The organism is Thalassotalea sp. PP2-459, from assembly GCF_001913705.1.
GTDB lineage: Bacteria > Pseudomonadota > Gammaproteobacteria > Enterobacterales > Alteromonadaceae > Thalassotalea_C > Thalassotalea_C hakodatensis.
On sequence record NZ_MKQD01000019.1, the window covers coordinates 1 to 57671 of the forward strand.

Sequence of the window (57671 nt, forward strand, 5' to 3'; positions counted from 1 at the left end):
AACTAAACGCTTTTTGTTCAAGACGTGAGCAATGTCGCATGGTTATTCCATGTAAATTGCGAACAACGATGAAGAAATAGCGTTTAGCTCAACCTAAAGGGCAGCGTTTTTTGGTATTTATACGTCGTTATTGCTTTTTCATGTGGAATAACCACACATTAATCGCAATGCCTTGTCTAAATACCAATAAACTGCTGCAAAAATAAGCGCGAAAGATCAACAGGCCCTAGTGTTACTGTAAATAAGCTTGCCACACGTTATTTAATGCAAGCTTACTTTTTCTGCTGTTTTTGTTGATACATTCTTTTATCGGCTAATGACAAACATTCAGACACTGTGCTAGCTTCTTGGTGTGTAGCAGTACCAAAGCTAAGCCCTGCGGCCTTCCATGTGTTTTTTAACGTTTTACTAATGTCCTCAAGTGCTTGTGAAACAGTATCCTGTAATTGAGGTAAACTTTCTGATGAACAATGAGAAAAAACACAAATAAATTCATCGCCCCCTGTTCGAAATGCTTTTCCTTTATCGACCACTAAGTTTGATATAAGCCGAGCTCCGTTGACAATTAATAGATCTCCTTGCTCGTGACCAAATTTGTCATTGATAATTTTTAAACCATCAAAGTCTATATAAACGATAAAATAGCATTCTGATAGGCAATTTAACGTTTCGTTTAACGCATAACGGTTACCTAACTGGGTAAGTGGATCTATGCGTGATAAATAAAAGTGTCGATTAAATTCTGATTGCTTTATTTTGAACCATTCAGATAGTGAAAGAACAATACAGATACAATCAATAGACAACGCCACTAACACCGTTATCTCTGGGTAGGCTAATGAACCAAAATATCGGCTGTGGGCAGCGGTAAAATAAATTAATGATAAACTATACAGCACGTTACCGATAAGAAAGTACTTCGCTCTAAAATCATGCTTGGTTAGCATTTTGCAACTCACTGATATGGTCAAAATGATCCAGCCAAATGCCAAAATGTGTGCAAGGTAAAAGCTTAATTGAAACGGCAGAAATACCATGACTAAACCTAAAGAAAAGCAAACAGCTGTTATTAAATTAAGAAACTTATATAGAGAATTGTGTTTGGCTTTGCATTCAAACAAGTCGGCAACAAACTGGCTAGCACAGGCGATCGCAAACGGGAAAATATACATACCAGCATAACTCCAGTTATTGTGGGAGCCGATAAATATGTCTTCGAAGAGTCCAGAAGCAGCTAACCAACCAATCCCGTGCAAACCAACATAGCCTGCGCAGGTAATTGCTACTCTATGTCGGGTGCCAAGGTAAATTAAAAGTGCGAGTATACCTAGAAGTAGCATGGCGGTAATCGTGACAAGAGTAACCGTGTTGTTAATACTCTGATACCAGTAAAAGCTACTGGTATCGTAAATTGTCAACGAAGCAGGTGTAGGAAAATGCTTTGCTGTTATGTAAAGCCATAATGTACCGCTTTCTTGTTTTGCTAGTTGTAATGGAATCGCCTGAAAATGAAGTAATTGCGGTGTATTTCTATTATTGAGTTGCGAAAAGTCACCAAAAGTAACAATGCCTTTATCGATAGGTTGCCAATAAGCTAACCCTTGGTCGATAAAGTTGGCATTAACCACTAAAAACCAAACCGTATTTTGCCTATTCGTTATATTTAGTTTCGCAAGATATCCGCCAGACTGCCCTACGATACTGCCATCAACGATTAAAGACTCATGCCATAGTTGCTCTATATTCTGTTTGTTTACGTCTGTTATTCCCGTGGGTACTTTGCGCCAGAGTTGTTTATCAGCAATTTGATGCGCACTTTTGCTATCAAGTGCGATGGATGTTGATGCTGTTAATGGCGAGGATAATAAAAAGAGCGATAATAACAAAAACTTTGTAAAAGCAAGGAATGATATTTTCTTCAAGAACTGATCCTGTCTATGTTTATTACTGAGTGCTAGGTGAGAGATTAAGCATGCCGTTTCGTAACATGTTGATAATAAAGTTACTTGCTAAACATCACTCTGTTAATATTTTAGCAGATAATTTTAACTATTTAGCGTTAACTTAGTTTTAAGTGATAAGATTTAATAAATGAAAGCTTCAGTATTCTTTCAGAGCGAGAAAATATATTTTTTCTGTATTGATTCGTCAAATGAACTCAATATTACAGACTCTATATAAAGGTGCGCATATATTTTAATGCTTCGACCTATTCTGTTTATTTGAATAGGTCGCGTGGGTAACAGATATTCTTCAAGCAGAGTAGTTAGTTTAGCTTAACCAAACCGCTGGTTGTTACTTTTTCTGCCATTCGATTTTTGCTTTTAGCGTGTCACCTTTCCTTGATGCGATTAAGTAAATTGTCGCGGTGGTGTTTAAATGAATTATTCTCAACATTTTCAATGACGCTTTTTTTAATGGCAGTATTCATCATGTTGAGCGCTTTGTTAAGTTGTCCATCAGCAGCTAGGCCATCAGCTAAGCTGTCGTAACTGTCAGCTTTATAAGGGTAATTTTTTACATTATAGGTAAATATCTCTATTGCTTTTTTAATGTCCTTTTTTTCTAAAGCAAGATAACCCGCATGATTAATTGCACGGTAACTAGGTGTTATCTGATAACCGTATAATTCAGATTGTTGTTGATAAAACTGCTCGATTGCCACTAAACCTTGCTCAATAATTTCTTTTGGACACTGCAATGATTGTTGTAATGAGTGGAATGCTTTAGGGTGCCCTGCAAGTGCAGTGGTGTTGTGACCTTCTTGTTCCACTAAACTCTCATGGTAACGAAAACCTTCAGGGGTATGCTTTTTCAATAATTGTAAGTATTGCTGATAAGCACTCAGCATCATACCGCCTTCATTGCCCATGTTGATATATAAATAGCTATTGAGCTTAGAGGTGTTGGCAAAAAAGTGTTCAGCCTCTTGAAATATTACCTTGTTATGCCACCATAAGCTCGGACTAAAAGCAAAATGAGCTTGGAAAAGTTCTGGTCTAGTTTGCATCGCATACACGGCAAATAAACCGCTCAAAGAGTGCCCTGATAATACTTTAAATTTATTGGTACGATAGTTTTTGTTGATATAAGGGATCAGCTCTTGTTCAAGAAAATCAAGAAAGTTATCAGCGCCACCTGAAATACCCCATTCGTTGTAACTTTCATCATAAGTAGGGGTGAAATCTCGAGTACGGTGGGTATTTTTAATGGCAACAATAATCATTTCTTGAGCATTATTATCTTGATTGTGTAAATCTAATGAGCCAATAACATGATTAAAATTTCTTTGGCCATCTAATAAGTACAATACAGGGTAATCTAACTCGGTGTTCAATTGATAATTATTGGGTAAGTGTATTAACAGTTCTCGTTGCTCGGCTAATATTTTAGAGGGTAAACTATCGATTTTTGATTCGCCTCGTACCTTGGCATAAACACTCGTGATATTGGCTAGTAGGAGAAAAAGCAGTATTGCGATTACATGGTTAAACATAAAGTGATCCTTTAAGTTAAATTAGGTTAAGTGGCATATTCAACAGCAATCACTGTGATTTCTTTTGTTGCTAATGTAATGATTATTTGAGGAAAAAAGGTGATGAAAAGGTGATAACGCACATTTCAGTGTGTTTTTTGAACGAAAAGCTGGTGTTGTGCATTTTACCTATTTTTTATCTGGTGAGCTGCGTGATAAACTGCATTTACGTTAATCGTTGTTATTTATGCTAACCTCCAGAGCAAACAAGTCGTTATGATCCAATTTGGCGAGTTTATCCTTGATGAAATACAGGCGCGATTATATTGCCAAGAGACAGAAATAGCGTTAGAACCAAAGCTATTTGAATTGTTAATACTTTTTGTTAATCAGCAAAATACGATTATTTCCCGTCAAGACATTTTAGCGCATTTGTGGCCAGGCTCGCTTGTAACTGATAATGCTATTAATAAGCTCGTTGCCAGCCTTCGCAAAGTGTTGGCAGATGATCCTAAAAAACCTCAATACATACAAACGGTGCCTAAACGAGGTTACCGATTTATATGTCAGGTAAACCTGCTTGATACATCGCAAGTTGTTGACAGAGATCCACTCATTAATAATGAAGTAGATGATGGAAGCGCCCAGCAACACAGTGTTCGAAATAAGGTGATAAGCGGTGTAGCCTTCTTGCTAATACTGTTACTTGGTAGTGGGTATTTATGGAAAATAGTTAATAATAACAATAATCAAGGCGCTCATAACTCCTATACCAAAGCGTTAACGCGTGCTCACGGCATGGAAGAATCAGCACGTATGCACCCAGATAACAACCATCTTTATTATTTAAAGCAGGATGTAAATACAGCTGCTAAAAATACGCGCTATCAATTGTGGCTTAAAAATATTCATACCGCGCAAACAAAGCAAATTGATATAGGGAACACTAACATTAGTAAAATTATTGCTGTTGTTTCAACGCCAAATAACGCAATAACCCACATGCTATATCTTGATAAACAGCGAGGGACTTGTCGTGTTTATCAAGCGACGTTAACGGCTAAAACTTCCGATTCCACAAGCCCTACAATGCACTGGCAACAGAACCATGAAAGGCTGTTTGATTGTAGAGATAAGCGGATAAAAGATATTGATTATCATGCAGGTAGAAACACGATTTATTATACAGCACAACCGCAAAACTATTGGCCTAATCAAATTTATGCTTTTGATTTAGAAACTAAAAAGCATAGTTTTGTCACACAAGCGGAGCCTGTTGGTTGGGGACATCACAATATTGATATTTCACCTGATGGCAACAAACTACTTATTATGAGTACCACCGGTGATATCAAAACTCAGCTGCAGGTGTTGAACTTACGTACGAATGAAATAACTGAGGGCGTAAAATTTGATTACCTTGTTACTGAAGCTATTTGGCATCATAATTCTGAACATGTGTATTATTATGCTGCGCCACCAGCAGAACAAATTATTAAAAGTGATATACAAGGTAACAATGCAACGTTGTTTGTAAGCGCATCTGAATATTTATCCCCACAAATGTCGCTGTTCCCAGATGGAAAAAATTTACTGTTTAGCACCAAGCAGAACAATTACGGAAATAGTTGGTTAGTTGCACCTAAAAACATAAATGAAAGCGTCAACATTAAGATCGATAACTCCACCGTAGACGACTTTAATCCAGCGTTATTTCACCAGAGTTCTCAGTATTTTTTTATATCAAACCGCAGTGGCCGAGCACAATTGTATTTGGCATCAAACGAAGGTAAGCAAGCCAAAATAGTGTCAAATTTTACTCAACCTTATCGCTTGAGCTATATGGCTTTATCACCTAATGATCAACACCTATTACTTAACGTTGATAATAAGGTTTACCTTATTCCCATGTATGACTTGAATGAACGTAGCCCGTTAACAAGCCTCAAAGAAGAGCAGATCATTTTTACGAATGAAAGCCCCATTATTTCTCTTGATTGGTTATCAGAAAATGGTGCGGCAATTACCGTTGTGAATAACGGCATACCTGAATTAAGGGTGGTTAATTTACTGAACCGAAAAGCGCAACCACTCAATGGAAAATGGTCGTATGGTTTGACCGACAGCAAACACCCTGAGTATCACTATTTAATTGATCAACAGAGTAATACCTTATATCGGGTAGCTTCACCAACATTCAGTGATGATTCAATTGATAAATTACAACATTTGACCAATACCCAAATAACGCTGCCTAGTGGTTTTTTTCTGGTAAAAATAGACGACAACGTGTTGTATTATGGTAGCGATGAGAAGGGCAGCGTCTATTTACATGCCGTGCCATTAGATACTAAGGCTCAAAGCCAAAAATATCGTTTAAATGACTTTATAGGCTACGACGTTAATAACGACAACATTATCGTCAGTGATATCGAAAGCTTCGAGGGGGACGTGCATCGCACTATGTATTAAAGCCTTTAGGTTCATGTATTGGTGATGGCCACCGCCTCCTTTTCTTCGCTTTTACTCTATTAGCTTACTGGTGTACTGCGGTTGATCCTTCATAAATTAAGTCTAAGCCAGTTGCATTCTTTTGCTTTAATTCAACGAGCACTGAAATTGGCTCTAAATATAATTCGTAGGCACTACGATGAATGGGTAGTACTTTAGTAATGGCAAGCGCTTTAACCAACGTTAATACATCTTTTGCGGCCATACTTATTTGCCCTAGACATGAGAATTTTACTTCTAGCGAATTCCCGATCTAATATAGACCTAGTTTAGTTCTGACAGACAACTAAGCCACCAAAGTGGTCATGGTTAGCGAAATTACTAAACCTGAACATCTACTGTTTAACTGCGAACCATGATGCCACGACCCCTGCCGGATTTGTTCCTCCATTACTATTACTATGAGGTATTGTCCGAACAATAGAGCCAATAATAGTGGGAGTTTGATCAATACCGTTTGACCACGAATTTGCTAAATATCCTATATAGTTATATATCCACTTTTCACTCCCCACAATACCCTTACCTTGGAAATCAATAGTAAAAGGATTTCCATAGGTAATATTACCTGTTAAATTAAGAGACCACTGAGGGCCGTAAATCCGCCCTTGTAGAATATTAGGTTTAGAGGTTTCTATTTCGATGGTTCCCATGCCAAAAAGCAAGTTTTCAATAGGGTCCTTTGGATCTATCTGCTTGATGTCATTTTTAAAACTACGATATGTCCAACTACCTTCAAAAACTTTATGAATTGAATCATCCATTTTATTTTCCTATTTTTTTATCGATAGTGGTTTAGCAAATAAAAAGCCCCAAACAAAATCTGTTTGTAATACATTTAATTTAGGAGGGGTGTCACTTTCATTGAACCAATTTGGGTTTGGTATACCATTAACACTTTTAGCATACCCATAATCTGTCACGATTTGATTAAATACGCTAAGTTTGAAAAAATCAGCTTTTTTGTTGCTGATTCCAACCCCTGCTCTTGAGTGGCAAGAAACACAGCTAGAACCATCCATAAACCCAGCTTCTGTCACAGAGTTCCCTAGATATGTTGGACGCCCAGTGTGATCTGTGAAATCTATTTGAGAACCCTTCAATCGATAACTTAACCATGCTTTGTCTTGAGGGTCTGGCTCATGTTTACTTGTACTTTTACCTGAACCAATGTTTGCAGCCTGAAAAATATTTGCTAGTTGAGGTTTAATTTTTTCTGGTTTGTAACGCTTATTTCGATCAAAAACAGTTGAAACTGAGGATAAATTATCAGATTTAACCTTTGGAGCTACGTAGTTATCAAAAACATTTTTTGGTAATTTATCACTACTTTTAAAACCAAAGGAGTCATTGCAACCAGTAATATCACAACGCCCTGGTAAATTTACATGCTCAAACGTTGTCCATACCCATTGAGGGATGTCTTTAGAACTGATGTGAAATGCAATAAGGTAATGTTCACCTTGCCACAAACATTCTTCATTCGTTTTAGGATTTTTTAATTGGGTTGCCATATGTTTGGTAATATAGGGATTACTTTCATCATTGGTCATTTTAAGTTTCTTAGCTAAGTCGTTATGCATCCAATTACTTTTGATCATTACAGCGTTAGAGGGTAAATCGATTTTAGTTAAAATAGCCGCAGGCTCACTCGTGTTAGAGGACTTATTAATTCTATGATAAGGAGCATTACTTGTATTGAGGTTCTTAGAGTTTCGGTCAAATACATCCAGTACACCATCTGAATTATATAAATTATTAGCAAACAAGTAATTATGAAAAGGCGCATTTCTCACTGTCAATTCAGCATTGGTTTGACGAATTATTCTACCGATACTTTCATAATCAGTAGGAACAAGGTTATTGACTATGTTTGCAGAGCAATTGGGTAAAGTAAGACTTTGTTTTCTAGAAAGTAATAGTTTATTAGAATCCTTTCGTATTTTATCGGTAACTAGATGTTCTATAATTGAAGGACGACCAATTCGGATAATCTTTTTATCTGATGCTAATGATAAAGAACTCATTGATTTTGCATTATTTAATTTTTTTAATGATTCATTAAACACTGTCCCAGGAAATATTGGACAATGACCTTCAGGGTTGTTAGTGGCTCCTGGTTGACAACAATCAACGCCTTGCTGTCCTCCTTGAGAGCATAATTGATATGGTTCGGAAGGCCAGTTTTGAGTCTCATCAGCCCAGTTAGACCAAAATCTATCATTTATTACATCAATATATAGTTTCCATGAAAACATATCAGGGCAGGTCATTGCTGGATTTGTAATTGTAGCTGGGAATATAAACTTTCCATTTTCATAAGACATAGAGCACTCTTCAGCATCTCGAATATCAGCCAAAAAATACATACTATAATCAATTTGATTTGCAATACGTTCTTCTGCGTTGCTTTGAATTGTGAATGCTAATAGAAAGGTAAACACTATTTTGGTGTAAAGTTTAATATTGATCATTTTTCAGTCCTTGAATTTGTTAATCTATAAATAGATTAGCACCTCCTATATCACTGTCCAATAATTAACCAAAAAAGCAGAAAAATAAATATACTACTTGAACACACTACAAAAATTATTCTTCACTAGGTATATTAAAACTTCTGGAAATATTTATTTTACTTGGCAAAAGAAACCCCGTGCGTGTAGTCTAATTCTAGGAAATCCAATCATCACTATAAATGAGAGCTTAAGCTTGCGTTGAGAATATCGGAAAGTAATCTCATTCTCGGTGAGATTCACCAATAGTGCTTGATAGTACAGAAAAAAAGTTATTTATGCTTTTTTGGAATAAAAAAGCCGTTTATATTCTTTTTAATTTGTAAGCTCTCAGTCTATTCTTCTCCCATATTAGAAATGGGCGAGTTGACGATAAATGTCTGAGCAAAATTTAAATCAAACCATGCTAAATCAAGAGCAATTAACCACGCTTAAAGAAACGGTTGGTGGCTTTTCTCCGCTGCAGTTAGCTTGGGCAAGCGGTTATTTAGCTGCAAAAAGTGAAGGTTTATCGGTTGCGGTATTACCTACGGCAAGTGCACCTCAAGCCTCAGCTACCTTAACTATTCTTTATGGTTCGCAAACAGGCAATGCTAAAGGTGTTGCTAATAGTCTAGCTGAACAAGCGCAAGCCCAAGGGTTAACCGTTGACTGTAAAAGCATGGGTGAGTTTAAGCCTAAAAGCATTAAAAACGTTACGCATTTATTAATTGTAGCCAGTACAAATGGTGAAGGCGAGCCGCCTGATGACGCCATTGGTTTTCATGAATTTTTATCGTCGAAAAAAGCACCGAAATTAGATCATTTACATTACAGCGTGCTTGCGTTGGGTGACTCTAGTTATGAATTTTTCTGTAAAACGGGTAAAGACTTTGACGAATACTTAGCAAATCTAGGCGCGAAAAAAATTGCTCCTCGTTTAGATTGCGATGTTGATTATGACGACGATGCACAGGCATGGTCAGAAGATATTTTGTCGAAATCTCAGGACTTATTGGGTGCCAATGTTACAACTACGAATGTTGTGGCTATGCCAACAGCAGGCGCAACGAGTCAATATACTAAGCAGAACCCGTACACTGCTGAATTAGCGCTTAGCCAAAAAATAACCGGTCGAGATTCAAATAAAGATGTTCGACATATTGAAGTTGATTTAGGCGAGTCAGGGATCACTTATCAAGCAGGTGATGCCTTAGGTGTTTGGTTTGAAAATGACCTTGAATTAGTCAATGAATTAATTGCTGCATTGTCTTTATCAGCCGACGATACAATAACGGTAAATAAAGAAGCGTATCGTTTACAAGATGCCTTAGTCTCTAAACTAGAAATAACCCAAACAGCACCGGCATTTATAGAATTTTGGGCAAGCGTTTCCAATGATGAAACATTAACTAAACTGGCGAGTGATAAAAACACAGCACGTGAATACGCGGCAAATCATCAAATTGTAGATATTGTAAAAGCCGCGCCAGCTACGGTTGAAGCACAAGTGTTTGTTGATGCCTTACGTAAAATTACACCGCGTTTGTATTCTATTGCATCGAGCCAGTCGGAAGTTGATGAAGAAGTACATTTAACCGTTGGTTTAGTGGAATATCAGCACGCCGATCATACACGGTCTGGTGGTGCTTCAAGCTTTTTAGGTAAGCGTTTAGCTGAAGGCGGTGAAGTCAAAGTATTCATTGAACATAACGATAACTTCCGTTTACCACAAGACAGTAATACCCCAGTGATTATGATTGGTCCTGGTACTGGTATCGCTCCTTTCCGTGCTTTTTTGCAAGAGCGTGATGCAGCAGAAGCAGAAGGTGATAATTGGTTGTTTTTTGGTGATCAAACCTTTACGCAAGACTTTCTGTATCAACTTGAATGGCAGGGTTATTTAAAGTCTGGTTTATTAACACGCCTTGATCTTGCATTTTCTCGAGATCAAGCTGAAAAAATTTATGTACAAGATCGTTTGCGTGAGCACGCGGCCGATGTTTATGCATGGTTAGAGCGTGGCGCACATTTGTATGTGTGTGGTGATATGAGCAGAATGGCAAAAGATGTTGAAACCGCACTTATCGATATTATCGCTGAACAAGGTAATAAAACTGCTGAACAAGCTGAGCAATATTTAAAAGATTTACGCAATGATAAGCGTTATCAGAAGGATGTTTACTAATGACAGATGTAACCCAAGAAAACGGCCCTTTAATTGTCGAAGGAACACTCGCTGATAATGAACGATTGAAGCGCGAAAGTAATTTTTTACGCGGTACAATCAAAGAAGATTTATCTGACGCCGTCACTGGTGGCTTTAATGGGGATAATTTCCAGTTAATACGTTTTCACGGCATGTATCAACAAGACGATCGTGACATTCGTGCCGAAAGAACCAAGCAAAAATTAGAACCGTTACATAATGTGATGCTACGTGCGCGTATGCCTGGTGGTATTATTACGCCAACGCAATGGTTAGCGATTGATAAATTTGCTGAAGAAAAGACCATGTATGGTTCTATTCGGCTAACAACGCGTCAAACGTTTCAATTTCATGGAGTATTAAAACCTAATATTAAAGTCATGCATCAAACGTTAAACAGTATTGGTATTGATGCAATTGCAACTGCAGGTGATGTTAATCGAAACGTATTATGTACTACAAACCCAGTTGAATCAGAGCTTCATCAAGAAGCCTATGAATGGGCTAAGAAGATTAGTGAGCACTTGCTTCCTAAAACACGTGCGTATGCCGAAATTTGGTTGGATGGTGAAAAGCTTGAAGGTGAAAAAGGTGAAAATACCGAAGAGCCTATTCTAGGCAGTAATTATTTACCACGTAAGTTTAAAACAACGGTTGTTATTCCACCGCAAAACGATGTGGATGTTCACGCCAATGACTTAAACTTTGTTGCCATTGCTGATCAAGGCAAGCTTATCGGTTTTAACGTGTTAGTGGGTGGCGGGTTAGCCATGACACATGGCGACAAATCAACATATCCTAGAAAGGCCGATGATTTTGGCTTTGTGCCATTAGCTAATACGTTAGATGTTGCTGCAGCTGTTGTTACCACGCAACGTGACTGGGGCAACCGCGTAAATCGTAAAAATGCGAAAACGAAATACACATTAGACCGAGTAGGTATTGATACGTTTAAAGCCGAAGTTGAGCGAAGAGCCGGTGTAGTATTCGAACAAAGTCGTCCTTATGAATTTACCGAACGTGGTGATCGCTTAGGTTGGGTTGCTGGAATTGACGGTAAACACCATTTAGCGTTGTTTATTGAAAATGGCCGCTTATTGGATTACCCAGGAAAACCGTTAAAAACAGGCGTTGCTGAAATTGCGAAAATACATAAAGGTGATTTTCGCATGACCGCGAACCAAAACTTAATTATCGCTGGCGTTGCAGAACAAGATAAAGCATTAATTGAAAAAATTGCCCGTGAACATGGTTTGTTAGACGATAAAGTATCGAACCAACGAAAAAACTCTATGGCGTGTGTAGCATTTCCAACGTGTCCATTAGCCATGGCAGAAGCAGAACGTTATTTACCAGGCCTAATTGATGATGTTGATGCCTTACTTACTAAACACGGCGTACCTGATGAACATATTATTTTACGTGTTACGGGTTGTCCAAATGGTTGTGGTCGTGCCATGTTAGCGGAGCTTGGTTTAGTAGGCAAAGGGCCAGGCAAGTATAATATGCATCTAGGCGGCAATATCGCAGGTACGCGGGTTCCTAAAATGTACAAGGAAAACCTAGACGAACAAGATATTCTGACAGAAATAGATTCACTGGTAGCCCGATGGGTTGAAGAACGTGAGCAAAGTGAAGCATTTGGTGACTTTGTTATTCGTGTTGGTATTGTGCAAGAAGTGAAAGTCAGTAAGCGAGACTTTTATGACCAATAATACACAAACTGCCGCTTCTACAGTGATCAGTAATAAATTTCCAGCGTCATTACCTGAACCATGGTTAATACAATGGAATGAATTACTTGAAAAGCAAAGTGCTACTGGTCGTGTAGAGTGGGCGTTAGAAAACTTACCTGGTCAGTTTGTACTCTCCTCAAGCTTTGGTATTCAGTCTGCCGTTATGCTACATATGATGACGCAGGTTGACCCGAATATACCGGTGATATTAACCGATACAGGACATTTGTTTCCGGAAACATATCAATTTATAGATACGCTTGCAGAAAAATTAAAGCTGAATCTTCATGTATATAGTGCTAAAGAAAGTGCTGCTTGGCAGCTAGCTAAGTACGGTGAAGAATGGGCGAAAGATGAACAAGCATTAAAAGCATATAACCGACGAAATAAGGTTGAACCATTAGAGCGCGGTTTAACTGAGCATTCAGCAGGTACGTGGTTTTCTGGCATACGTCGTCAGCAATCAGATCATCGAGAAGGTTTGTCTGTTGTAAGTATTTTACGTGGGCGTTTTAAGGTACACCCGATTATTGATTGGCATAACAAAGATGTGCATCAATACTTAACGAAACATGGTTTACCGTATCATCCATTATGGGATCAAGGTTATGTGAGTGTTGGTGATACACACTCAACGCGGCCATTAACATTGGGTATGAATGAAAGTGATGTTCGTTTTTCAGGTATGCAAAGAGAATGTGGTTTGCATACAGATGGAGATGGCATTTAGCCGTTTTTGTCATCAAGCTAAACGTATTTGATAAAGCCTTTAAGCGTAACGCTTGAAGGCTTTTTCTTATTGTAAAGCAAATATATTCGAAAACTCTTCTTTGATATAAGCGCGATATTTATTGTCTGGCTTATTAGCAATTAATTGCGCAAGCTCTGTTCCAATAGGCGTGAATTTATAGAAGGATAACAACGCGTTGTTCTTTTTAGGCGTTAAATTGAAAGGTTCGCCATTGTAATCAAAACTTAGCGTATCTCCTTTTTTTAGCGGGGTTGTTTCTGTTTCTTGAATAAAGATTAAATGGTTATCTGCTAAGGTAAGTAGCTCAGCATAAGATAAGCCGAAAGCTGAAAGGTTTATAGGATAATAACGATTACCAGTAAAAAAATTAATAATGCCTGGTGTTTGAGAAGCGCCTGAAATAAGACGCATATTTTTACGATGGTTGTCGCTTACCGCTAAGCTACAGGCTTTCGCTAGTAATTTAGCTTCGTGTATGCTCATCGTGCGAAACGTTTGTAATGATTTCAAAGAAAAGCTACCTGGCGCAGATATTTCACCTGCTAAAATTTTGGCCCATAAATCTTGCATGGTTTTATTGCTAATATGTTCTGCTAATTCAATAAAGCTGGCAAACCAGTCTTGATCAACTCGGTCTGTTACTTTATCTCCTGCGCAATAGGTAACGGCACGTTGAATAATACTTTCCATGTTTTGTTGTTTACGCAATACAGCCGTGCGTTCTCTTCTTTTACACCTATCTTCTAATGGCATTTGTTTTTCAATGGGTAGCAAAGACCCGTCAATAACAAATTGCTTTGCTAAGCCAAGCAACTGCATTTGTGAAGAGAGTTGGTTAGTGTGCTTGTTATGCTGTTGGTTTGGTTCAGATGTGGTAACAATATCGGCGGTATTTTCAGCCTCAACAACTACTGTTTCAGTAGAGGGTGTTTTTGTAACTTTCATCTTTGTTACCTCATTTACGCAAAGAGCGATTGACAAAACTGATAAAACTGCCGTTAATAATAGAAGAAATATATTTTATCTTGGCAAAAGTTCGTGTAAAACCTTGATTAGTATTACTGGCACGCAGAAAAATGTCTATGGCTAATTTTAAACCGACATTAAACACCTGTTTAACAGTGTATTAACATCTTGGAAAATGTTGATAATTATCCAATTGTTTTATTGAATAATCTGTCACTCACTTTTATTATGTAAAAGATAGTAAATAAAATTACAATAATGTACTAGTGAACATCGCTAGGTTTTCAGTGAGCAGGTTGCCACTGATTAGAGGGAAATATGCAGGCTTCCGAAGAAACTAACGACGATTTTTTGTTTATCGATGATAGTGATGAAGATGAGATTGTAGAAGACGCAGGTATAGATACTTGGAAAGTCTTAATTGTAGATGATGACCCTGAGATACATTCAGTAACACAGCTTGCATTATCAGATCTTATCGTACTAGGTAAACGTTTAGAGTACATACACGCGTACTCTGGTAGGGATGCTTGCCATTTAATAGAACAACACGATGATATTGTTCTGGTGTTACTAGATGTCGTTATGGAAACTGACGATGCGGGTTTAAGCGTCGTCAAACATATTCGTGAATCGTTAGCACGACAAGATATTCGCATAGTACTACGCACCGGACAGCCAGGATACGCCCCAGAAGAAAGTGTCATTAAAGATTATGACATTAACGATTATAAAACAAAAACAGAGCTGACTCGTCGAAAACTTGTTACTACAGTTTATGCCGCTATTCGTTCTTATCAACAAATCGATACCGTTACTCAGAATCGTCAAGGATTAGAAAAAATTGTGGGGGCTGCGGCTGAGTTACTTGAACTGCACTCTGTTTATGACTACGCCGACGGTGTGTTAGAACAATTACTGCCATTAATTGATAGCAAGTCAAGTCTGTTTTGTGCACGAGGTCAGGGTATTGTAGAAGGTGCAGATGATCTCAGTCTCTATGTATTAGGAAAGTCAGGCGGTTCTCCCATTGAGAAGAACCAGAAAATCGAGTCAATAGTCAATCCTGATATTCAGCAAGCGATTAAAAATTGCTTTCAACAAAAACAACATCAATTTAGCGATAGTCATGCCTGCTTATACCTCACAAGTGGTGGCTACCGAGCAGTAATATTTCTTGAGCTAGCGGGCGAATTATCAGACATTGATAAACAGCTGGCAGAGGTATATTTAACCAATATATCTATCGGTTATGAAAACGTTCATTTATTTCAAAAATTACGAAATGCGGCGTATAAAGATTGGCTAACTGAGCTTCCGAATCGATTAGAATTTGTCAATTTACTTGACGACTTTGCTCAAAGCCAAGATAGTGGATTAGTTGCAGGACTTATTGATATTAACCATTTTAGTGATATCAATGATGGCTTAGGGCAAGATTTGGGCAATCAGTTGTTAATGTCGGTTACCACCCGAATGAAAGCATTTGGTGGACCATGTCAATTTGCACGTATAGGGGCAGATGTCTTTGGTATTATTGGGCCTCAAAATATTGTCAACCCTGATGAATTAAGCAGAATGTTTGACCAGCCATTTTCTGCTGGAGAACAACATCTACCAATAAGTGCTACGTTTGGTTTCTGCGAGAAAGAAGACGCAGGCCCTCGAGGAGTAAAAGTATTAAACCAAATTAATATTGCCTTGAATTTAGCGAAAAAGAATAACCAACAGCATTTTGCTTATTATAAACAAGCGATGGAAGATAAAACGCTTTGGCGTCTTGGTATGATCCGCCAATTAAGAACAGATTTTGCTGATAACCGTTTAGAGCTTTGGTATCAACCACAATTAAATTTATCAACAGGCAAAGTTACTGGTGCAGAAGCGTTGTTAAGATGGCGAACAGCTGACGGCAACTTTATTTCACCAGCAGAATTTATTCCTCTTGCTGAATATTCAGGGTTAATTATTGAAATTGGCGATTGGGTGATCAATCAAGCATGCCAGCAAATAAAGATTCTGGAACAACATTCTTATGATCAAGTCGGTATTTCCGTTAATGTTTCTATTCCGCAATTTAAACGCGTAGATTTTGTGGCGCGCATTATTGCTGCGATCAATAAACACCAAGTACACCCTAGAAAATTAGAATTAGAAATTACAGAAAACATCTTAATGGATGAACCTCAAGTTGTGGTTGAGGCGTTAAAAGAATTAAAAGCCGAAGGCATTAGCATTGCGCTTGATGATTTTGGCACAGGTTATTCATCGCTTAGTTACTTAAAGCAATTGCCGCTTGACCGTTTAAAAGTCGATCGCTCTTTTGTCAATGATATTACTAAACCTGGTGAATCTATTATTGCTGACACCATCATTAATTTAGGTAAGCAATTAGACTTAAAAGTGATCGCCGAAGGGATAGAGGACATCGACCAAGAAATGCACCTGAAAGCGCAGAATTGTGATGAAGTGCAGGGGTTTTATTATGCCAAACCGATGCCAGCTGATGATTTTTTAACGTTTTTAGAGAATAATAAATAGTTTTATACAGGCGAAAATAAACGGATACTTTATAAAGTAATTGGTATCAATGTTTAGTGTGTCGATGAATATTATAAAGTTGTAGTGGTATCTAAATCACTACAACTTTTTTCATATTAATGGGGGATTTATTGCGCTTCTTGCCATTTTAATTCAATACCTTGGCGAGGATGACTTGGAATTAAATGTGACAACACTAAAGAGCAAAAAGCAAAGCCTGCTCCAATGTAGAAAACCCATGAAGAGTTTACTATCCACACTAAACCAAGTAACGCTGGTATAACAACAGCGGCAATATGATTAATGGAAAAGCTTACGCCAGCACTGGCGGCGATATCTTCTGGGGCCGCTATTTTTTGGAAGTAGGTTTTTATCGCGATTGCTAAAGCAAAAAACAGGTGATCTACCACATAAAGTACTGCTGCAAAAGTGGAGTTTTCAACTAGCCCATAAGCAATAAAAAGTGTGACTAAACCACAGTATTCAAATTTTAGTACGCGTCGTTCGCCAATAATACCGATTAACTTGCCTATTTTTGCAGCAAATAACCAGTTGAATACATAGTTAATGAGGAATAATGCACTAATATCGGCAACACTATAACCAAACTTTTCAACCATCAAGAAACCGGCAAATACCACAAATATTTGTCGTCTAGCACCACTGAAAAAGGTTAAGGCATAAAATAGCCAGTAACGCTTACGTAAGATCAGCCTTTTATTTTGCTCAACATGGAGTGGAAATTGTTTAAAGGCAACGGCTAAATAACAGGTTAATAACAATGCAATTCCACCGAATAACGTATAGGTTGCTTTATAGCTCCAAGAAAAATGTTCCATCAGTAGCCAAATGCTGCTAAAAGCTAATAACGATGCTGCCGATTTTGCCGATAACATTTTACCCATAAAATGCGGTGTGTTTTCCTTTTTTATCAACTGCAAAGTAAGCGACTGATTAATGGTTTCGAAATAGTGAAAGCCAATCGACATAATTACAGTAGTAATATATAAGCCCATTGTTGTCGGGAAATAGCCCGTAATGGCAACACCAAAAGCCGTTAGGCCTAAAGCAATGATGGCAAAAGTTTGTTCTTTTAAAAATATCAGCACATAAATCGCTGTAAAAGCGAGAAAACCAGGTATTTCACGTAAGCTTTGTAAGATGCCAATTTCTTTCCCGGTAAAAGCCGCTTTTTCAATCACAAAGTTATTTAGCAAAGCCATCCAAACGGAAAATACTAAAGGCATAATAAAAGCCATAGCCAAAAGCAAATACTCTGGACGATTATATTTAGCGGGTAACTGCATGAGGGTTCCAAATTTGGTGAGCTAGTTGCTTAAAGCGTTATTTTAACGTTTACGGCGATAAAAACGCACATTTTTATTGGTTATTAATTTTACATTCTGTAACAATTGGTGTCTATTGATAAAAGCTATTATGTTTTTTTCTCGGTATATTTAAAAGTAATATATAACAGTAAGATAGGACGCTATGATTACGCTAAATAATGTTTCTCGCGTGTATGGGCATGATGCCTCAGAAGTTATCGCGTTAGATAATGTTTCTTTATCAATTAATGATAACGAATTTGTAGCTGTAATGGGGCAGTCAGGCTCCGGTAAGTCAAGTTTAATGAATATACTTGGTGCTTTAGATACACCAACGTCGGGTGAATATTTATTATCCGGACAGAGTATTCAACAAATGGATGATGAGTCGTTATCGCAAATTCGCAATCGAAAAATAGGTTTCATTTTTCAAACGTTTCATTTGTTACCGCGATTAACCGCCTTAGAGAATATCACTGTACCTTTAAGGTATTCACAATATACCGCTGAACAAGCGGTTGCGAAAGGTGAAGCCATGCTAGCGAAAGTGGGCTTAACTGATAGAGCACATCATAAACCTTTTGAAATGTCAGGTGGTCAACGCCAACGTGTTGCTATTGCGCGTGCTTTAGTCAATGAACCACAAGTAATTTTTGCTGATGAGCCTACCGGAAATTTAGACAGCAAAACATCGTATGAAATTATGGATTTGTTAGTGTCTTTGCATCAATTAGGGCAAACCATCGTGTTAGTGACTCATGAAGAAGATATTGCTGAATATGCACAACGCGTGATCAGAATGCGCGATGGTAAAATTATAGAGGATACATCATGCGTTGCTTAATATTGTTTTTAACACTAATGGCGTCACATGTAATAGCACAAGAAAGTATGTTGCTCTCGGGGCGGGTCAAAGCAAATGAAAGCCAAGTGTTCTATTCACCGAAAACGGATAATTGGCGAAGCCAAGTACAATGGATGTTACCAGAGGGAGAGGTAGCAAAAGAAGGCGATGTGGTAGTGGTGTTCGATAGTGGCTCAATACTCAGCAACATTGAACAAGCCGAAACAAATTTAATTGTCGCAGAAGATGAATTACATCGTGTTACTTCAGAGGCCACTCAAAATCTTTTGGAGGCACAGCATCAAGTGAAGCGTACAGCCTTGTTGTTAGAAAAAGCGAAAATTGATGCAAGTGTTGGTAAACAGTTCATTAGCCAATTCGATTATGAAAAAAATCAGCTTGATTATGAAAAGGCGCTCATCGCTAATGCCAAAGCAAAAGATAATTTAGTGCAAGTAAACATCACCAATGAAGTGAGTGTCACTAAGAAAAAGCTCACCATTGAAAAACATCAACGTTCGCTATCTTATAATCAATACAAGCTTAAACAAATGAGCCTTAATGCGGAACGTGAAGGGCCTGTTATTTATGGTTCTCATCCGTGGAATGGTGAAAAAGTATTTGTTGGCATGACAGCTCAGCCTTCTTGGAAAATAGCTGAAATTCCGTCTTCAAAAGGGATGTTTATTGAGGCGTGGTTGCACGAAGTTGACTATAAAAAAGTATCAAAAGGTAGCACTGGTAACCTAATATTTGATGCTTACCCTCAACATCAATTTACAACGTCGTTATTAAATATTTCTACACAACCAGAGGTGCGCAAAGAGTGGGGTGAAGATGTTTATTATCGCCTTAAGTTTGAATTAGCTGAAAAACCGAAGTTTACATTATTGCCTGGCATGAGTGTGCAAATAGCGCTTGCAGGAGAAAAATCGTGAAATATATATTTTTAATCGCCTGCTGTTTCACTTTAATGTCATGTAGTGAAGTTAAAAGCGTATCAAAAGTTCAGTCTGAAAAAATGGCTATCATCACCGCAAGTGGCGAGCTTGAATCTAAAACATCAGCATTAATTGCACCGCCCTCTGTTGGTCATATGTGGCAATATCAAATTAAAACACTTGTGCCAGACAACAGTAAAGTCAACGCTGGTCAATTACTGGTTGCCTTTGATGATAAAAAGACCTCAGATCGTTTGAGAGATGAGCAAGCTAAATTGCAACAAGCAAAAAAAGAGTTGGAAAATAAACAAAACAGAGAACAAGAAAAGGAACAAGAGTTAATTCTTGCCTTGGCCGAAAAACAAATGGAATTTGATAAGTCACAACGGCGAATTAACATTGTTGATAATAGCCAATCAGATAACGACAGAAGGAAAGCAAAGATAGATTTTACCATTGCTGAAAGTGATTTAGTGATGGCCAATAAACGATTGGAGTTCCATCGTAAAAACTCAGTGATGAATTTAAAACGTCTTACCGGAAAAGTTAACCGTATTACCTCAAAGGTGAATGCCTTATTAGCTGATAAGGAAAAATTGAAAGTGAAAGCGCCAATCGATGGCATGGTGATATATCGCGCTAATTGGCAAGGTGAAAAGCCAGCGGTTGGTGAAAATATACAATTTGGCCAACCGATTATTGAACTTGCAGTACTTGAAGAGATGCAAGTACTTGCACAAATTACTGAACCAGACAGTGGCAAAGTGAGTGAAGGACAAACAGTTAAAATACTTTTAGATAGTGCCAATGAAGTGACCTATGAAGGCAAAATAGCAGAAATGGGGCGTGTATTTCGTGATAAGACTCACCAAGATAAAACCCGGGTAATCGACGCGGTGATTTCACTTGATGATATCAACTTGAAAGTGATGCGCCCGGGCATGAGTGCACGTATTGAAGTACTGCCTACAACAAGTAAAGCAAGAAAGGCAGGAGACGAATAATGAAGAAAATAATACTGCTAATTACGTTTATTTCTGTGCTTTTAGGTTGTAGTGAACAAACGGCTAAACCATTACTTTACACCGTTCAACACGATAATTTCTCTATTCAAATTCCAGCAAGAGGTGAGCTTTTCGCCGCTAAAGCGACGGTCATTAGTACACCGATATCACGCAGTGGTTCACAGGTACTTTCTTGGTTGGCTCCGGAGTATGCGTTTGTTAAACAAGGTGAAATCATTGCCAAATTTGATGGTGAGGTGATGATTAAAAGTAAAGAAGCTAAGCTTAATGAACTCAACATGACGTTACAAGATATACAAGATAAATCCGGCCAGCTTAATAAAGAGTTAACGAGCATTAATAAAGATATCACGTTAGTGGGAGAAGAGAAGACTTTTGCCGATAAATTCGCCATTGAAGATGAGCGTATTTTGTCAAAACTTGAGATATTAGAATCAATGCAAGACAGCCAATATTTAGGCACTAAACAAGAGTACCTTGAATGGAAGGAAGGCAACTTTAGCGAAAGTTCATCGGGTGAAATGAGCTTGTTAGAAATGAAAAAAAATCAGCATCAAACTAATTTAAATATGTTGGAAGACAGCCTTTCGAAGCTTGAGATTAAAGCACCGCATGACGGTATGATTGTTTATCGAAGTAATTGGCGAGGCGAAAAATCTCGACCAGGACAGATGTACTGGCCAGGTCAAAAAATTGCAGAATTACCTGATATTCAAGAAATGAAGGTAAAATTATTTGTGGCAGAAAAAGAAGCAATTGATTTAACCAAAGATGCGCCTGTTTCTTTTTTATTAAACGCAGATGTAAGTAAACGTTTTAATGGTAAAGTAGAAAGTATTTCGGCGTATCCTAGCTCTATTGAAAGAGGCGATCCGCAAAAATATTTTGAAGTAATTGTAGTGCTTTCTGAACAGCAACCTTCATTATTTGTACCGGGTAGAAAAGTAACAGCCACCATCATGATTCAACCACCGAAAGAGAAGCTAGTGGTACCGCTGCAAGCGGTTTTCTCACAAAACAATGAGCAATTTGTTTGGTTATATACACAAGGAAAGTTTGAAAAAACGCCGGTTGAACTTGGACAAACAAGTTTAAGCCATGCAGTGATTGAACAAGGTCTTAAGCCGGGACAAGAAATATCGCTTGTTGAAAGAGGAGCAAGTTAATGAAATATGTTGCGATGTTTTATGACACGCTAGCAGAGCTCGCACAGCATAAGCTACGTACGCTTTTAACGCTTCTGGGTATGGTTTTTGGTGTTGGTGCCGTTATTGCTATGTTAAATATTGGCGAAGGTGCTGAGCGAGAAGCAATGAAAATGATTGAAACTATGGGGCTAAGAAACCTAATCGTAGACAGTAAATCATTTGAAGAACAGGAATTAAAAGAGCAACGCAAGCATTCATCTGGACTCACTATTCGTGATGGTGAAATTGCGCTAGCATCTTTACCCTTTATCGAAGCATTCAGTGCACAAAAGGTCATTGACACATATACGATATTTAGCGCGCAAGGACAATCTAAAACAGAAGCCGTGGGTGTGAGCCCAAGTTACTTTGAGCTTTCTAGTTTAACGGTTGCTGATGGACGGCTCTTAACTAAGCAAGATCACATCGAATATAAGCAAGTGGTTGTGTTAGGTAGTAACGCAGCAAAGCAATTGTTTCCACAAAATGATGCCGTAGGCCAAAACGTTAAAATTAATCACTTATGGTTTAAAGTTGTTGGCGTAATATACAATCCAATGTTAAAAAAGTCAGAGTTTCAAGGCGTTAAATTAGGTAACGAACAAGACCAATTATTTATTCCGTTAAACACCGCGATTTATAAGTTTAAGCGTAAAACGCTCTCTAGCGAACTCTCTAGTATAAAGTTTAAATTAGTAGAAGATGTTGATCCGACACTTGCTGCTGCTTCAATTGAGCATTTATTGACTAGGCGCCATAATGACGTTGATGATTTTGAAATGACGGTGCCAGCACAGTTACTAGCACAACAGAAACAAACCCAGCAAATTTTCAATATTGTTATGTCATGTGTTGCGGGAATTTCATTGCTCGTTGGGGGAATTGGAATTATGAATATTATGCTTGCAACAGTGCTAGAGCGCACCAAAGAAATTGGTCTATTACGCGCTGTTGGTGCAACACAAAAAGACATTCAAATGCAGTTCATGGCTGAAAGCTTTACTATCTCTATTTTAGGAGGCTTGATAGGCGTTGTTTTTGGTATTTTACTCTCTGAGGCGATCGCGCTTTATTCTGACTGGGCAGTTTCTTGGTCATTAACGGCCATTATCCTTTCTTTTTCTATTTGTGCGTTAGTGGGATTAACGTTTGGTGTGTACCCTGCCATTAAAGCCTCGCAACTAGATCCTATCGATGCGTTACAAAGTGACTAATTGTATAACGTAGATGCATCGTAAGTAGGTTGATGTTTATTCAGCCTACTTCACTTCTTAGTGTCAGAGCTTACTTGATGCACAGTGGCTAATTATCAACTTCCCAATGCTTCATCAGCACATATGAAGCATTGAGAAGTGGTGTTTAATTCACAGTGAAACGCATAATTTAAACGCTTGTTTAAAAAATTTGCTTTTCATTTTCTTTCAAGGCACACTCATTCGACTATTATTAGAATACGCACGTTAACAACGTGCTGAACGTTGGCGTATGTTTATACAGTACGCCTTATTGTTAGCCCTTTTTATTTCAATAGGTGAGGAGACTAGGCATGTTATTTCAAGGCAAAAGCCTTTCTGCCGAACTACTGGATGCTGGAGTTGTTGAGTTTAAGTTCGACGCCGAAGGTTCAGTAAATAAGTTTGACCAGGAAACTTTTAAAGAATTCATCGCAGTCATTGAAGCGATAAAACAGTGTAAAGATGCCAAAGGGGTATTAGTGACCTCTGGTAAATCCAACTTTATTGTCGGTGCTGATATCACTGAATTTCTAGAAACATTCAAACAGCCGGTAGATGAACTTATTCCATGGATTAAAAATGGCTCTGATGTATTCGATGCTTTTGAAGATTTAGCTATGCCAACGGTTTTGGCACTTAATGGCTTTGCACTAGGCGGTGGTTGTGAAATGTCATTAGCTTGTGATTACCGTATTGCTGATACAACGGTTTCAATCGGCCTACCTGAGGTAAAATTAGGATTAATGCCTGGTTTTGGCGGTACTGTTAGGCTACCTCGTGTAATAGGTGCCGATAATGCGATTGAATGGATGTCTACAGGTAAAGCATTTAAACCTGCACAAGCATTGGCAACAGGTGTATTGGATGCCGTTGTTGAGCCAGAGCAATTACGCGTAGCAGCGCTAAGTACTTTACATGAAGCGATTGCTGGAAAACTAGATTGGCGAGCTAAACGCCAACCTAAGTTATCACCCTTGACGTTATCTGCAACAGAGAAAGTGATGACGTTCAATACCTGTAAAGGCATGGTTGCTGCAAAAGCGGGTAAACATTACCCTGCACCAATGGCGACGATCAATGTGATTGAAGCCGCAGCTGATCTTGATCGTAGTGGCGCAATGGCATTAGAAAATGAAGGCTTTGCAAAGCTTGCAAAAACCGAAGCTGCAACAGCTCAAATAGGGTTGTTTCTAGCAGATCAAGTTGTTAAAGGTAAAGCGAAAAAAGCCAGTAAAATGGCAACTAAACAAGTTGACCGTGCTGCAGTGCTTGGTGCCGGTATCATGGGTGGTGGTATAGCATATCAATCGGCGTATAAAGGTACGCCAATCGTCATGAAAGATATCAATAATGAAGCACTTGATTTAGGTTTAAGCACGGCTGCTGGCATATTAACCAAGCTAGCCGATCGAGGTCGTATTAATGCGAAAAAGCTCGCTGGCGTACTGAATAATATTACACCAACGTTAAGCTATGAGGGTGTTAAAGATGCTGATATCGTTGTGGAAGCGGTTGTTGAAAACCCTAAAGTAAAAGGCATGGTACTTGCCGAAGTGGAAGCAGCTGTTGCTGAAGATGCTATTTTAACGTCAAATACTTCAACGATTTCTATCGATTTATTAGCGCAAAGTGTTAAGCGAAAAGATAAATTTTGCGGTATGCATTTTTTCAATCCTGTACATAAAATGCCACTGGTTGAAGTGATTCGCGGTAAAGATACTTCTGACGAAACCGTTGCTGCTGTTGTTGCATACGCAGCAAAGATGGGTAAATCGCCTATTGTTGTGAATGATTGCCCTGGTTTTTATATTAACCGTGTACTTTTTCCTTATTTTGCTGGTTTTAGTCAGTTGGTACTTGAAGGTGCTGACTTTACAGCCGTTGATAAAGTGATGGAAAAACAGTTTGGTTGGCCAATGGGCCCAGCATATCTGCTCGATGTTGTTGGAATTGATACTGCTGATCATTGTACAGGCGTTATGTCTGAAGGCTTTCCTACTCGCATGGCTAAAATTGACAATGATCCCGTAAGTAAATTATACCAAGCAAATTGTTTTGGTCAGAAAAATGGCCATGGCTTCTATGATTACGGAAAAGATAAACGAGGTAAACCAACTAAGGTTGCCTCAGAGAAAGCCTATCAATTATTCGAAGTTGAACAAAAAGACTTTACCAGCGAAGAAACTATTGCACGCTTAATGGTGCCGATGGTTAATGAAGTGGTACGTTGTTTAGAAGAAGGGGTTGTTGGTTCAGCCGCTGAAGCAGATATGGGCTTAATCTACGGCTTAGGATTTCCACCGTTTAGAGGTGGCCCAATACGATATTTAGAAACATTGGGCTTAGATAATTTTATCGCGATGGCAGATAAATATGCGCATTTAGGTGAGATTTACCAAGTAACAGATGGTCTACGTAATATGGCTGCTGAAGGTAAATCATATTTTTCCACTGACGTTAAAACTGCCTAGGAGAAGAACATGAAAGAAGTCGTAATTGTTGATTGTATTCGCACACCAATGGGACGTTCAAAAGCTGGTATTTTCCGAAATACACGTGCTGAAACATTGTCTGCACATTTGATGCAGCAGTTGTTAGTTAGAAATCCAAATTTAGATCCTAATTCGATTGAAGATATTATTTGGGGAAATGTGAAACAAACCAAAGAACAAGGCTTTAATATTGCCAGAAACGCACAATTGTTAACAGATATTCCCAAGCATGTTGGTGCTGTTACAGTAAACCGTTTATGTGGTTCTTCAATGCAAGCATTACATGATGCAGCAACGAACATTATGGCCGAACAGGGAGATGTTTATATCATTGGTGGTGTTGAGCATATGGGTCATGTACCGATGATGTATGATGTTGATTTTGATCCAGCATTAAGCAAATACATCTCACGTGCTGCGGGTAATATGGGATTGACCGCCGAATTGCTTGGTAGACAACATGGTGTTACTCGTGAGCAACAAGATGCCTTTGGCGCGCGGTCACACCAAAAAGCACATGAAGCGACTATTGAAGGTCGTTGGGCAAGTGAAATAGTTGCTACTCAAGGGCATGATTCAGTCACTGGCGCACTTACCATGATCGATCATGATGAAGTCATTCGTCCTGAAACGACCATTGAAACATTGTCAGGTTTACGTCCTGTATTTGACCCTGCTAACGGTACAGTCACCGCAGGTACTTCTTCTGCGCTTTCTGATGGTGCGTCAGCAATGTTAGTGATGTCAGCTGAAAAAGCGGCTGCGATGGGATTAACGCCACGGGTTAAAATTAGAGGTATGGGCGTTGCGGGTTGTGATCCTTCAACCATGGGTTATGGTCCAGTTCCAGCTACAAAAAAAGCATTAAAACGTGCTGGTCTTACTATTGAAGATATTGAACTGGCTGAATTTAATGAAGCCTTTGCTGCACAAGCATTATCATGTGTGAGAGCGCTTGGCATTGAAGATAAAATGGATGACATGATCAACCTAAACGGTGGAGCGATTGCACTAGGTCACCCATTAGGATGTTCAGGCTCCCGCATTTCAACTACTTTAATCAATTTGATGGAAGGTAAAGATGCAAACATTGGCTTAGCAACGATGTGTATTGGTTTAGGTCAAGGTATAGCAACGGTGTTTGAGCGGGTGTAATACGTTTAGTGTATGCATGTGAATTACTGATTTAGACATTAGTGTTTAAAAGGCTAGCGTTTCGCTGGGCTACTGAATGAGCTTGGAGGCCACTGTTTCTTAATAGTGGCTTTTTTATATTCTTATTTTTATAAAACAATAACCTACACCAAAATCAACCTATATTTAATCTAGATTAACTTCAATATACATTACAATTAGTATTTAAATTTCAACAATATACTATAAAAACCAGTCAAATCACCTATAACCCCTTCAGTGGCGTGGGGAATTATGACGAGATAGGTCTTCTTAGACACAGAGATAACAGGCTTAAATCCGCATAAAGGTGGTCATAGGATCTCCTTCGATCATTTTACGAGAAATTCCACTTTTGACGTCAACTATTTTTCGGGAGGATTACCACATACTCAGCTTTAGCCTTAACCAAGAAAAGATACACCTGTTGAGCAGAAAGACAAAGTAATTTCATGTTATATCGCTTGAGCTGCTAGCCACCTCTCAAGAGAAGAGTTCCCTACAAAAATTCCGAGTACTTGCTTTGTCGCGTCCAGAACAAAATACGTAGGGAAACCCTGTTGTCCTGTAGCTTCTAACAGAGCTGATTCTGCGTAGTCGTCTTCATAAGTAATGAACGAGTATTCAAGTCTACTAGTATTTAAGTGTCTCTTAAATGCGTTAAAATTGTTTGTTCCAGCTATACCTATAACTTTAATATTCTCAGAAGCATTCAATGCGTTATTCAAAGGAATTGCTTTTCTACAGAAACCACAAAATTCACTATAAAGTTGGATTATTGTGAATTTTGATGAAGAGATGATCACATCTATATTCTGTCCTTGTAATGTTAAAGCTTTAATGGGCCATACTTCTCCTAAAACTGGTTTAGGAATTCTTATGTTGGTTAAAGCATTTTCAATTCCTTGTTGTCTAGTCATGTCTTTTTTATTTCTATCAGACAACTCCTGACGATTTTCTACTGAATTAGTTTTGTAAAGCTGGATTTGAATTTTACCGTTATGGAAAGAGTTAGAGCTAAGAGAGGACATACTAATACCAGTATCATTAACAAAGCCCACTGATTCCAGTTTAGGTTCAAGAAAATGAGTATTTCCTCGCGCATCCGTGACTGTAATTAAAAATTCATTAATAACTCTATTGTTATTGCCGCTAAGAGAGTAAGGTGCAGAAATAGAGCCTCTAAGCACTCCATTTTCTGCATAAAGCATTACGGGTGGATAAATTGTTAACGTTGATGAATAAGGTAACTCAGTTTCAACCTTATGCCAGAGTAACCAATCGGCAGGATTAATCTCTTTAGATATACTGAAGGTTGAGAATAGAAACAAAATTAGGCTGAATACGATTTGCATTACTTTCCTTGTAACTGCTTTATAACTTTCTAAATTAGCAATTTTGAAAACCGTAATCAACAGTAAAAGGCATGTACGCTTAAAAAGGCATCATAACATCCTGAAAATTATATGCTAACTGTAATGATTTAGCTTTTGGCTTATTTAATGTGAATAGTTAATGCACTGTTTTTATTTAACATTACTTTGGAAAAAGTAAAAAGCTACCAATAACATAATTGGTAGCTCCAAGTTCATTCAATAGCCCGGCGTTACGCTAGCTTTTTTATAACTGGGTCTAAATAGTTAAATATCGCCCTCTATGTTCAAAAATATGATTAACTTTTGCATACCATGAAACTCGTACTGCCTCTTCTTTGTGTAATATTTAACCATAAGTTACCGTTTTTATTGATAAAATTAGTGTCAGGTTTGTTTACACTCTGTTTTAAAAATAATAATAATTCGAAGGTTCAATATGTAACTAATTGAAAAATATTGCTTATATATTATTGGTTCGTTTTTTGCTTTATGCTGCTCAGCAGTAATTAATTAAGAAAGGTATTTAATAGAATGAAAAAATTTATCTCGGCAGCAGCAGCACTAATGATGAGCCTAACGGCAAATGCAACGCTTATTACAGAATCGTTTACAGGTAATTTTGATAACGATGAAAGTCGTTTTTATATCAGCTTTGACGTTGCTACTGACAATTCGTTGGTTGAATTAACAAGCTGGGGTTATGCTGGTGGCGTAAATGCTGAAGGAACTACCATTGCTGACGGTGGCTTTGACAGTCAATTGTTTATTTTTGATAGCCTTGGTAACCTTCTTGAATCTGATGACGATGGTTCTAATGTTGTATCAGCTACAAGTGGTAACAGTTGGGATGCATTCATTTCAAGAACGTTAAACACTGGTTCATACTTTGCAGTATTAACGCAATTCGACAGCGATTACATTTCAGGTGATTTGGTAACAGGTGAATGGTCTTTATCAGATACGACAAATTTTGTTGATGCTGATGATAACGATAGAACTTCATTTTATGCCTTTGATATTTCAGGGGAAAATTTAACCAATGTTGGTGGTATTGGTCATGATACCACGCCAGTAACGGTACCTGAACCAGGTACAATTGCCTTATTAAGCTTAACGTTATTAGGTTTAGTGACGCGTAAAAAACTAACTAAATAAAACGTTATTTATATATTGAGCCTACCCTTCATTGGTAGGCTCATATAAGAAAGGTTATTTAGGCTCTTTAATCATCCATTTAAACATCATACCTACGCTTGGTTCTTTGCCGTACATAGTCATACCCATTTTAAACATTCTTGCCGCACCTGATCTTAACCACGCGGCTAAAGCAATACCTAAGAGCAGCGATAAAAGTGTATGCCATAGCGGCACATCAATGAGCGACATTTTAACTGGCATAGCCACAAATGACGTCAGTGGTAAGAAGCTTAGCATACTCATCGCCCAACCAGACGCATCATCCATGGTCATAAAAACTAAAGCGACAGGTACCAGTGGTAATAACATCATACTCGTTTTAGCACTATGATTCGGATCATCTATAGCAGCAGCGACAGCCGCGATAAATGCAGTACTGATGTAAATACCTAAAAGTGAGAAGATAAACAACCAGGGGATAAACGACCAATCAATCATTGTAAGGTCAATACTTTGATCGTTTATCACAACTGACATAAAAGCATAGCCAAGCAAACCGGTAATACCCGCGGTGACCATCGCTTTAATCGCATGGAGTAGTTGGCCTAGAATTTTACCATCTATCCAGCTTTGTGCGCTAATACACGAATAGAGTTGTTCTGTTACACGCTGCTGTTTTTCTCCTGTAATACTTGCAAAGAGTTGTCCGAAAGAGGTAAATATACCGACTGCCATGAGCACTATCATCACGATTGCAATCGTATCGCTAACGTCGTCTTCAGATTTAATTGCTTGATCAGCGTACTGTTGCGTTATAGCAACAGGTGTTTGTAGCAGTGCTAGCTGATTAGGTTGCAAGTTTAATTGTTGAGCAATAGATTGACGGTACTGATTTAATACTTCCGTATTCAAGCTGCTATGCCAGCTTTGCTTATCATTTACCGTTAAAATGAGCTGCTGCTGTTCACTTGGATTATTAGAACCCATCGCGATAACAGCGTCATATTTACTCTCTTCTTGCTGTAACAATTCAAAGGCTGAAAGCGATGTATTATCAACATATTCAAAAGTAAATTGTCCGGCATTTTGTAAGACAACGTTTTGACTTGTCAGGGCTATTTGATAAATCGTAATGTCATCATGTTTAACCACTTGCCAAAAGTATACGATTGCTGCAATTGCAATCATGATCAGCTTTGAAATAAGTTCCTGTTTCCATTTAAAAAAGTGCATAAACTCCCAACAGGTAACGAGCCATACTTGTTTTGATTTGTTAGGCTTCATGTGCAATTTCTCCATGTTGTTCAATAGCATCGATATAAATTTGATGTAGATCTCTTTGTTGACATTGAATAGAAGAAAGCGCACCAAGTTTAGTGAGTTTATCTGTCACGTGGTTTAATTGATCCTTTTCTGCACATGCAACTTGTAATTTCGTATCGTTTATTTGCACAACATCGTCTTTAGGAAATAATTCCGTTATTTTTTCCTGATCGATAGCATGTATATAACTCGCGACAACGAGGTTATTACTGCCTAATTGCTGTGTAATTTCACCTAGGGTGCCATAGAAAACGGCTTCCCCTTTGTTCATGAGTAAGATACGGTCAGCGATTTTTTCAACCATGGCCATTTGGTGGGCACTAAGTAGTACTGTCATACCAAGCTTTTTCAGTTCATGTAAAAAGGTAACGACTTTTTCTTGGTTGACTGGATCTAAGCCTGAAAAAGGTTCATCGAGTATTATCCATTGAGGTTGATGAATAACAGCGGTGATCAGCTGTACTTTTTGCTGATTTCCTTTTGATAAGGATTTAAGTTGGTCGCTTTTACGTTCGCTTAAGTCAAATTTTTCTAACCAAAAAGCTGCCTGCTCTTTTGCATCGCTTTTTGCCATGCCATTTAATTGTGCAAAGTAGCAAATGTTATCGATAACGGATTTCTCCGGATATAAACCACGATCTTCTGGCAAATAACCTAGTGCCCAATTGGGTATGGCGTCATATTCCACATCGTCTATTGTTACACTAATATTGCCAGCATCTGGCTTTGTAAATCCAGTGAGCATTTTAACTAAAGAAGATTTACCAGCGCCATTAGGACCTAATAACGCGAATATTTCCCCACGATTAACGTTAAAACTTAAGTGATTTACTGCTTTTACAGTAGCGTACTGCTTTAATACTTGATTGACGAGCAACTGCATAAAAATCCTTGTTCTTAGTTATGTGGTCGCTTAGTCGCTACGAAAAGAATTTTATTACAATATATTAAGGTTTTTATTAACCTGATAATAGGCAACTTGGCAATCAATTAATTGATCCTTGTGGTGGTATGTTTTTACGTAGTGCATGCCTAGCTTTTTCATGACATTAATTGAGGCGTGATTGTCTTCATCTGCAATCGCACTAAACTGATTGTAACCCAACTGTAAATGTAAGGATTGCATTACCTGCTGAGCGGCTTCAGTTGCATACCCTTTCCCCCAGTTGTCCCTAAAGAATCGCCATCCTATTTCTAAATTATCGAGCTCAGGGTGATCTGAAAAAAACTGCATAGGACGAATTAAAATCCAACCTAGGTAAGTGTTGTCTGTCAGAAGGTTGACTTGCCATAGTCCCCAGCCTTTTTCTTTATTAAGGTAAGCTTCCATTCGTGGTATAAAAACGTGTTCAATTTTTTCCATTGATGATATTTTCCCGCCAGTAATGAATTTCATCACTTCGGAGTCTTGATCGAGCTGCCATAATAATTGCTTATCGTTTTTATCCATTAAACGAAAAGATAAACGCTCGCTATTGTTAATGTTCATTATCGTTGCCCTGAAACAAGAAACTCAGCATTTGCTGAGTTTCTAAAAAAATAAGGTTAACTATACGCTTAAGAAAAAGATTTTTGCAGTGGCGGTACCACTTGTTTCTTACGAGATAGCACACCATCGAGCCATACACGTCCGTCTATAGACGCTTTATCAAACGCATTAGCAGTTAAATCGCCATTATCACTTACTATTAACACTTCAGAGCCTTCTTTCATAATGTCGGTTAACAATAACAGTACACTATGGCGATTACCTTCTACTTTTAACGCTGCTATATCTGCTTCAAGTTCAGCTTTAATATCATCAAAAATAGCTAAATCGATAACTTCTAATTGCCCAATACCAACTAAGTGGCCGTTCATGTCAAAATCTTTAAAGTCACGCAAAACGAGGTCTCGTATTGGTGTGTCTTCAACCGCTGATTTTACTTTGAACATTTCCATACCAAGTGCTTGTGGGTCGTCAATACCTGCAATTTCAGCCAACGCTTCAACACACTTTATATCAGCAGTGGTACAGGTTGGTGATTTGAAAATAACGGTATCAGATAAGATTGCACACATCATAGCGCCAGCGATATCTTTTGGGATAGCGATACCGTGAAAATCGTACATCATTTTGATAATGGTGTTAGTACAGCCAACAGGACGTATCCAGCATTCTAATGGCGTAGAAGTAGTAATATCGCCAAGCTTATGATGATCAATAATGCCTAAAATAGTTGCGTCATCGATGTCATCAGGGCCTTGTGTGCGTTCTGAATGATCAACGATATATAAGCTTTCACCTGCATAACTTAGTTTAAGTTCTGGTTGTTCAAAGCCAAACTTATCTAAGATAAATAGTGTTTCAGGTGATAATTCGCCTAAACGGGCGGGTACAGTATGTTCACCAAGTTCGGTTTTTAAATAAGATAAAGCAATTGCTGAACAAATGGAATCTGAGTCAGGGATCTTGTGACCGACAACATAATTGGGCATAAATATTTCTCTGTCGTAGTGAGCGATTAAAACGTTATGGGTATTTTAGCAAAATAATGGAGACAAAAAAAAGCCGCTTAAGCTATAAGCGACTTTAATCTTGTTATATCAGCTTTTAATAAAAATTAGCTTCTACGAATACGCGCTAATCCAAATAAAGCTAAACCTACCATAGCAATAGTACCTGGCTCTGAAACAGTTGCTGAGATTTCTCTGATTAATTTACGCTCAATACCCGCTTGAAAATCCGCAAATGTAGCTGCGTGTAGATGAAAGGCATTAAAACCACCAATTACATTGTTTTGATAATATGTGCCAACACCTGCACTACCAATAGTAATACCATTAATAGTGTCAATTCCACCAGCTAATGCATTGTCTCGTGCCGTTGTAACACTGACACCATCATTATTTGTGCCATCACCCGATACATCCATTACTTGACGAGCGGCATCAAAATCGTTTGTGCCAAATAATGTTGCGCCAAATGCAATTGCAGAGCCAATACCAGTAGAGCCGCTAAAAGCTCTTGATAGTAATGCTAATTGGTCGGCAAAAGCAATGGCATCTGCTGCGGTATCAATCAGTGTCCAATCAACTTGCACGCTTTGCTGACTTGATCCTGACCACTCAAGGTATTGTACAGCGATCTTACCTTCGGTGCCTGCTTCAATCGCTGCATGCACGCTTGCAGAGCGAAACGCTTGTTCATAGCCTTGAAGCTGTAATGCATATTCACCGGAATCAACACTACCTGAAACATCGGCGAGAAGTTGTAGTTCTAAGTCTACAATTGTATTTGCTTGTGCGCTAAGTGCCGTAGCGGCAAATAGTGCAGAGGTTAATAATTTTTTAAACATGTCCTTATACCTTAATAAATATTAAATTCAACTTGAGATTGCACAAAATATGCCAAGTAAATTAATTACATTTATTCAAGAGGTTAACCAGTTTGTACGAATGTACAAATAACTTTTTGTAAAGAAAACTGACACATGATATTAACAAATTTATAGCATCAATCACTGAGGGTTCTGGAAGATATTTATTAGGTGAGCGAACAATAGTGTTGTGAAAAAGTTAATCACCGTACAAGAAAGAATACGATGATTAACGGTATGTATTTAACAATATTACTTGTAGTAATTTAAGCAGATGTTAACTTCTTCTTCTGAGCCCATAATGACTTCAACACGCTGATGAATATCGTCAGGTTCAATGTCCATAATGCGTTCTTGAGACGTAACAGCTAAACCGCCAGCTTGTTCAATAAGGAAGCTCATAGGGTTAGCTTCATACATTAATCTTAATTTAAAAGGCTTTTTAGGATCTTTACTATCTGCAGGGTAAGTAAAAATGCCACCGCGCGTTAATACACGATGAATATCGCCAACCATGGCAGCAATCCAGCGCATATTGAAGTTTTTTTCTCTAGGGCCGGTATCACCCGCTATTAAATCTTGAATATAACGCAGCATTGGCGGTTGCCAAAACCGTTGGTTTGACATGTTTACTGCAAATTCCTGAGTAGTTTTAGGTACTTGCACATTGCGTTCAACTAATAAAAAACCACCATGAGTACGATCTAATACATAAAAATGCGTACCTTTACCTGTTGTCATGACTAACATGGTTGAAGGACCGTACAATACATAACCAGCACATACCTGTTTAGTGCCTGCTTGTTGGAATTGTGCAGAATCTCCTGCAGGTACATCATCTCGAGCTTCGTGTATTGAAAAGATGGTACCGATTAGCGAATTAATATCAATATTTGAGCTACCGTCTAATGGGTCAAATGAGACAATAAATTTACCGTTTTCATCACCAACGACAGAATGCTCTTCTTCTTCAGAAGAAATTGCGCGAACAAAACCTGACTCAAGCAAAATATCTTTAATGAGTTCATTGGCAACTACGTCGAGTTTTTTTTGTACTTCACCTTGTATATTTTCATCTAGCGTTGAACCCATTAACCCACCAAGATGAGCTTGGCTTACACGAAATGATATTTCCTTTGTGGCGGCTAAAATGGTTTTTATTAGGGAAATGAGATCTAATGGCACATTATCTTCACGTAAAGCAGGGGCAAGTCGTTGCATTGTAATACCTAATTTTTTACAGTATGGGTGGTTAAATTGTATAAAATGTACTTTTTATTTATTTTTAAGCGCTTGATGAATGTGTGTCGAGTCATTTAAGTCGCTTTAAGCGTAGGCGTTTATTTCGCCTATTCTCATTTGATTATAACAATAAAACGGCGTCGCTTTGTAGGTGTATTATCTATTTAAGTATGACAATGCTGTTGATAGAAGAGAAAGAAATGAAGCCATTAAACATTGTATTTATTTTACTGTATTGTTTTGTTTTTACTGCGGTCGCCACTGATGAGTTAACATCTTTTGTCGAAGATAAGCAAAAGCACCAAGGTTTTTTTACCTTTTATTATGATGATGCATCAGGAAAGGTATTCTTAGAGGTAGCACAACAACAATCGTTTTTATTTCAAAGTGCAATGCCTCACGGTGTTGGCTCAAATGATATTGGTCTTGATCGAGGGCAGTTAGGCCAAACTCGTTTAGTTGCCTTTGAACGAGTAGGCGATAAAGCCTTATTAAGACAACGCAATACTTATTACCGCGCAGATAGTGATAATGAACTAGAAAAAAAAGCGGTTGAACAAGCGTTTGCAAGTGCGGTTATTTGGGGGTTTAACGTTGTTGCTGAAGGGAAACAACGTTACCTTATTGATTACACGCCGTTTCTTTTATCTGATATTCATAAATTATCTGCAACGTTAAAGGCACGTAAACAAGGTAACTTTTCTATTGATAATTCTCGAAGCGCCTTTTATGCACCAAGAAGTAAAGCGTTTGAAAAAAATACTGAATTAGAAGCCACGGTTACTTTTAAAGGTACTGGTGCTGGTCAATATTTAAAGTCGGTAACACCAGACAATAATACGCTAACGGTCAATTTTCATCATTCATTAATTGCTCTGCCCGATGATCAATATTCCATGCGAAAATTTCATCCGTTCAGTGGTTTCTGGGCGCATAAATTTGCAGATTATGCCTCTGCGATTGAAGAACCTTTAGTAAAACGCGTGATTAACCGTCATCGATTAGCGAAAAAACAACCAACAGCTACGCTAAGCGAAGCGGTAGAGCCTATTATTTATTATTTAGATCCTGGTGTACCAGAGCCGATAAAAAGTGCATTAATTGATGGCGCAATGTGGTGGGATCAAGCTTTTGAAGCGATTGGCTATAAAAATGCCTTTCAAGTGAAAATGTTACCACCAGATGCTGACCCAATGGATGTACGTTATAACGTTATTCAGTGGGTTCATCGCGCAACAAGAGGATGGTCTTATGGCTCTTCAGTGGTGGATCCTCGTACGGGAGAAATCATTAAAGGTCATGTTACGTTAGGCTCATTAAGAGTGCGTCAAGATTATTTAATTGCTTTAGGGCTAACCTCACCGTTTAGTGATGCAAATACCGATACAACGGCAATGAAAGAAATGGCGTTAGCGAGAATTCGCCAATTATCTGCACATGAAGTCGGGCATACCCTAGGCATTGCTCATAATTTCTCTGCTAGCAGTAATAATAGAACATCTGTGATGGACTACCCGCACCCTTACATTCGTTTAAACCAAGGTAAAATAGACCTTTCTAATGCCTATGATGTTAATTTGGGTACGTGGGACAAACATGCTGTTGCCTATGGTTATCAAGATGTTGAGCCTAAAAAAGAACAGCAATATTTGGCAAACGTGATAAAAACAGCACAAGAGAAAGGGCTGCAATTTATGTCTGACGCTGACGCCCGTCCTCAATCCGGTGGGCATTCAACTGCTCATTTATGGGATAATGGTCAAGACCCCGTTGCAGAATTACAACGCGTGTTAGACATAAGAGCAGTAGCGTTAAAAAATCTTGGGATAAATACTATCCCAGTAGGAACAGCATTATCCGAACTAGAGCAAGCATTAGTACCAATCTATAATTTTCATCGCTATCAAGTAGAAGCAGCGGCAAAAATAGTCGCCGGTATTAACTACACTTATCAAGTACGTGAGCAACCTTTCGTTAATACTTTAAGCATCGTTGAAGGACAAAAGCAACAAGCGGCGATAAGCCAATTATTAGCGACGTTATCTCCTAATATATTAACGCTGCCTAAACATATTGTGGAGCTTATACCGCCAAAAGCATATGGCTATAATCGAGATAGAGAAAGTTTTGCCAGCCAAACAGGGCTCGTGTTTGATGCTATTTCAGCAGCACAAGCAAGTGCAAAACATACGATTGATCTATTACTCAATAAAGCACGTTTGAGTCGTTTGGCACAGCAATCTGCCTTAGATGATAGTGTGCCTTCAGTCGCCGAGTTGTTCTCACAATTAATTAATAAAACGATAAAACAGCCCGTGGGCAAAGGTCATGAAATGTTAGTGCAACAGCGTATCAATCGTTTAGTTATCGATAAACTAGCACAATTGTGGCAGCAAGAGTCTTTAGTGACAGAAGTTAAAGCAGAGGTGTTTGTTACGTTGAAATCACTTGAAGAATGGTTTTTAACGCAAACCGAAGATCATCCTTTAGCTGCACAATATCGTTTGTTATCAACGCAAGTTCCACTGTATTTATCAAACACATTAAAAGTAAAAGAAAATCGTAAGATTACATTACCGCCTGGCTCACCTATAGGAGCTTAACTGCTTAGATGAGCGAAAAAGAAAAAGCGGCTTAAACGGAAGGAAGTTATTTAAGCCGCTGTGCGTATTGCACGAAATTTTAAGGGCCGTGCTATTTTCACGTTAGTTATTTAGTCAGCCTTGGTATTAGGTTAGTGCAGGTGATTCTTTCACCGTAATGCGGGGTTTTACAATCAATACTAAATTGCCTAGCATGATGACAATAAAACCGATGATGGTGTACGTATCCCAAGTAAACCCTTCAAAAAATGTTGAAATAACAACCGCTACCGCAGGAAATAAAATATTTGCATAAGAAGCTTTATGAGCGCCAATTTTTGTTAATAAGCTGAGATAACAACCGAAGGCGATCACTGAGCCAAATAATGACAAATATACCAGCGAAGCAACGTAATTAACTGACCAATCAAAGGTAAATGACTTTCCCTGTATCAGTAGTACCAAAGTCATAAAGAGTGCTCCGTAACCCATTGCCCATGCATTCGCAGGCATAATGGCAAAACCATCCGATTGATTTTTAATCGATAACATATTGCCAAATGATGCCGATAGTGTGCCAACTAAACACAGTAAAAACCCCCACACAGTGGCATTTGATAGAGAAATTTCACTGGCTTGCGGCCAAAATAAAATCACAATACCTGTGAGTCCTAATAGCCCTCCTAGGTAAACTGACGTATCAATTCGCGTACCAAAAAATAGCTTCGCGTTGATGATATTCATGATCATCAGGGTGGAAAATCCAATGCAACTTAATGCTGAGTTAATCTGTGTTTGTGCATGATACAAAAAATAATAATTCACGCTAAACAAGCAAACCCCAAACAAAGCAAGTTGGTAATGCTGGCGTAAAGAAAATCGTAATCGTTGTTTTTTTAATAAGCAGTAAATAAAGATCATCACCGAGGCGAGCGCATAGCGATAAACAACTGAAGCTTCAGGTGCTACAACCCCTAGTTGAAGATGAATAGCAAACCATGTTGAGCCCCAAATTAAAACGGTAATACCATACAGAAAATAGTTGTTCATGCGTTGTCATTATAAAGCTAATTTTTGTAGACAGTTTACCGACTCTTTGTTTTAATAACATATACAAAAAATTAAAAATGGAACCTATACAGTTTGAGGCTAGTTAATCGTTCAGCTCCCGAGTTTCTATATCAGCAAGTGATCGACTTTATTGAAAACCAAAGTGATAGCGGCGTAATTCGACCGGGAGATAAACTTCCAAGTTTACGTAAACTTAGCCAACAGTTTGGTATAAGTGTGCCCACGGTAAAACAAGCGTATGTAGAACTTGAGCGTCAAGGTACTGTTTCTGCAAGGCCGCAGTCTGGTTATTATTTGAATGCAAAAAATGCTCGAACATTATTACCGATGAGAGCTAAGTGGGCACAATGCCAACCCGTTGAAGTATCATGTCGCAGCCTTATTGAACAAGTTTACGATGCCATGCATGTGCCTGATACTGTAGCGTTAGGGATTTCTAATCCCGTTAATGCTCATCCACCAGATAAAACATTAGCACGACTTATGCGCTCGGTGTTAAGCAGAACCGCTGAAAAGGCTGTCAGTTATGGGCCTGTGAATGGGGATGAAAAATTACGACTATCGTTGGCGCTTCGCTATCAAGAACATGGTATGAGTGTAAATCACCATGACATGATAATAACAAATGGTGCGCAAGAGGCGCTTTCTATTGCGTTACAGTGTGTCGCTAAAAAAGGCGATATTATTGCTGTTGAGTCACCTTGTTATTTTGGTTTAATAGAGCTTATTGAAAGTTTAGAAATGAAAGCGCTTGAAGTATACACCTGCACCGAAGATGGTGTGTGTATTGATGAGCTAGAAAAAGTATTGGAAAAGCATCCGGTAAAAGCGTGTTTATTTTCGACAGCGATTAACAATCCACTGGGTTCTTTCATGCCGGAGAAAAAGCGTCAACAATTAGTAAAACTGCTTGAATCAAAAGATATCCCTTTAATCGAGGATGATGTATACAGTGATTTATATTTTACAGAGAAGCGACCTATACCAGCTCAACTGTTTTCGGAGAAAGGCTTAGTAATGACGTGTTCCTCTTTTTCTAAAACGGCAGCACCAGGATATCGCGTTGGTTGGCTTATCCCCGGAAAGTTTGAAGAGGCAGCAAAACGCATAAAACGTGCACAATCATGTTCAACCTCAATGTTACAACAATGGACATTAACAGATTACTTACTGAGTGGCGATTATGATCGTCATTTGCATGTATTAAGAAAAATACTGAGATATAATCGTGAACGGATGATTGCTTTAATCGCAAAGCACTTTCCTGAAGCTACCTGCGTGTCTAATCCACAAGGAGGAAGTGTGCTTTGGATAAGATGTCGCTCAGTTGTTGATACAAGCGATATTTTTCAACAAGCAATAGAGCAAGGGATAAGCTTTGCGCCAGGACAAATATTTTCACCTTCAGGTAAATATACGCATTATATGCGCATTAGCTTTGGTGTAAAATGGCATGAAGGCATCGAACAAGCCATCGCTAGACTTGGTAAGTTGGTAAATACTTACACACGAATTGGCTGATAGATATCACCTGTTTTATAAACCTATTACTATTTATCGTCGCGTAAACAATGCACCGCGTACGTTATTACATTAAATACTCACTATAAGGCTTATCAATGGATGTTATTTTAACCAATAAATGGCTGTTATCTGCGGCATTGATATTAATTGTTATCCCCATAAAAGTTGCGATAAGTCGTGTCATCAGGCGGCGTTATAAACGCAAAGGTGTTGATAAGCGATATGTCGTTAATCATTTGAAAAATATTATTAATTTATTCGTATTGATTGCGCTTATGATGCTATGGAGCGAAGAATTGCAACGTTTTGCATTTTCCATTGCTGCATTTGTTGTTGCGATTGTGATTGCAACGAAAGAAATTATTCAGTGTATTATTGGTTTTATTTATTTATCGAGTAGCCCTGCATTTCGCATTGGTGACTGGATCCAAATAAATGAATATACCGGTGAGGTTACTGAGACCGATTGGGCAAAAGTTACCCTACTTGAAGTCAGTCTAACTAATTATTCTTACACAGGGCGCAGTGTTTTTCTGCCTAATACGCAATTGATGATGCAGCCGATTAAAAATCTTAATTATATGAAACGCTATGTGAACCATTCATTTACATTAGTGTGTGATGACGCATCAAATTTACCCTCGAACATACAAGAGTGTTTGTTAACAAATGCTATTGGCTACTGTGCAGGTTTTAATGATGTTGCAGAACGCTACAGCACATTGATTGAAAATCGACTAGAAATCACTATTCCTGGGCCAGAGCCAAGTGTTAAAATGTCCACAACTGATCTGGGCAAGGTCTGTATTTCATTCACCTTGTTTTGTCCTACGCAAGAAGCAGCAAAAATAGAGCAGAAGCTCACAAAAGACTTTTTTGCATTAAGTTTATCAGCAGCTAAAGCGTAAACATATTCAAATTAATACTGAATAAGCCAAGCGATGGTTGAACCGATAAAATAATTCCTCAAGCGTTTCAATACTTACTAAAGCCATTGTCAATGATAGTGGCTTTACTTCTTTTTCCTATTAGTAACATAAAACGTTGGCATTTTAACTGTAGCGTTAATCTGTAAGAAAGCACAAAACCTACATTAAGCGATTTGTGCTATACCTAAGGTATCTCTTATTAAATTTAGCGAAAAATTGCCTCTGCTAAATTGTTTTTTACAGATTTATTAGGATCTTACAAATGGAAATAAATACCCTCTCGTCATTTTTTCGCGGGGACTATATGCCACACGGACACTGCTATTTGTGGCAACCTCACATTCTTTGGACAAATGTTATATCAGACTTTCTTATCGCTTTTGCCTACTTCTCTTTACCTGTTGCAATTATGATTTTTTCAGCGAAACGAAAAGACATTGGCTTTCAAGGTGTGTTTTGGTTATTCAGCCTGTTTATTTTATGTTGTGGAATCACCCATATTTTTGGTATTTGGACTATTTGGCATGGTGTGTATGGTTATCATGGCCTTAGTAAAGCGATCACCGCGGTTGTTTCTGTTGCTACAGCGATTTATGTCTATAAGTTGATGCCCGCAGCCATTACTTTGCCGACGGTAGCGCAATTTGATGAAGTAAAAGAGCAGCTTAATGTTAACCGGGCAACGGTTGATGCATTAGAGTCTGAATTAGCCAATCAAAAATTAGTAAAATTTATTCTTAATAGCATCCCGGTAAGTACCTTAATGCTAGATAAAGACAATAATATCGTATTTTATAACCAAACCTTTACCGATGAATTTTCTCATTATATTACGCCTGAATTAACTGATTTTTCTCTTTTTGATATTGTAAAACTTGATCAGAATACAACAGAGAGTGTTCAGCAATACTTAGCCGATGAAACGCGTAAAGATAAAGAAAAGCTTATTGTTAATGGCAGAATATCGGCGATTAAAAATTTTCATGTACCTGTTGAATTGTCGCTTGATCGCGCAGAACATGAAGGACAACTAGTAACACTTATTGCGGTTAAAAACATCACTGAATTTACCCAAGTAAAAAATGAGTTACTTGAATCTCATCAACGCCTATCAAGAGCAATATCAGCCACTGAAGATGGCATTTGGGAGTGGAATATAAAAAACAATCATGTCGAATATTCACCCAAATTTATGGAATTAATTGGTAAACCTGAGATACAAGAACCTAGTTTTGACGATTGGTTCTCGCATATCCATCCTGATTTTCAAGATAAGGTCAAGAATGCTCTCGATACTCATTTTAGCGATAAGGAACAATATGTTGTTGAGTATGTTGGCCGTGATAAATATCAACGTTATAGTTGGTTTGTTAGTATTGGCAACAGTCTTTCTGATCAAAATGGCCAACCTTTATTAATGTCTGGCTCTTTGAGAAATATCGACCCAACAAAAAAACTTGAAAAACTTTATCAAGAAAAAAAAGATTTTTTAAATGCCATTTATAACGGCACGAGTCATGCCGTTTGGGTAGTGTCGGTTACCCCTGAACATGATTTTATGTTTGAAGAATATAACAATACAGCATGCCAATGGACTGGTTTAATGCAAACAGAAGTCACGGGTTACACCCTTACACAGTTATCAGGTAATGTGTTAACAGAACAAGTCGCCAATAAAATAAGACAACGCTATGAACACTGTATTTCGAGTAAACAACCTTTTGATTACCTTGAACACATCAGAAAAAACGGTGTAAGTGCTTGGTATAATGCAACACTATATCCCGTATTTGATCAGCATAAAAATGTCACGGCAATTGTCGGCACAGCCATTGATGTTACCCCGCAAAAACGAAGTGAAATCGCGTTAGAAGAAAATCAAGCCTTTCTCGAAACGATTATTAATTCAACGGTTTGTGGGCTGTATCTGTTTGATATCCGCCAAAACGTGAATGTTAGAATAAATCAACGTTACACCGATATTCTAGGCTATAACATTGATGACATTAATGCTACAGCCGATTTTATGCAATTATTTCATCCTGATGATGTTCTTCATGTAGAAACACATATCAATAATGTCATGAATGATGAAGAGCAAGCATTGGCACCATTAACCTATCGCTTTAAACATAAAGAAGGCCATTGGGTGTGGTGTTATTCGGTCGACTGCATTGTAAAACGTAATAAATCTGGCCAACCTGAGCTAATGTTAGGTACTTTTGTCGATATTACAGAACAAACCACGCTATTACAGAAATTAAAAGAGTCAAACGAATATCTTGAACGGTTTGCTTTTGTTGCCTCGCATGACTTACAGGAGCCTTTACGGAAAATCACGGCATTTTCTAGTTTATTAAGCAAGCGGCTAGCACCTATTATTGCTAATGATCAAGACGCTGAGTATGAATTCTCCCGCCTTATTAATGCTGCCGAGCGAATGAAAACAATGATTAAAGATATTTTAAAATTATCGAGAATTAATACCTCAGCCATAACTATTAAGCAGTGTCAGTTACAAGAAGTGGTTAATGTTGCCTGTGATAGGTTGCAATTTTTAATTGAGCAAAGTGGCGCTGAAGTTCATGTTTCGCCCGACAACGCTACAATGATGGCAGACCAAACATTACTTGTTCAAGTACTACAGAATCTTATTGGTAATGCGATAAAATTTGCGAAAACTGACCAAGATCCTATCATTGATATACGCTTACGTGAAAGTGACCATGAAACGATTATAACCTTGAGTGATAACGGCATAGGTATTGATGAACCGTACTTAGAGTCTATTTTTGAACCGTTTAAAAAACTTCATGCTAATAGCGAATATGAAGGTAGTGGAATTGGACTTGCAATTTGCCAGCAAATTATCAATGTGCATGAAGGACAAATATATTGCCAAAGTGAGCAAGGCCAAGGCACAACATTTACCTTGTACCTACCTAAACAAGGAGCTTTTTATGCGTAAATTAGTGCTCATTGAAGACGATGATGATGATATTTATTTTTTCAAACTTGCGTGTCAGCAAATGACATTAACTATTGAGCTTACTGTTTTACGTAATGGTTTAGAGTTTATTGACTATGTGCAAAATAACACCGTGCTAAACACCGTGTTTTTGTTAGATTTAAATATGCCTAAACTAAGCGGTTTTGAAGCGCTGAAAAAAATTAGTCACCACCCAGATTTTAACCAGATGGTTGTCATTATTTATACGACGTCTTCACATGATAAAGACATAAAATTCGCCTATGAATTAGGCGTTAAATCTTATTTGCTTAAACCAAATTCAATGTCTGGTATTCAAAAGTTATTAAACAACGTGACAGAGTATTGGTTCGAGGTTAACGCTTTTTCAGAAAAGGCTAGCTAATGAATCGAATTGTTGTAGCCATACTTGAAGACTGTTCTGAAGATCAGTACCTAATAAAGCAAAAGCTTAGTGAAGTTGAAACGCAAACGTTCAATGTGCAATGTTTTAGCTCAATAGAGTCGCTGGCTAATTCTATTAATTTGTTAGAGCCAGATGTATTGATCACTGACCTCAATTTACCTGAAAGCCAAGGACTTGATACGTTAATTAAGATAAAGGCATTCGCTAAGAAAACTCCCATTATCGTCTTAACAGGTAGTGATGAAGATATAGCGATTAAAGCGATTCAATTAGGGGCGCAAGATTTTCTAAAAAAAGAGGAGCTTTCTAGCACATTAATCACTCGTACAATTTTATTTGCTCGCGAGCGTTTTTTATTTCAGTCAGCATTAGAAGAACAAGCAATACGAGATAAATTAACACAACTATACAACCGTGAAGCTTTTGAGGCACAAGTCGAAAAAAAATATGAAGAATATATTCGTTACCAAAGTAAATTCGCACTTGTTTTAATTGATTTAGATAATTTTAAACCAATTAATGATGAATTTGGCCATTTAGTAGGTGATCGCATTTTACAGTTATTAGCGGATAGACTACGTATGTTTAATCGAGTATCAGATACCGTAGCGCGTATTGGCGGTGATGAATTTGTTATTCTTGCCCCCCACATTAATAATCACCAAGATTTAGCATTGTTTATTGAAGCTAAAAAACAAAAGCTGTGTGGTGTTTATGCGCTAGCTTCGTCAACTGAGAAATTACTAGAGCTTAATATTACCATGAGTTTTGGTGGTGCTGTTATGGGGATCGACGGCGAGGATACACAAACCATATTCGAAAAAGCAGATGCTGCAATGTACGCAGCAAAACGTGAAAATAAATAAAAACATTAAATTTTATAGTCAAATAGCTAAGGGCTGTTGGTCTTTCGCGTTTAGTTCGAACAACATTTAATTTCGAAAGAGCAACAGATCTTAGTGTTTAATAGAAATATTTTATCAAACACTTGAAATATAATTATTAAACTTATTAAAGCGTGCCGTTAGGTACGCATGTAAGGAAAGAGTTGTAACGCATCTTGAATGAGCGCTTCTTTGTGACTTTTCGCCAAATAAATTGCGTAAATATCGCGACTAAACTCAGGTGATTGAGGTACAAGAAATAACTTGTTTTTACGTAAATGTTCAAAACACATTTGCTTTGGCAAATAAGCGCATCCTCCTGCTTCTAAAATGAAGTTCAAAGCGATCCTCGGTTGGCTCATGTTATGCCTAATTACGGCCATATCACCTAATTCACGTAAAAATTGCGCGTTGACGGATTCGCCATAATCTACCATCACCATATTATTTAACGTGTTCAACTGCGCGGTACTATCTGTTGAAACCAATTGTAATGGTACGCTGCTGACTTTGTCTGTGACTAAATCTTCAACGTAAGGCGGCTCAAATAAAAACGCAATATCAACGAGTCGACTAATAACCTGTTTTCTAAGTTCCATTGGCGAGAACGTATGCGTGATCAGGTGTACATCATCTAAGTTTCGATGAATTTTCTGCAACCAGTCTTGTAACACAATATCCCAGATAGACATCATAGAGCCAACGAACAATTGGGCTGAATTTGCTTGTGCAACGCCAACCTCTTGTTTTAGCTTTTGCCACATAATAATCATGTCGTTAGCATGCTTTATTAAACGATGGCCTTCTGCCGTTAGTGTTAAGCGCTTATGAGTTCGATCAAAAAGCATTACACCTAGTTCTTGTTCAAGCTGTTTTATGCGGGTACTCACCGCTGCTTGAGTGATGAATAAATTTTCAGCAGCCACGCGAAAATGCAAGGTTTGACTAACTTCTAAAAAAGTACTTAAAAGTGCGAGTTTCATACTATGCTTTAATAAGAAAAATTTATTAAACAGTTTATTTTATTTCGTTTTAATAATCATGTTTTTTCAATTATCTTGCCACCAAATAGATTGAGAGTGAAAAAAATGAAAATAGCTATCTTATCGAGAAATCAAAATTTATATTCAACCCGCCGTTTAAAAGAGGCATGTATAGCACGAGGACATGAAGTCGATATCGTCGATACCCTACATTGTTATATGGATATCACCAGTAGTCGGCCGACGGTGCGATATCATGGTGAAGAATTACCAAAATATGATGCGATAATTCCACGTATAGGTGCATCAGTAACTTTTTATGGTACTGCTGTTGCAAGACAATTCGAAATGATGGGCACCTTTAATGTGAATGAGTCTGTGGCCATTAGTCGATCTCGTGACAAGCTACGTTCCTTACAATTATTATCGCGTAAAGGCATTGGCTTACCACGAACAGGCTTTGCCAGTAAGGCCGATAACATCAAAGATTTAATTAAAAATGTAGGTGGCGCACCACTCGTGATCAAATTACTTGAAGGTACGCAAGGGATAGGCGTAGTGCTGGCAGATACTGCAAAAGCGGCTGAAAGTATTATTGAAGCGTTTATGGGGTTAAAGGCTAATATTTTAGTTCAAGAGTTTGTTAAAGAAGCTGGCGGTGCTGATATTCGATGTTTAGTCGTGGGGGGACGTGTAGTAGCGGCCATGAAACGTCAAGGTCTAGAGGGTGAATTTCGATCTAACTTACACCGCGGAGGTTCGGCAGAGGTGATCAAACTGAGTAAAGAAGAACGCCTAACTGCCTTAAATGCAGCCAAAGTGATGGGATTAAACTTTTGTGGCGTAGACCTGTTACGTTCTCATAATGGCCCAATGGTAATGGAAGTGAATTCATCTCCAGGGCTAGAAGGTATAGAAACGGCAACGGGCTTAGATGTTGCATCTAAAGTAATTGAATTTATTGAAAAAAGTGCAAAAACCACCAGCAATAGAATGCGTGGAAAAGGGTAAGTCCCTTTTTTATAACACCTTTGTAGGAGAGATGTGTTGAATGAACTAAAAATAGGCGAACATATTATTTTGCCCGGAGAAATAAAAAATATTGCCTTACCAGTAGCAAAATTATATACCGATATGGATGTTCATCTACCTGTCTATATTGTGCGGGGAAAGAAACCAGGGCCAACGATTTTTGTCAGTGCTGCAGTACATGGTGACGAATTGAATGGCGTAGAGATTATTCGCCGGTTGATTAATTTAAAAGGATTTAAAATTAGTGCAGGTACTTTTATCGCCGTTCCGATGGTAAATGTATATGGCATGGTAAATCAAAGTCGCTATATGCCTGATAGACGAGATTTAAACCGTTGCTTTCCTGGTTCAGCGAAAGGTTCATTAGCAGGTCGAGTGGCGAACATATTTTTAAAAGAAATTGTTAGTCATTGCGATTATGGTATTGATTTGCATACTGGGGCTATTCATCGTTCTAATTTACCCCAGATCAGGGCGGATCTTGCTGATGAAGAAACGCTTGAGTTGGCTAAAATATTTGGTGTTCCGGTGATTTTGCATTCAAATATTATTGATGGTTCATTACGAGAAGCAGCGGTTGCTAATGACACTAAAGTCTTACTATATGAAGCGGGCGAAGCCTTGCGTTTTGATGAATTTTCAATTCGTGCGGGTATCAAAGGTATTGTGAATATATTGCGACACTTAAAAATGATGCCGAAACGTCGAACGGCAAAACGTAAAGAAAATCACTTTATTGCCAATCATAGTGGTTGGGTGAGAGGAAATGCTAGCGGCATTGTAACTCACCATTATTCGCTGGGTGATCAAGTGAAAAAAGGCGATGTGCTTGCCGATATCGGTTCGCCATTTGGCAAAGTGTTAGGGCAGGTAATAGCAAATAAAGATGGTGTTATTATAGGAAAACAGAATATCCCATTAGTACAAGAAGGTGAAGCAATGTACCACATTGCGTTCTTTTCTGAGGATGATCAGCATGTTGTTGATCATATTGATACCATTGAAGAAGAGCTCATTGGTAATATTGATAATAGTGAAGCATTAATATGAATGAAAGAATCATAATAGGTCGATTAGAAACGGTAAACCTGCCAGATCTTGAGATAAACCAGCTCACGGTACGGGTTGATACTGGCGCACAAACATCTTCATTACATGTTGATAATATTCAACGAATAAAAATCGGTAATAAACCAGGAGTGGCGTTTGATATTCATCCTGAAATACATAACGTTCAAAAGGTGGTTCGGCGTAAAGCCTTAGTGCATGATGTGCGTAAAATAAAATCATCCAATGGTATTAGTGAACAACGTTATGTGATTAAAACGGGTGCAAAACTCGGTGACTTTGAATGGGACATTGAAATAACACTTACAGATAGATCAGACATGACCTATCTGATGCTATTAGGCCGTGAAGCCTTAGGCTCGCATTTTTATGTTGATGCCGCTAATGTATTTGTTGCTTCCGATATAGGGGAAGAATGCTAATGTTAAGTGATGTACGTCGTTTATTAGACTATCCATTGTTCACCTTTAATGAAGAAACTGTCACGGTGATTGAGGTATTAGCTGTACCTCTTTGGATTATCGTAAGCTTGATTGCGGCAAAATTGGTGATTAGCAAGGTCGCCAATGTACTTAAAGCGAGGAATAAAGATCCAAACTTTATTCAGCTCATTGAGCGAGTGCTTTATGTGGTAGTACTCGTGGCTATTTTCTTTGCGACTTTAGCTGTTTTGAAAGTACCTATCACAGCTTTTGCTTTTTTATCGGGTGCTATTGCCATTGGCTTTGGTTTTGGTGCGCAAAATATCATAAATAACTTTATTAGTGGTTGGATCTTGATCGGAGAAAAACCGATTAGAATCGGAGACTTTCTTGAGCTTGAAGGTGTAAAAGGCGTGGTCGAAGAAATAAATACTCGCTCTACCCGAGTTCGGCGGGTAGATGGTGTACATATGTTGATCCCCAACAGTAAGCTGCTTGAAAACACGGTTATTAACTGGACATTGCGTGATAAATTGATACGTGGAACTGTCAGTGTCGGCGTACAATACGGCAGCAACTGTGATCAAGTTGCCCGTATTATGTTAGATGTCACGAATGAACAAGAGGAAGTATTGCAATCACCTAAGGCACAAGTATTTTTCCAAGAGTTTGGTGACAATGCGTTAGTGTTTGAAGTGTACTTTTGGATTAACTCTCAAGTTGAAGGGGGATTAAGACATGTTGCTAGTAATATTAGGTTTGCCTTAAATCGAGAATTTAATCAAGATGGTATTGTCGTGGCATTTCCACAACGTGATATTCATCTTGACGGCGCTATTGAAATTAGCCGAAAAAAATAAGACTTGTTAGTTCACAGGTAACGGCGAAGCAAAATCATATTGCATAACCTTGTCAGTCGTTAACATCAACGTTAAGCTACAAAAAGCAATGCATTTTTGCGAAGAAAGCTATCAGATAATAAGTGCGTACAAATTTAATTGAACTTAATTATAAGGGTGTAGAATGGACAATAAACTCATACTGATAATTTTAGCTGTATTACTGCCACCTATTGGCGTGTTTTTGAAAAAAGGCGTAGGACAAGATTTATTAATTAATATTATTCTGTGTTTTATTTTCTGGGTGCCTGCTGTTATTCATGCTGTTTGGTTGGTTACAAAACAAGAGCATTATTAACGTAACGCGAACCTAAATTAGCAATCAGTGATCAACAGGCCCTAGTTATTGATCACTGATTGCAAATGAATCGTTTATTCAAAGCTTTCTGACTAAAACTTTTTATCTCATCGTTAAACGATGTAAATCATTCATCTTTATTTAAATCCTCAATTAAATCCTTCCTTGAGTTGATTAAAGTGAGTACTCGCTTTCTCTTCATTTTTGAGTCGCTGGTATTTATTTACGGTTTACGGTGCTGACTTAACATTCAGAAAAACCGAACGTTAAAATCAAGTTATTCTAATTTCCTAATCAACTGGTGTTGTTTATCATTTCCTCATCGAAGCACTTTTGCTTCATCAACTTAAGAAAAGAGGAAATACTCATGGCGAAGATTGGTCAATCAATCCCAACATTTACGGCGACAGCGTTCCAAAATGGTGAATTTACTGAAATATCATCTGAGGGGGTTAAAGGTAAATGGTCGATATTTTTATTTTACCCAGCAGATTTTACGTTCGTTTGCCCTACAGAGTTAGAAGATATGGCAAATCAATATGAAGAATTACAGCAATTGGGCGTGGAAGTCTATGCCGTGTCAACCGATACACATTTCTCACATAAAGCGTGGCATGACTCAAGTGATGCTATTGGCAAAATTAACTTTCCAATGCTTGGCGATCAAACGGGCAAAATAACGCGCGGTTTTGATGTGATGATCGAAGAAGATCATATGGCACATCGAGGTACTTTTTTGGCCGATCCAGATGGCATTATTCAAGTAGCTGAAATTCATGCAGGAGGCATTGGTCGCTCTGCAAAAGATATGGTACGCAAAGTTAAGGCTGCTCAATACGTACGAGAAAATGACGGTGAAGTTTGTCCGGCAGCTTGGGAACAAGGTGAAGCAACCTTAACGCCTAGCTTAGATTTAGTCGGCAAGATTTAAGACTTTTTTACTTAGGTGGGCGGTCGTGCTCACCTTTCACCATCCCTATTGAATGATATAAAGGTAAAACAATGTTAACTAACGATATTTTAAATGCATTAAAAACTTACACCGCGACAATGGCAAATGATGTGACACTTGTTTTACAAACGGGTGAGCATGAAAAACGTAGTGCACTCAAAGACTTCTTAACTCAACTAGTATCAGTCAGTGATAAATTGCAGTTAGTAGAGCGTGATAACGCTTTACGTAGTCCTATTTCTTTCGAGCTTGAAGTTGATGGTGTTCGTAATGGTATAGAGTTCTCTGGAACACCCTCAGGTCATGAGTTTAATTCACTGGTGCTGGCGATATTACAATCATCAGGCACAGCATTAAAACTAGATAAGCATGTGCAAACATTGGTTAAAAGTGTTGACCAGCCCTTACATTTTGAGGTGTTTATTAGTTTAAGCTGTCATAACTGCCCGGATGTAGTGCAAGCGTTAAATCAGTTCGCCTTACTTAATGAGAATATTAGTAGCGAGATGATTGATGGCGGTGAATTTCAACCGTTAATTGAAGAACGTGGCATACAAGGTGTACCAAGCGTTTATTTAAATGGTGAGTTATTTGCCAATGGTAAAGTGGATACGGCTCAGTTATTAGACAAGTTGTTGCAAAAATTTCCAACTATTTCACAAGTCACAGAAACTGAAGCACTTCCCTTACAAGATATTACCGTAATAGGCGGTGGTCCTGCTGGTGTGGCTTCTGCAATTTACGCAGCCCGAAAAGGCCTTAAAGTCACTATGGTTGCTGATCGCATTGGCGGGCAAGTAAAAGACACGGTAGGTATCGAAAATTTAATTTCCGTACCTCAAACGACAGGTACTGAATTAACCAAAAACCTTTATAGCCATCTAACCGAATACGATATTACGCTAAAAGAGCATGTTCGCGTTGATAAGATTGAAAAAGGAAAGACGAAATCTCTTACCTTATCTACTGGTGAGGTTATTAATACAAAAGCATTAATTATTGCGACTGGCGCAAAATGGCGGGAACTTGGTGTACCAGGTGAAAAAGAAAATGTCGGTAACGGTGTTGCTTATTGTCCGCATTGCGATGGGCCTTTCTTTAAGGGCAAAGACGTTGCTGTTGTTGGTGGTGGTAATTCAGGTATTGAAGCTGCGTTAGATTTAGCTGGTATGGTAAATCATGTGACTGTTTTTGAGTTTTTATCTGATTTTAAAGCTGATAAGTTATTGGTTGATAAAGCAAAAGCAAGTGATAATATCACCTTGATCAATAATGCAGCAGCGAAAGAAGTTATTGCTGATAATGGTAAGGTTGTTGCCATTGATTATCTTGATAGAACAACAGATCAAGTGCATAGAAAACACCTAGCGGGCATTTTTGTTCAAATAGGCTTGTTACCTAATAGCGAGTTCCTTAAAGGTATTGTGGAATTAACACCACACGGTGAAGTGATCATTGATGAAAAAGGTCAAACGTCGGAACCTGGTATATTTGCTTGTGGTGATGTAACAACTGTTCCTTATAAACAGATAGTGGTAGCAATGGGTGAAGGAGCAAAAGCAGCACTTTCAGCGTTTGATCACTTAATACGTCAGTAAATTTTTACTGCAATAGCTTGTTAAGCCTACTTAGATAGTAGGCTTTTTTTATTTTAGGTGATGAATCACGTTGATATCACGGAACAAGGTAAGTAGCATAAGAACAGCTCTCATTTTGATTAATCTATCGTACAAATTTTAATTAAGTTTTTTTACATTCACCTATTAACATTGAGATTTATGATTAAAAAATACAAAGTTATTATTGGTATCAGTACTGTATTTGCAATTCTTTTTGCCTATCTAACTTTAGGCACGGCGGGGCTCGTTACCTATTTTGTCAATAAAGGTTTACCAAACAGTGCGCTAATTGCTGACATCAAAAAGGTACGTTTAAACCCTTTTACTTTATCGATCAATGTAGAGTCAGTGACATTAGCTCATCAATCTAAACAATTTTTAGTTATTGATGAACTTGCTGTTGATTTGCAATGGCGGCAATTAATTAAAGGTAACCTTGTGGTTGAACAAGGCACTGTAAACGGCGGTACATTAAGCGCTCAATGGTCAGAAAACGGTCTTACCTTTGCCGGTTGGGATCCTACCAAATCTGCAGATAGTGATACAGAAGCAAAAAGTGCTTCCGAATCAAATGTGATGTTAAACAATATGCGCATATTAGCTTTCAATATTGATTTGGCAGCGAATACTGTACATCAATGGCAAATTGCAGAGCTAACCCTGTCTAACACGCTATTGAATGCTAAAGGCGTTATCGGTGATGTATCGCTTCAAAGTATGTTGAACAACGAAGAATTTGCGTTGATCTCATCATTTAAAAAAACGACAGAAGCCGTTACGTTAGATATTGAAACAATGAAAGCAGGTGTCAACATTGATGCCTTAAACCAATGGTTACCTGAAACCTATAAAACCGCTAAAGGTAAGTTTAATACTGAACTGTCGGCAAAAATCACTCAAGAAGATGAACAATGGCACATTAACCTAGGTAAATCGTCGATAAAAGGTAGTGAGCTTAGTTTGCCTATTGAGGTTAATAAGCAGCCAACTATCCTAAAGGCAAACAAATTCCAGCTAACCCTTGATGACAGCTCAATAAAATGGGAAAGCCCGACACAGTCTCTTGAAGGTACGTTGTATTCTCAAGCTTCTATTGAACAACTTTTATGGCGCCAACCTGAATCCGATGATTTAATTTTTTCACTTGAAGCGCTTAATTTACAAGGCTCTGAAATTAAATTAGCCGACCCAGAAAATATTCAACTGACGTTTCAAAATTTATTGTTATCTGACGGTAAGGTTTCACAGAAGTCTAAGGTGCCAGAAACGTTATCAAAAAATATAGTTGAGTTAAAACCTTTGCTAACTTTCCATCAAATTGATTTTAGCAACGCGGCGATTGATCAATCACGAGTTACCTTTGAAGAGATTGTGGCAAAAGTTGATAAAGTGACACTATATAAAACAAAAACTAATGCTATTGAAAATTTAGTATTAACTAATCAAAAGAATGAAGACAACGAAAAATCAATAACAGCTGAGAAAGAAACTATTGTCCAAACTGAAGGTGATGACAATACCCCTGAAAATGATAAAGGCGCGATAGCGTTAACCATTAATAAGCTTGATATCTCTGGAGACTCTCATGTGATATTGCATGATTTCACTGCATCAGAGCCTGTTATTCAAGATATTGTGCTGGAAACATTAGTGGTTCATGACATATCGTCGGAAAAAAATGCAAAGCCGGCACGTTTTGAGTTACTTGGGCATTTAGATAAACGCTCAATGGTAAAAATGGAAGGTGAAATAACGCCTTTTGAACCGGCGAAAACCCTGAAAATTAAAGGGGAAATGAAAACCGTTAACTTGACACAATTTTCACCTTATGTGGTAGATATTATTGGCCACAAAATAAAACAAGGCCAGCTAAACGCAATCATAAATCTTACTGTAGATAACAATGACATTTCTGGAAAGGTTGCAACAAATATTAAAGCCATTGCGCTATCACCGCATATTGGTCAAACACACAAAGTCACAAGTAACCATTTAGTGCCACTAAACGTAGCAATCGGTCAATTAACCGATTCAAAAGGTAATATAACGATTGATATACCACTGACCGGCCATTTTGATGATCCTAATTTTGGTTTATCAGGTTTTGTCTCTTTGATCACAACAAAGGCATTAAAGCGAGGAGCAAGAAATTATTTAATGCAAACATTTGTGCCTTATTCCAATATCATTTCTGTCGCTATGATGGCCGGAGATTCTTTATTTGCCATTAATGTTGATGACTTAAACTATTCAGCAAAACAAGTACCGCTAGCGGATAAACAACAAAAATTTGCTGATGATGTCGCTAAAATTTTAACCGATAAAGATCATATTCAAATGACCGTATGCCCAGTAATTGGCAAAGCGGATGTTCAAGGTGAACAACGCAAGGGTAATTTATCCCCGCAACAATTAGCAGAAGTACGACAACTTGGGCAACAAAGGTTAGAAACGTTTATTGATTATCTTGTTGATGAAAAACAAGTCAGTCATGACAGAATAGTGTCGTGTTCCACTGAAATTGATCTTAATTCAGCACTAGGAAAATTAACCTTTTCGTTAGATTAAATTATCCGTTTTGTTGTTGTGCTTTTAACTCTACTTGTTGAATACGCCAAGCCTTTAATGCAGCGTAGTAGTGATCCCATACGCAAGGGTTGCAGGCACTGTCACAACATTCGTAGTCTGCCGGTGGTTGTGGTTTTTCTAATAGTGTTGATTCAGTCATAACGGCTTATCAAAGTAAATGTGCTAATCAATGTGATGATGATACACCAACGAGAGAAACGCAGAAATAAAAAAGCCTCATAATTTACATGAGGCTTTGGGTACTCGTTTTATTTGATTGTAAAGCTATTCGCTTTCAGCAAGCTTTTTCTCAAGATAATGGATATTTGCGCCACCATTAACAAAGCCTTGATCATTCAAAATATCTTGATGCAAAGCGATGTTAGTTTTTATGCCATCAACGACCAACTCACTTAGCGCATTACGCATACGAGCAATAGCAACGTCACGGTTATCACCCCACGTTATTAGCTTTCCGATCATCGAATCGTAATGAGGAGGAACCGAATAGTCAGCGTAAATGTGAGAATCCCAACGTACACCTAATCCACCTGGGGGATGAAAACGAGTAATTTTACCCGGCGAAGGAATAAACGTGCGTGGATCTTCAGCATTAATTCGGCACTCAATAGAGTGGCCAGCAATTTTTATATCTTCTTGTGTACAAGAAAGCGGTAAACCTGCAGCCACACGAAGCTGTTCTTTAATTAAGTCAACGCCAGTGATCATTTCTGTAACAGGGTGCTCTACTTGTATACGAGTATTCATTTCAATGAAGTAGAACTCTCCATTCTCATAAAGAAACTCAAAGGTGCCCGCGCCACGATAATTAATCTCAATACAAGCATTACAACAACGTTCACCAATTTTAGCGCGCATTTCTGGTGTAATACCTGGCGCAGGTGCTTCTTCCACTACTTTTTGGTGGCGGCGTTGCATCGAACAATCCCGTTCACCTAAATGAATTGCACCACCTTGACCGTCGGCAACAATTTGTATTTCAACATGGCGTGGATTTTCAAGGAATTTTTCCATGTAAACCATGTCATTTTTAAAGATGGTGCCAGCTTCTCTTTTCGTTAAACTAATAGAGTCAATTAGTTCATCTTCACTACGAACAACGCGCATACCTCGGCCACCACCGCCGCCAGCAGCTTTAACAATTACCGGGTATCCAATGCGCTTTGCATGGGCTTTGTTTAACTCATCATCATCTGTTAATGGGCCATCAGAACCAGGTACACAAGGTACTCCAGCTGCTTTCATGGCTTGTATCGCAGACACTTTATCGCCCATGATACGAATACTTTCTGCTTTTGGCCCTATGAAGGCAAAACCAGAGTTTTCAACTTGTTCTGCAAAATCAGCATTTTCAGCTAAGAAACCATATCCAGGATGTATCGCGACGGCATTCGTTACTTCAGCTGCAGTAATAATCGCAGGTATATTTAAATAACTGTCAGGTGCAGGCGCTTTACCAATACAAATAGTTTCATCAGCTAATAAAACATGTTTTAAGTTTTGATCTGCTGTTGAATGAACGGCTACGGTTTTTATCCCTAGCTCTTTACATGCGCGTAATATTCTTAGCGCAATTTCGCCTCGATTGGCGATAACAACTTTATCTAACATGGAATTACCCTTCTTTATGTTGGGCTTATTCAATGATGAATAGCGGTTGGTCGAATTCAATAGCGTCTTCGTTTTGCGCTAAAACTTCCTTAATAACACCGGACTTGTCTGCTTCTATTTGATTCATCATTTTCATTGCCTCAACGATACACAATGTATCACCAGCGTTAACATGTTGACCTACCTCAACGAATGCAGGAGCATCTGGCGATGCTGAAGAATAAAAAGTGCCTACCATAGGAGAACGAACAACGTGACCTGTTAATGCTGCTGGAGCAGATTCGGCATTTGCCGCCGGTGCTGCTGGGGCAGGAGGTGCCGATGCTGGAGCAGGTGCAGGCGCGGCTTGCATCATAGGTGCAGATTGCACATAAGTATTGCCTTTATTGATGCGAATTGATTCTTCCCCTTCAGAAATTTCAATTTCATTAATACCTGACTCTTCAACAAGTTCGATTAATTTTTTAATT

General features: G+C 38.2%; 46 protein-coding genes (1 of these 46 running past the window's edge). 27 read left to right on the forward strand and 19 right to left on the reverse strand.

Annotated features, from left to right (window positions below; all coding sequences use genetic code 11):
• Positions 1-272: 272 nt before the first annotated feature.
• Both BI291_RS03480 and BI291_RS03485 read right to left on the reverse strand, forming a co-directional pair.
• Entirely contained in the window at positions 273-1922 is a 1650-nt protein-coding gene (locus BI291_RS03480; RefSeq protein ID WP_083601880.1) for a diguanylate cyclase, read from the reverse strand.
• 410 nt (positions 1923-2332) lie between these two features.
• Complete coding sequence (locus tag BI291_RS03485; RefSeq protein WP_074496365.1) at positions 2333-3496, reverse strand: alpha/beta hydrolase; 1164 nt, start codon at positions 3494-3496, stop codon at positions 2333-2335.
• Positions 3497-3751: 255 nt separating this feature from the next.
• Between BI291_RS03485 and BI291_RS03490 the strand changes: the two genes are divergently transcribed.
• Positions 3752-5947, forward strand: coding sequence for a winged helix-turn-helix domain-containing protein (locus BI291_RS03490; protein ID WP_074496366.1), 2196 nt, complete (start codon positions 3752-3754; stop codon positions 5945-5947).
• Positions 5948-6011: 64 nt separating this feature from the next.
• On the opposite strand, the gene BI291_RS03495 is transcribed toward BI291_RS03490, so the two are convergent.
• The 3 genes from BI291_RS03495 to BI291_RS03505 all read right to left on the reverse strand — a co-directional run bounded on the left by BI291_RS03495 (position 6012) and on the right by BI291_RS03505 (position 8460).
• On the reverse strand, positions 6012-6191 hold the full coding sequence (locus BI291_RS03495; protein ID WP_074496367.1) for a hypothetical protein: 180 nt from the start codon (positions 6189-6191) through the stop codon (positions 6012-6014).
• A 130-nt stretch (positions 6192-6321) separates the two neighbouring features.
• On the reverse strand, positions 6322-6750 hold the full coding sequence (locus BI291_RS03500; RefSeq protein ID WP_074496368.1) for a hypothetical protein: 429 nt from the start codon (positions 6748-6750) through the stop codon (positions 6322-6324).
• Between the two features lie 9 nt (positions 6751-6759).
• A complete protein-coding gene (locus BI291_RS03505; protein ID WP_074496369.1) occupies positions 6760-8460 on the reverse strand; it encodes a hypothetical protein in 1701 nt (566 codons plus the stop codon).
• 415 nt (positions 8461-8875) lie between these two features.
• On the opposite strand from BI291_RS03505, the gene BI291_RS03510 reads away from it, so the two are divergent.
• Genes BI291_RS03510 through BI291_RS03520 form a run of 3 tightly spaced genes read left to right on the forward strand, consistent with a single transcriptional unit; the run spans position 8876 to position 13153 of the window.
• Positions 8876-10666: an assimilatory sulfite reductase (NADPH) flavoprotein subunit gene (locus BI291_RS03510; RefSeq protein WP_074496370.1), complete on the forward strand. Its 1791-nt coding sequence runs from the start codon at positions 8876-8878 to the stop codon at positions 10664-10666.
• Positions 10666-12402, forward strand: a complete 1737-nt coding sequence (cysI, locus tag BI291_RS03515; protein WP_074496371.1) for an assimilatory sulfite reductase (NADPH) hemoprotein subunit — start codon at positions 10666-10668, stop codon at positions 12400-12402. The genes BI291_RS03510 and cysI overlap by 1 nt, the downstream gene beginning before the upstream one ends.
• The gene (locus tag BI291_RS03520; protein WP_074496372.1) at positions 12392-13153 is read left to right on the forward strand and encodes a phosphoadenylyl-sulfate reductase; all 762 of its coding nucleotides are present in this window, start codon (positions 12392-12394) and stop codon (positions 13151-13153) included. Before cysI ends, BI291_RS03520 begins: the two co-directional genes overlap by 11 nt.
• Before the next feature lie 66 nt (positions 13154-13219).
• On the opposite strand, the gene BI291_RS03525 is transcribed toward BI291_RS03520, so the two are convergent.
• Positions 13220-14119 (reverse strand): TIGR03899 family protein, encoded by a 900-nt coding sequence (locus BI291_RS03525; RefSeq protein ID WP_074496373.1) that lies wholly within the window; start codon positions 14117-14119, stop codon positions 13220-13222.
• 339 nt (positions 14120-14458) lie between these two features.
• Here BI291_RS03525 and BI291_RS03530 point away from each other — a divergent pair, with 339 nt between their 5' ends.
• Positions 14459-16681 (forward strand): EAL domain-containing protein, encoded by a 2223-nt coding sequence (locus tag BI291_RS03530; RefSeq protein ID WP_074496374.1) that lies wholly within the window; start codon positions 14459-14461, stop codon positions 16679-16681.
• A gap of 128 nt (positions 16682-16809) precedes the next feature.
• Here BI291_RS03530 and BI291_RS03535 read toward each other — a convergent pair whose 3' ends face one another.
• Positions 16810-17988, reverse strand: coding sequence for an MFS transporter (locus tag BI291_RS03535; RefSeq protein WP_074496375.1), 1179 nt, complete (start codon positions 17986-17988; stop codon positions 16810-16812).
• A 184-nt stretch (positions 17989-18172) separates the two neighbouring features.
• Here BI291_RS03535 and BI291_RS03540 point away from each other — a divergent pair, with 184 nt between their 5' ends.
• The 7 genes from BI291_RS03540 (at position 18173) to fadA (ending at position 26888) form a co-directional block, all read left to right on the forward strand.
• Positions 18173-18853: an ABC transporter ATP-binding protein gene (locus tag BI291_RS03540; RefSeq protein ID WP_074496376.1), complete on the forward strand. Its 681-nt coding sequence runs from the start codon at positions 18173-18175 to the stop codon at positions 18851-18853.
• On the forward strand, positions 18841-19791 hold the full coding sequence (locus BI291_RS03545) for an HlyD family secretion protein (RefSeq protein ID WP_074496377.1): 951 nt from the start codon (positions 18841-18843) through the stop codon (positions 19789-19791). Before BI291_RS03540 ends, BI291_RS03545 begins: the two co-directional genes overlap by 13 nt.
• Complete coding sequence (locus BI291_RS03550) at positions 19788-20798, forward strand: HlyD family secretion protein (protein ID WP_139302543.1); 1011 nt, start codon at positions 19788-19790, stop codon at positions 20796-20798. The genes BI291_RS03545 and BI291_RS03550 overlap by 4 nt, the downstream gene beginning before the upstream one ends.
• Positions 20798-21985, forward strand: coding sequence for an efflux RND transporter periplasmic adaptor subunit (locus BI291_RS03555; RefSeq protein ID WP_074496379.1), 1188 nt, complete (start codon positions 20798-20800; stop codon positions 21983-21985). The genes BI291_RS03550 and BI291_RS03555 overlap by 1 nt, the downstream gene beginning before the upstream one ends.
• Positions 21985-23220 (forward strand): ABC transporter permease, encoded by a 1236-nt coding sequence (locus tag BI291_RS03560; protein WP_074496380.1) that lies wholly within the window; start codon positions 21985-21987, stop codon positions 23218-23220. Before BI291_RS03555 ends, BI291_RS03560 begins: the two co-directional genes overlap by 1 nt.
• Before the next feature lie 332 nt (positions 23221-23552).
• On the forward strand, positions 23553-25712 hold the full coding sequence (fadB, locus tag BI291_RS03565; protein WP_074496381.1) for a fatty acid oxidation complex subunit alpha FadB: 2160 nt from the start codon (positions 23553-23555) through the stop codon (positions 25710-25712).
• Positions 25713-25721: 9 nt separating this feature from the next.
• On the forward strand, positions 25722-26888 hold the full coding sequence (fadA, locus tag BI291_RS03570; protein WP_074496382.1) for an acetyl-CoA C-acyltransferase FadA: 1167 nt from the start codon (positions 25722-25724) through the stop codon (positions 26886-26888).
• 473 nt (positions 26889-27361) lie between these two features.
• On the opposite strand, the gene BI291_RS03575 is transcribed toward fadA, so the two are convergent.
• Entirely contained in the window at positions 27362-28261 is a 900-nt protein-coding gene (locus BI291_RS03575; protein ID WP_074496383.1) for a hypothetical protein, read from the reverse strand.
• Between the two features lie 552 nt (positions 28262-28813).
• Here BI291_RS03575 and BI291_RS03580 point away from each other — a divergent pair.
• A complete protein-coding gene (locus BI291_RS03580) occupies positions 28814-29437 on the forward strand; it encodes a DVUA0089 family protein (protein WP_074496384.1) in 624 nt (207 codons plus the stop codon).
• 54 nt (positions 29438-29491) lie between these two features.
• On the opposite strand, the gene BI291_RS03585 is transcribed toward BI291_RS03580, so the two are convergent.
• The 6 genes from BI291_RS03585 to BI291_RS03610 form a co-directional block, all read right to left on the reverse strand.
• On the reverse strand, positions 29492-30703 hold the full coding sequence (locus BI291_RS03585; RefSeq protein WP_074496385.1) for an ABC transporter permease: 1212 nt from the start codon (positions 30701-30703) through the stop codon (positions 29492-29494).
• On the reverse strand, positions 30693-31625 hold the full coding sequence (locus tag BI291_RS03590; protein ID WP_074496386.1) for an ABC transporter ATP-binding protein: 933 nt from the start codon (positions 31623-31625) through the stop codon (positions 30693-30695). The genes BI291_RS03585 and BI291_RS03590 overlap by 11 nt, the downstream gene beginning before the upstream one ends.
• Positions 31626-31679: 54 nt before the next feature.
• Positions 31680-32231 carry a GNAT family N-acetyltransferase gene (locus BI291_RS03595; protein ID WP_074496387.1) on the reverse strand — a complete coding sequence of 184 codons (552 nt, stop codon included), beginning with the start codon at positions 32229-32231 and terminating at the stop codon, positions 31680-31682.
• Positions 32232-32299: 68 nt separating this feature from the next.
• On the reverse strand, positions 32300-33220 hold the full coding sequence (locus BI291_RS03600) for a manganese-dependent inorganic pyrophosphatase (protein WP_074496388.1): 921 nt from the start codon (positions 33218-33220) through the stop codon (positions 32300-32302).
• A 125-nt stretch (positions 33221-33345) separates the two neighbouring features.
• Positions 33346-34080, reverse strand: a complete 735-nt coding sequence (locus BI291_RS03605; RefSeq protein ID WP_074496389.1) for a DUF1194 domain-containing protein — start codon at positions 34078-34080, stop codon at positions 33346-33348.
• A 273-nt stretch (positions 34081-34353) separates the two neighbouring features.
• A complete protein-coding gene (locus BI291_RS03610; RefSeq protein ID WP_074496390.1) occupies positions 34354-35322 on the reverse strand; it encodes a class 1 fructose-bisphosphatase in 969 nt (322 codons plus the stop codon).
• A 221-nt stretch (positions 35323-35543) separates the two neighbouring features.
• Between BI291_RS03610 and BI291_RS03615 the strand changes: the two genes are divergently transcribed.
• Positions 35544-37946: a zinc-dependent metalloprotease gene (locus BI291_RS03615; RefSeq protein WP_074496519.1), complete on the forward strand. Its 2403-nt coding sequence runs from the start codon at positions 35544-35546 to the stop codon at positions 37944-37946.
• 126 nt (positions 37947-38072) lie between these two features.
• Here BI291_RS03615 and BI291_RS03620 read toward each other — a convergent pair whose 3' ends face one another.
• Entirely contained in the window at positions 38073-38975 is a 903-nt protein-coding gene (locus BI291_RS03620) for a DMT family transporter (protein ID WP_074496391.1), read from the reverse strand.
• 93 nt (positions 38976-39068) lie between these two features.
• On the opposite strand from BI291_RS03620, the gene BI291_RS03625 reads away from it, so the two are divergent.
• The 5 genes from BI291_RS03625 to BI291_RS03645 all read left to right on the forward strand — a co-directional run bounded on the left by BI291_RS03625 (position 39069) and on the right by BI291_RS03645 (position 45710).
• The gene (locus BI291_RS03625) at positions 39069-40517 is read left to right on the forward strand and encodes a PLP-dependent aminotransferase family protein (protein ID WP_074496392.1); all 1449 of its coding nucleotides are present in this window, start codon (positions 39069-39071) and stop codon (positions 40515-40517) included.
• Positions 40518-40615: 98 nt separating this feature from the next.
• The gene (locus BI291_RS03630; RefSeq protein WP_074496393.1) at positions 40616-41428 is read left to right on the forward strand and encodes a mechanosensitive ion channel family protein; all 813 of its coding nucleotides are present in this window, start codon (positions 40616-40618) and stop codon (positions 41426-41428) included.
• A gap of 283 nt (positions 41429-41711) precedes the next feature.
• Entirely contained in the window at positions 41712-44417 is a 2706-nt protein-coding gene (locus BI291_RS03635; protein WP_074496394.1) for a PAS domain-containing sensor histidine kinase, read from the forward strand.
• Positions 44410-44823: a response regulator gene (locus tag BI291_RS03640; RefSeq protein ID WP_074496395.1), complete on the forward strand. Its 414-nt coding sequence runs from the start codon at positions 44410-44412 to the stop codon at positions 44821-44823. The genes BI291_RS03635 and BI291_RS03640 overlap by 8 nt, the downstream gene beginning before the upstream one ends.
• Positions 44823-45710 carry a GGDEF domain-containing response regulator gene (locus BI291_RS03645; protein WP_074496396.1) on the forward strand — a complete coding sequence of 296 codons (888 nt, stop codon included), beginning with the start codon at positions 44823-44825 and terminating at the stop codon, positions 45708-45710. Before BI291_RS03640 ends, BI291_RS03645 begins: the two co-directional genes overlap by 1 nt.
• 158 nt (positions 45711-45868) lie before the next feature.
• On the opposite strand, the gene BI291_RS03650 is transcribed toward BI291_RS03645, so the two are convergent.
• On the reverse strand, positions 45869-46711 hold the full coding sequence (locus BI291_RS03650) for a LysR family transcriptional regulator (RefSeq protein ID WP_074496397.1): 843 nt from the start codon (positions 46709-46711) through the stop codon (positions 45869-45871).
• A gap of 105 nt (positions 46712-46816) precedes the next feature.
• Between BI291_RS03650 and rimK the strand changes: the two genes are divergently transcribed.
• From rimK to BI291_RS03690, 8 genes are all read left to right on the forward strand, one after another.
• Positions 46817-47722: a 30S ribosomal protein S6--L-glutamate ligase gene (gene rimK, locus BI291_RS03655; RefSeq protein ID WP_074496398.1), complete on the forward strand. Its 906-nt coding sequence runs from the start codon at positions 46817-46819 to the stop codon at positions 47720-47722.
• 36 nt (positions 47723-47758) lie between these two features.
• On the forward strand, positions 47759-48793 hold the full coding sequence (locus tag BI291_RS03660) for a succinylglutamate desuccinylase/aspartoacylase family protein (protein ID WP_074496520.1): 1035 nt from the start codon (positions 47759-47761) through the stop codon (positions 48791-48793).
• The gene (locus tag BI291_RS03665) at positions 48790-49233 is read left to right on the forward strand and encodes a RimK/LysX family protein (RefSeq protein ID WP_074496399.1); all 444 of its coding nucleotides are present in this window, start codon (positions 48790-48792) and stop codon (positions 49231-49233) included. The genes BI291_RS03660 and BI291_RS03665 overlap by 4 nt, the downstream gene beginning before the upstream one ends.
• Positions 49233-50093: a mechanosensitive ion channel family protein gene (locus BI291_RS03670; RefSeq protein ID WP_074496400.1), complete on the forward strand. Its 861-nt coding sequence runs from the start codon at positions 49233-49235 to the stop codon at positions 50091-50093. The genes BI291_RS03665 and BI291_RS03670 overlap by 1 nt, the downstream gene beginning before the upstream one ends.
• 163 nt (positions 50094-50256) lie before the next feature.
• Complete coding sequence (locus tag BI291_RS03675; protein WP_074496401.1) at positions 50257-50430, forward strand: YqaE/Pmp3 family membrane protein; 174 nt, start codon at positions 50257-50259, stop codon at positions 50428-50430.
• A gap of 367 nt (positions 50431-50797) precedes the next feature.
• Positions 50798-51361: an alkyl hydroperoxide reductase subunit C gene (ahpC, locus tag BI291_RS03680; protein ID WP_074496402.1), complete on the forward strand. Its 564-nt coding sequence runs from the start codon at positions 50798-50800 to the stop codon at positions 51359-51361.
• Positions 51362-51432: 71 nt separating this feature from the next.
• The gene (ahpF, locus tag BI291_RS03685; protein ID WP_074496403.1) at positions 51433-52980 is read left to right on the forward strand and encodes an alkyl hydroperoxide reductase subunit F; all 1548 of its coding nucleotides are present in this window, start codon (positions 51433-51435) and stop codon (positions 52978-52980) included.
• Between the two features lie 180 nt (positions 52981-53160).
• Positions 53161-55569 (forward strand): DUF748 domain-containing protein, encoded by a 2409-nt coding sequence (locus tag BI291_RS03690; protein WP_074496404.1) that lies wholly within the window; start codon positions 53161-53163, stop codon positions 55567-55569.
• Position 55570: 1 nt separating this feature from the next.
• On the opposite strand, the gene BI291_RS03695 is transcribed toward BI291_RS03690, so the two are convergent.
• From BI291_RS03695 to accB, 3 genes are all read right to left on the reverse strand, one after another.
• Positions 55571-55729 carry an oxidoreductase-like domain-containing protein gene (locus BI291_RS03695; protein ID WP_074496405.1) on the reverse strand — a complete coding sequence of 53 codons (159 nt, stop codon included), beginning with the start codon at positions 55727-55729 and terminating at the stop codon, positions 55571-55573.
• Between the two features lie 125 nt (positions 55730-55854).
• Positions 55855-57201 (reverse strand): acetyl-CoA carboxylase biotin carboxylase subunit, encoded by a 1347-nt coding sequence (gene accC / locus BI291_RS03700; protein ID WP_074496406.1) that lies wholly within the window; start codon positions 57199-57201, stop codon positions 55855-55857.
• 25 nt (positions 57202-57226) lie between these two features.
• Positions 57227-57671: the 3' portion of an acetyl-CoA carboxylase biotin carboxyl carrier protein gene (accB, locus tag BI291_RS03705; RefSeq protein WP_074496407.1), read on the reverse strand. It continues 14 nt past the right edge of the window; 445 of the gene's 459 nt are visible here — the last part of the coding sequence; its start codon lies off the right edge, out of view; it ends in the stop codon at positions 57227-57229.

What these genes read in the sequence shown, in the direction of transcription:
- BI291_RS03620 (WP_074496391.1), bottom strand. Translation starts at nt 38,975, where the DNA reads ATGAACAACTATTTTCTGTATGGTATTACCGTTTTAATTTGGGGCTCA.
- BI291_RS03495 (WP_074496367.1), bottom strand. Translation starts at nt 6,191, where the DNA reads ATGGCCGCAAAAGATGTATTAACGTTGGTTAAAGCGCTTGCCATTACT.
- BI291_RS03500 (WP_074496368.1), bottom strand. Translation starts at nt 6,750, where the DNA reads ATGGATGATTCAATTCATAAAGTTTTTGAAGGTAGTTGGACATATCGT.
- BI291_RS03665 (WP_074496399.1), top strand. Translation starts at nt 48,790, where the DNA reads ATGAATGAAAGAATCATAATAGGTCGATTAGAAACGGTAAACCTGCCA.
- ahpF (WP_074496403.1), top strand. Translation starts at nt 51,433, where the DNA reads ATGTTAACTAACGATATTTTAAATGCATTAAAAACTTACACCGCGACA.
- cysI (WP_074496371.1), top strand. Translation starts at nt 10,666, where the DNA reads ATGACAGATGTAACCCAAGAAAACGGCCCTTTAATTGTCGAAGGAACA.
- BI291_RS03695 (WP_074496405.1), bottom strand. Translation starts at nt 55,729, where the DNA reads ATGACTGAATCAACACTATTAGAAAAACCACAACCACCGGCAGACTAC.
- BI291_RS03505 (WP_074496369.1), bottom strand. Translation starts at nt 8,460, where the DNA reads ATGATCAATATTAAACTTTACACCAAAATAGTGTTTACCTTTCTATTA.
- BI291_RS03545 (WP_074496377.1), top strand. Translation starts at nt 18,841, where the DNA reads ATGCGTTGCTTAATATTGTTTTTAACACTAATGGCGTCACATGTAATA.
- BI291_RS03610 (WP_074496390.1), bottom strand. Translation starts at nt 35,322, where the DNA reads ATGCAACGACTTGCCCCTGCTTTACGTGAAGATAATGTGCCATTAGAT.
- BI291_RS03635 (WP_074496394.1), top strand. Translation starts at nt 41,712, where the DNA reads ATGGAAATAAATACCCTCTCGTCATTTTTTCGCGGGGACTATATGCCA.
- BI291_RS03530 (WP_074496374.1), top strand. Translation starts at nt 14,459, where the DNA reads ATGCAGGCTTCCGAAGAAACTAACGACGATTTTTTGTTTATCGATGAT.
- BI291_RS03690 (WP_074496404.1), top strand. Translation starts at nt 53,161, where the DNA reads ATGATTAAAAAATACAAAGTTATTATTGGTATCAGTACTGTATTTGCA.
- BI291_RS03560 (WP_074496380.1), top strand. Translation starts at nt 21,985, where the DNA reads ATGAAATATGTTGCGATGTTTTATGACACGCTAGCAGAGCTCGCACAG.
- fadB (WP_074496381.1), top strand. Translation starts at nt 23,553, where the DNA reads ATGTTATTTCAAGGCAAAAGCCTTTCTGCCGAACTACTGGATGCTGGA.
- BI291_RS03640 (WP_074496395.1), top strand. Translation starts at nt 44,410, where the DNA reads ATGCGTAAATTAGTGCTCATTGAAGACGATGATGATGATATTTATTTT.
- BI291_RS03520 (WP_074496372.1), top strand. Translation starts at nt 12,392, where the DNA reads ATGACCAATAATACACAAACTGCCGCTTCTACAGTGATCAGTAATAAA.
- BI291_RS03670 (WP_074496400.1), top strand. Translation starts at nt 49,233, where the DNA reads ATGTTAAGTGATGTACGTCGTTTATTAGACTATCCATTGTTCACCTTT.
- BI291_RS03575 (WP_074496383.1), bottom strand. Translation starts at nt 28,261, where the DNA reads ATGCAAATCGTATTCAGCCTAATTTTGTTTCTATTCTCAACCTTCAGT.
- rimK (WP_074496398.1), top strand. Translation starts at nt 46,817, where the DNA reads ATGAAAATAGCTATCTTATCGAGAAATCAAAATTTATATTCAACCCGC.
- BI291_RS03490 (WP_074496366.1), top strand. Translation starts at nt 3,752, where the DNA reads ATGATCCAATTTGGCGAGTTTATCCTTGATGAAATACAGGCGCGATTA.
- BI291_RS03595 (WP_074496387.1), bottom strand. Translation starts at nt 32,231, where the DNA reads ATGAACATTAACAATAGCGAGCGTTTATCTTTTCGTTTAATGGATAAA.
- BI291_RS03590 (WP_074496386.1), bottom strand. Translation starts at nt 31,625, where the DNA reads ATGCAGTTGCTCGTCAATCAAGTATTAAAGCAGTACGCTACTGTAAAA.
- BI291_RS03615 (WP_074496519.1), top strand. Translation starts at nt 35,544, where the DNA reads ATGAAGCCATTAAACATTGTATTTATTTTACTGTATTGTTTTGTTTTT.
- fadA (WP_074496382.1), top strand. Translation starts at nt 25,722, where the DNA reads ATGAAAGAAGTCGTAATTGTTGATTGTATTCGCACACCAATGGGACGT.
- BI291_RS03600 (WP_074496388.1), bottom strand. Translation starts at nt 33,220, where the DNA reads ATGCCCAATTATGTTGTCGGTCACAAGATCCCTGACTCAGATTCCATT.
- BI291_RS03605 (WP_074496389.1), bottom strand. Translation starts at nt 34,080, where the DNA reads ATGTTTAAAAAATTATTAACCTCTGCACTATTTGCCGCTACGGCACTT.
- BI291_RS03580 (WP_074496384.1), top strand. Translation starts at nt 28,814, where the DNA reads ATGAAAAAATTTATCTCGGCAGCAGCAGCACTAATGATGAGCCTAACG.
- BI291_RS03540 (WP_074496376.1), top strand. Translation starts at nt 18,173, where the DNA reads ATGATTACGCTAAATAATGTTTCTCGCGTGTATGGGCATGATGCCTCA.
- ahpC (WP_074496402.1), top strand. Translation starts at nt 50,798, where the DNA reads ATGGCGAAGATTGGTCAATCAATCCCAACATTTACGGCGACAGCGTTC.
- BI291_RS03650 (WP_074496397.1), bottom strand. Translation starts at nt 46,711, where the DNA reads ATGAAACTCGCACTTTTAAGTACTTTTTTAGAAGTTAGTCAAACCTTG.
- BI291_RS03630 (WP_074496393.1), top strand. Translation starts at nt 40,616, where the DNA reads ATGGATGTTATTTTAACCAATAAATGGCTGTTATCTGCGGCATTGATA.
- BI291_RS03585 (WP_074496385.1), bottom strand. Translation starts at nt 30,703, where the DNA reads ATGAAGCCTAACAAATCAAAACAAGTATGGCTCGTTACCTGTTGGGAG.
- BI291_RS03675 (WP_074496401.1), top strand. Translation starts at nt 50,257, where the DNA reads ATGGACAATAAACTCATACTGATAATTTTAGCTGTATTACTGCCACCT.
- BI291_RS03485 (WP_074496365.1), bottom strand. Translation starts at nt 3,496, where the DNA reads ATGTTTAACCATGTAATCGCAATACTGCTTTTTCTCCTACTAGCCAAT.
- BI291_RS03535 (WP_074496375.1), bottom strand. Translation starts at nt 17,988, where the DNA reads ATGCAGTTACCCGCTAAATATAATCGTCCAGAGTATTTGCTTTTGGCT.
- BI291_RS03510 (WP_074496370.1), top strand. Translation starts at nt 8,876, where the DNA reads ATGTCTGAGCAAAATTTAAATCAAACCATGCTAAATCAAGAGCAATTA.
- BI291_RS03525 (WP_074496373.1), bottom strand. Translation starts at nt 14,119, where the DNA reads ATGAAAGTTACAAAAACACCCTCTACTGAAACAGTAGTTGTTGAGGCT.
- BI291_RS03645 (WP_074496396.1), top strand. Translation starts at nt 44,823, where the DNA reads ATGAATCGAATTGTTGTAGCCATACTTGAAGACTGTTCTGAAGATCAG.
- BI291_RS03555 (WP_074496379.1), top strand. Translation starts at nt 20,798, where the DNA reads ATGAAGAAAATAATACTGCTAATTACGTTTATTTCTGTGCTTTTAGGT.
- accC (WP_074496406.1), bottom strand. Translation starts at nt 57,201, where the DNA reads ATGTTAGATAAAGTTGTTATCGCCAATCGAGGCGAAATTGCGCTAAGA.